This is a genomic window from Bradyrhizobium neotropicale (genome assembly GCF_001641695.1).
Lineage (GTDB): Bacteria > Pseudomonadota > Alphaproteobacteria > Rhizobiales > Xanthobacteraceae > Bradyrhizobium > Bradyrhizobium neotropicale.
This window is the reverse complement of record NZ_LSEF01000015.1, coordinates 1-49,948: the sequence shown is the minus strand read 5'-3', so window position 1 is coordinate 49,948 and position 49,948 is coordinate 1. Positions and strand designations below refer to the sequence as shown.

Sequence of the window (49,948 nt, the reverse complement as noted above, 5' to 3'; positions counted from 1 at the left end):
CTAGTGGTTCATCACAGTGATTTTGACGTTTTGATACCGAGCCATCCGAGGATAGGCAACTTTTCGGGTGGCAAGAGGATCTCGATGCTTCGAGCGACGCCGGGCTGGCGACGAATGAACCCGTTGCGTTCGAGGGTGAGGATCATCTGGTGGACTGACGGCGGGCTGACGCGGAAATGCCGCTGGATGTCGGCCTCGGCGGGCGGCTGTCCGAACATGTACGAGTAGGTATGGATGAAAGCGAGATAGTGTCCCTGCTTCTCGGTGAAGTGCGCGCCTGATTTTTGACTCATAGCTGGATTCGTCCCGGCCTCCGACAAGGAGGCGAAGCATGAATGTACGTTATCGGGTCGAATTGAGCCAAGCCGAGCGGGACGAACTGACGGCAATGCTCGGCGGCGGCACGCATTCCGCCCGCAAACTCAAACGGGCTCAGATTGTGCTGGCGGCCGATTCAGGCAGCTGCGACGCGGAGATTGCCCGAACCGTCCGGGTCAGCCTTTCCACCGTCGGCCGGACCAAACGCCGTTTCGTAGAAGGCAATCTGGAGCGGGCCTTGAGTGAGGAGCCGCGTCCGGGCGCGGAACGCAAGCTGACAGGCAAGGAAGAGGCCCTGCTGGTGGCGACGGCATGCGCCAAGCCGCCCGCCGGCCGCAAACGCTGGACGCTGACATTGCTGGCCGACGCGATGGTCAAGCTCACCGATCACGCCAGCCTGTCGGGCGAGACCGTGCGCCGCCGGCTGGCCGACAACGACCTCAAGCCGTGGCGCCGGGATATGTGGTGCATTCCTCATGTCGACGGCGAATACGTCGCCCGGATGGAGGATGTGCTCGATCTCTACGCCGAGGCGCCGGATCCCGAGCGGCCCCTGGTTTGCTTCGACGAGACCCCAGTCCAGCTGATCGGCGAGGTACGCCAGCCGATCCCTGCCCAACCGGGACAGCGCGAGCGCTACGATTACGAATATCGCCGCAACGGTACCGTCAATCTCTTCGTCACCTTCGATCCGCATCGCGGCTGGCGCAATGTCAAGGTTACAGACCACCGCGCCGCGGTCGACTACGCGCACTGCATGCGCGAACTCGTCGACGTCCACTATCCCAATGCCGCCTGCATCCGTGTGGTGCAGGACAATCTGTCGATTCATACGGCCGGCGCGCTATATCAGGCATTTGCGCCTGCCGAGGCCCGTCGCATCCTGCGCCGCCTCGAGTTCCACTACACCCCGAAACACGCCAGCTGGCTCAATATGGTCGAGTGCGAGATCAGCGTGCTGCAGCGCCAGTGTCTCGGCCGTCGCATCGACGATCCCAAAAGGCTTCGAAAAGAAATCGCAGCATGGCAACGGCAGCGAAACAAGGCGCGAGACCGCATCAAATGGATGTTCACAACCGACAAAGCCCGCGCCAAACTCGGTCGCGCCTATCCAGTTGCCGCCAAAGAGTCAAAACCACTGTGATGAACCACTAGGTAGAGCGAGTAGCTCCAACGGCCGCCACGAACGAGAACTGATGCGGCCGCATTGGCGTGGATCTCCCACCAGATGCACATTGCAAAGATCGGCGCGGCCACCGGAAGTGAATAAATGTAGTGAACAGTCTGAGTGTAGTGAAGCCATCCAGTCGCAAACATAGTAAGCGCCAGCACTGCGCGCGATGGCCAGATCAAAAGGCCAATCTGGACGGAGCGACGTCGCACCGCGAGGTCTGCGAGCAGACATCCCAGAAGCCAGATCGGCAGATTGTGGAGAACGTCTCTCAGACTGAGGAGGGCAAAGAAGGCTGCGCCGCCTTCGTCGACCAAAGACGGAATTCCTAGGCACCAATAGCTGATCGTATAGCTTATAATGATAATTGGCACCCATCCGAACCTGCGCCAAGCGCCTCTTAGAATGGGGTAGAGCGAGTAGTACACAATCTCGCAGATCAGGCTCCAGGTTATAAAGCCCGCGTAGGGATTGTAGCTGACGCCGAGGAAGAAGGCTGGAATCAGGATCGCGCAGAAGGGGAGCACGATGCGAATATATCGCCTCGCAAAATAGGCCCTCCAACTCACTGGCGGCGCGTCGACGTAGGGGGCGTGAATGCAGAAGCCCGAGACAATGAAGAATATGCTGACAGCTGCTGTACCGAAGAGGGCACTCCGGTAAAGGGTTTCAGCGGAATCAAATCCATAATGGCCCAGATAATCCATCAAGATGGGAACCGAATCGTGATGAAGGGCTACAACAATGGCCGCAACAAAGCGAACCGCGTCAAGCGCGTCATAGTGCCTGTTCATGTGAGCACTGAATTCCCCGCCCTGATTGAATGGTTGGCTACCGCTACCATGGAGGATTGTCCCTAGCAATGGCCGTGGTGCGTTGTTAGTCGCCACACCTATGACGAGGTCTGCCCCTGAAACCGAAAGGACAGCCATGGGCGCTTCCAACTTCGACGCCAGCCTGAGATTCCTCCCTTCAATCCGAGAGCGGCGACGATGACGACCCGGCGGGACCACGGCGGCCGGACCTCCCGGGGGCACCACCCAGCGGGAATACGACGCCTGGTGCGCCGAGCATAATTGGGCGTCCATGGAATCCGTGGTGCGACAGCCTGCCGTCGGGACCGACATCTGACGTGGCAGTAAATGCGATGTGCACGATTCGAGATGGTGTCGGCATGAAGAAAGCCTGGCACTAGCTGATTGGCCCGATCTTCGTCATCGCATGGTTCTAGTATTTCGAAACAGAGGCGTTGATTCACCCCGGTCAATCCGACACGATCTCGACGATCGGCGCGAAATGGCCTCTTGCGATATTCGCCTGCGGATGTTTCGCGGGTGGATTGTCCGTTCATTTCTTTTTGCGTTGGGCGGCAAACCCGCTCGGCAAGGGCTGCGGATAGGAGACAATCGTGGACATGACGGCACTTTGCGAAGCCATTCTGCCGGTGCTCTCGCAGGGCGCGCGAGACGTATTGCGCCTCGTCGGCATGTATCCGCTCTCGAGGGTAGCCGATGTACTCGTTGAGGACGCCGTCACGGTCGAAAAAAATGGCGGGTTTATTCACTTGCCAGGCACTCTTGGACCGCAGCAGGCATATCGCGATCGGATTCTCGCAGCGCCAACGGCTCGCGTCGAAGAAGCCAATCGGCCAAGCAATACAATACCCCGCGTGACCTGGGAGAGCTGACTATCGAACAGCGATCCTAGGACGTTTTGAACCACGACGGCCTGCCCGAAAGGTGAGGAACAGCTCGGCCCATGAAGAAATTGAGGTGCACCGCCCACATGACCATTAAGACTGCTGTGCCCAAGAGGCCGGCCTGAATAGCGATCGCGAGAAACTGATTGTGAGGATCAGGAATGGCCTGGCCGTATGGAGAGGGCCTGTCTGCCTCCAGGGAAGCATCTCCCGGCACCATGGCCGAGGGGAGCTTGTTTCACAAATTCATTCGCCTTCCGCCACAAATCGATACGGCTCGCGGTCGACATTGTGGGCTATTCGGTTTGGACGGTCTTTGCTTGTTTGGTTTCGTTGTCGATGGTGCCTGGGCGTTAACGTGGCGGACATTCATGGCATGCAGATCCGTCTCGATTTCTGCTAGCCAGCGACGTATGAAGGCTGTCGTCAAGCGCTGAATTGGCGCCCAAGAGTCATGTCGGACACCGACGGGCCTTGATGAGCAATTGGCCTTTGCGATCTTTCACACGAAGGGCATGCTCGAGGATTTGCTCAGCACATACATCGCCGGCTACAAGGCGGGACGCGAATGAAGCGTCGGCGCCGATCGCAGAGGAAGCGCAGCCGGCAGCGGCTGGCCGCGCATCGGCGGCGGCTGTCGCACTGGTCTCGAAATAGAACGCTGTGGGGCTCGAAAATTCATGTCCCGGCAGCGTTTATTCTCAAACTGAGCGCTGAAATCCCAGTGCACTCCAATCGAGCAAGGGGCATGCCACACGTCGGTGACGCCGCTCACAGCGATCCCACCCAAAGCTCAGATCACTGAGGTCTGGCGCCGTTGCGGGCCCTAGGCCACCCGTCGAAAGCCGTAGTACAAGCGTTAACAGGCATTTCTAATGCTTGTCGGAACCAAAGTGGAGTGTTACCCAACGTGTCTCTCTAGAATTGAGACACAGAGACCGGGTTGCGAAATACGTACCGCCCAGACATCGACGGCCTGCGCGCTATAGCTGTCCTGGCGGTTATCGCCTTTCATGCGGTTCCCAACGCGCTTCCAGGCGGCTTCATTGGCGTCGATATATTCTTCGTCATTTCTGGCTATCTGATAAGCCGCAACATTTTGTTGGCAGTCGGCGCAGAGCAGTTTTCCTTCGCCGACTTCTACCTCCGTCGAGCTCGGCGAATCCTGCCAGCGCTTTACTTCACGGTCCTTGCCACCTTCGCGGTTGGCGTCGCGCTGTTTTCTCCAGAGGCGCTCCGCTCGTTGGCGAAGGAGACCACATCGGCGGTCCTCTCAATCTCCAACGTCGAATATTGGCGGGAGTCACGGCAGTACTTCGCCGCAGCATCGGAGCAGCTTGGTCTGCTGCACGTCTGGTCGCTTTCCGCCGAGGAGCAATTCTACCTAGTTTGGCCGGCTCTCTTGCTCGTTACTCAAAGGAAGCTTGGCACCCATCGTATTCCGTTTGCCGTTGGCGCGATTGGTGCGCTCTCTCTGCTCACCGCCATCATCACCCACGCAATCGATCCATCCGCGGCATTCTTCCTGCCTCAGTGTCGGATATTTGAGTTTTGCCTGGGCGTCGCAGTGCTATTCGCGGAAAGGAGGTTCGAACCTCGAGCTGCGGACGCTCTCTTTGTCGTTGGCTCTCTCGCCGTGCTGATTCTACTCTGGCTGCTTCCTGGCGCTAAGCCACTTCAGCCGGCCGCACTGCTGGTCCCGTGTGGGGGCGCCGCGCTGATCATCTTATCAGGCGCGCAGTCGCGGCTAGCGGTCGCTCTGAGTGCTTGGCCGCTGCGCAGCATAGGCTTGATTTCATATTCGCTCTATCTGTGTCATTGGCCCACTCTATTCTTCTATCGGCAATTTCAGTCCGGGCCGATGGGCTCAATTGAGATCGCCGGCCTGTTTGGATTGATGTTTGTGATCGCGACCTCGATGTACATGTGGGTCGAGCAGCCGTTCCGCCGAAGGCGGCCTTCAAATGTGCGATTTGTGGCTTCCTGTTGCATCGTCGGTCTTTCTATCGTCGGCACCGCCTTGATGGCGTACAAGCAGCAAGGCTGGCCGGCCCGGCTTTCGCCGGAGCAACTCGCCCGCAAGCAGCTCGAGCAGTTTGGCATGGCGCCGTGCAAGACCGTCAGTGGCGATGGCTGCCTGTTCGGCGCGACGGGCATGGCGCGCGCCGTTGAGATCCTCGGCGACAGTTTGGTGAACCAGTACGTTGGTGCTCTTGACCCGATACTGAAGAGGCTCAACCGAGCCGGCTATGCTCCGCCCAGTTTCGGGTGTCTCATGCTGGAGGGCCTGACTAGCTCCAGCGAGAACAAGACGCGCGACTGTGCTGGTCTTCGTGAAGGCACGCTCGATCGGCTGGCCAGCGAAATGACGCCGATCATTATCGGTCAGGCCTGGACCGGCTACGCGCCGCTCGGACTACCGGACGGCTCCCTCGTCAGCACGCAGGACGAGATGAACGGAGCCTTCGAGACCGCAATCGAGCGGACAATGGCGCGGCTCGGTGGCCACAGCCGACGCTTCCTCCTGATCGGTGAACAGGTGCCGCTTGCTTGTCCTATCAACGGCGCCAGTTATGAGCGCTCGATGTTGATGGGCAAAATGCGCCCCGAGTGCCCGGAGACGACGCTCGCGCAGGTCAGAGAACGCACTGCATCGATAAACGCGATGCTCCAGCGGGTCCGTGATCGTCACCTCGACAATGTGATCCTGCTACGTCCGGAGGACTATCTGTGCGGCGAGACCTGCATCAACCGCGAGAATGGCGTTTCGCTCTACTACGACGATGAGCACTTCTCGGTCGCAGGAAGCCGGTTCGTCGGACGCCGGGCTGAACCTCTAATCCTCGACTTCATAGGTACTACCGGTGACTGAACCTTCAGCCAGCCAGCAGAGGGGGCTAGTCGGACGAGAAATCCAGCTCGGGATCTCGGTCGCTGAACAGATACTCGCCGACGTAGTACAGCCCTACGAAAGCGCAGAGCCCTACGGCGGCAGCACCGTACATCACCGTGTCAGTGTGGAGGAATGTCTCGAAGTTCTGCACCACGTCCACGAGCATGAATTGGCCCCTCGATTCGGCATCGTTAACATTGAGCAAAGCTTCATTAAAGAATCGTAAATTCTTGGTTGCAATCGGCGACGTCTATCTAGAATTGCTAGAAAGCGAAGTTGCGACTCATGGGGGCCGCTCGATCGCGATCGTTCAACCGAGAGGAGCGTGCACATTCATTTCGATCAATAGCTGGGAGCCGTCCTCGCTGGCCGAGAGCACACGCCAATCCGAAAGTTTGTAAAGATCCACGAATTCAGACCACGCCTTGAATTCGTGGTTCACCGAGTAGAACTCGTCGAACAAAATCAGATATCGATATCTGAGCGTCCCGCAGATCGTGTCCAGGACAGGCCGGGTCGAAATGTACAGATCTGCATCAAAATGGATGAACCGCAAATCGCGAGGCCACCCGCTCCTGATCAGATAGCGCGTCACCGACTCGCTGAACAGGCCCGACTCGATCTCGACGTTTGGTTGTGGGGGCGGCGGAAACATAATCCCGCGTTCAAGGTTCGCGACGACCTCACGGCGCTTTTCGGGCTCATCCGCCCATAATTCAACGGGACCACCAAAGCCTTTGATCGATCCGGCCGGCAATCCATCCCAGGATTCCGGCAGACCCTCGAAGCAATCAAAACCAACCAAACGAAATGTCTGTGGCAGGTGATCGACGAAATACTTCAGTGACCCGCCATTGTTGGTGCCCAACTCAAGGATCGTGCCCGACGCGGAATTCGCGTTGATCCAGTTTATCGCGACATTCCAAATGGGGTGCTTTCCGGTTGTCTTGTTGAACGTCGGTACGATCGTCACGCGATGATCTTTCGCAATCTTCTCACGCCAAAAATGCTCGAAACGCAAAGTGTTTGCGATTTTTTGCGTGGTCAGGCCGAACCATTCGATCTTGTCGATTGCTCTTGAGGGAAGCGAGGATAGTCGAGCCAGCAAGCGCCGAAACTTTCCCGCATGGCGCGGTTTCTCAGCGAAGGGAGCTGTTGCTATAGCGAGCGATTTTATCTCTTGGGCCATCTCGTGTTCCGCTCTCGGACCGGAAAAGAAGAAACATTCAAACATTCAACAGTCAGCACGGGGCGCAAATGCGACGAGCGGAAGAAAAAGACCGGCATTCGCCCGGTCGCAAATGACTGCAATAGAGCGACTTTCCGGGGCAGCCTGGCGAAGCTGCGTCATCGCTAGTTTTTCTAGGCGTCTCATTGGACGGGTGGCGATCGGGTCGCGTTTAAGCGACGCGCAGCGATTCTTGCGCAGGGGACCCGAGGTTCCCCTTGCCGCGGGTCAGGCCTCGAGGCGGGGCCGCTGATCGCCGTCAGGATGCTTTGCGGCAAGGCCGGCCCGAACGTCGCGGGATCTCGAGTCAGATCATTGTCAATCCGATAGTCAATGAGGTTGCTATGCGGACGACCGGCGACAAGAGCGCGGAATGCCGAATTGCAGGCCGCGCGCTCCTGAGCTTCTTGCGTGCCAGGTGCGGGCAAGACGGTGGAAATTCGGTGGCACCACAAGCACCACCCCCACATCCGGAGCAAGCTGGTCGGTGACCGCCTTCAGCTCGTCTCTGTACGGGAAAGTATCACTTACCGGAGCGCCATACGGCGAAGAGGCTGGTCGCGGCGTTTCGTCCGGCCTGTGCTTCGAATCTCCTCGTAGTCAGCGAAGCCATCGTGTCGGTTGTGCGTACCCCAGCCTCGCCCGATCTTGATGCGTCGGGCGGTCAGCTCGATGGTGCGCCGATTCAGGAGGTGACTGAAGTAGCGCAGATTGCTGTCGCCATATAGCCAGTAAGGGAAGACGTCGCCGGGCGCGCGTACAGAGCTATGTGCGCACCAGGGATCATCGATAAAAACGACCAGTGCGCCGGGATGGGGGATGGGTATGATGCCTCAAAAAGAAGTCCAATACGGCCAATTGTCCGTCGGGCAGCGAACCGGTGATGACGAGCTGAACGAACTACTTTTCAGTGGTCTCGGAAAGCTTATCCGGCCTGATCAACCGGCCGATCGAGTTGCCGAAAATTCCGGAGTCAAATCTTGGTCACGTGCCTAGCTGACCTTTGCCAAGGAAAGGCATCGTCGTGCCATGGATCCCGAGCAACCCGAGGCGCCGCTATCATACGGGTCGACTAAGATCATGAGTCCTAGTAGTAGGATGCCGCCCAGCCCGATAATGCTGTAACAAATCGCAAGAGCTCGTCCCCAATCCGTATCGGGATGTCCTCCAAAAAAATTAGATGCGAGGGAGTTGTCCGTTGGCTCATTTCTTTTCGCGCTCAGCGCGATCCCGTTCAACTATCAATGCTCTCGCAACCGTGGCGTGAGCGCAAGAGGTGGCACCGGGCAGCTTGCAAGCTGGCCCCAGCCAGTGGTGGACCGATACCCATGTAGCGCATTCCAGTGGCGGAGAAAATGCTTGTAGAGAAGAGATTGTAACTTGTAGTCCTGTAAGAGAATAGAGAGGCAAGGGTGATCAGACGTCTCATTCGTCATCTGCGACGAAATCCGCTGGACTTCGGGACCAGGAATGCCCTCACGATTGGGGCTATCGTTTTTGCCCCGCTTGATCGCGCAGAATGCCTTCCGATCGTTGTCGATGTCGGTGCTCGGAATGGAATGAGCCTACTCCCGTCATCCTTCGCAGGCCGCGCGCACCTGATAGGCTTCGAGCCGAGCAGGACGGAATTTGAAAAGTTGCGCGATGGTCGGACGGACGCTCTAGCCCACGGCGCAGATATTCCTCGTTTCAAGGTAGAGGAATACCATCCGGTGGCGATGTGGGACCAGAAGGAGGAGCGGACATTCTACCTTACCTCAGGACCCAACTTCTGCACGTTGATGGGTGAATCGGTCCAGCCAGTTGCCGATGCTGTTTTCTTGGACAAGGGCCCTTTTGGATCATTCCATGAAGTGCATACCCGGCTTCTGAGCACCGACAAGGTGGTCTGTGATACATTAGATAACATCGTTGGGAATCGAACCGTAGATCTCCTCAAGCTCGATGTTGAGGGGGGTGAAGCCAAATGCTTGGAGGGCGCTCGCCGTCTCCTCCGGGAGCATCGCGCCCTCGTTATATATTCTGAGTTTCAGACTTTTCCATACTACCATAATCATGGGCTGCTCGGCGACCAGCAAGTCGTTCTTAACGCTCACGGGTATCGTCTACTTGATCTCGATCTAGGCCATCCGACTTATCGTCGTCATGCAAGCGCCAGAGTGCCTAAAAGTGCCGATCGTCGCATGCTCATGGCTGGTGACGCCATTTTTGTGCTTGATCCTGACCGTACCGAAATGTTGCCAGAGATAAAACAGAGGCTTGCTGCAATCAGTATGGCTCTCGGATTTATCTCGTTCGCGCTTTCTTTGCTGCGAGAAGCCAACCTCAATACATCCGATGAGATAGACGCAATTGAGGAAGCCGCCTCTAAAGCGTGGACCGTGCAGAGAATCAGGCGAAGTTGGAATGCTCTTCCGTCAATGGTTGGATCCAGACTTTAGCGGTCATGCTGCGCGGCCAACGCGCCGCACGGTGCCTTGTAATGGTGCACATGAGGCCGCCTCTTGGGCAGGGAACTCGGTCCACTGCAGTCCGAAGGTTCCGTGCGGTGTTCTGTGGAAGCCAGGGACCTGAACTGCGCCAAGCATGATTCACCACTTCCCCTAGTGAGGAAGTGCAGGCTTCTATTTGCTGGGCCGGGGCGCCCGCACGCGCGACAGCCGAAGCGGTGCCGTTTTGACAAGTGTCGGTTCGCGACCGATATGGCGGTGCTTGAGCGCATATTTGGCCGCTAGTTTGACGTCGCCAATCCAAAGCCGCCGACCGATGGATCGCAAATAACCTAGACGCCCGAACGCTGGCTGCCCGATGCCGAATGCTTGCCTTTGCCGATCGTTTAGCGCGGCAAGGAAGCTTTGGCGATAGAGGTGATCAATCGCGCATTGAGGATGGCTCTGCGGTTGGTATAAGCACCAGATCACGCGACGGCCGGCCTTTTTCACCGGCGGTAGGTCATGCCAGACGTCCTGGTCGAAGACGAACGCCGTTCCGGGACCGCCGTGCACCTGCTGAATATCTTTCATACGAGGAACGTAATGTTTTTCGTCGATAAAGGGCTTTCCATCGGTCTGCAACAAACCGCCGATTTCATGGGTACCCGGAATGAAGCGAGTGCTACCGACTTCGGAGTCAACTCCTGATAGATAATAGAAGATCAAAATGCCGCCGTCGAAGTCGGTATGCATCTTGAGATGCGACGGATCGGGCTCGATTTTCTCCTGATAGCTGAACTCGGCCAGGAGACAAGGCTCGCCAAAGATCGATTCCATCAGCTCAAGAATTCGCTCATCTAGGGCAAGCTTCAGCGCGGACAGGCTGGCGATGCCGAGATGCTGAATCCAACGATTGCTGCCGAGAATGCTCGATCCGTAGATATCGTTGAAGTTGATCTGCTTGCGCCAAGGACCGATCTCCTTTTCGATCGAAGCGACCGTGTGGGTGGACAGGAAATTAGGTATCACAATTCCGCCCTGCGTTGTTACCGCGTCACGCAGCGCCGACCAATCCGTTTCCTGGTACATCGCTCCTCCCCTGTCGGCCGCCGTATAGACCAGGAAGCAGTTTTTCGCAACTAACTGCAGCCGCCGGTTTGACTGCATTGTAAAGAGTAGGCATCTGATCTAGACGGGCTGCGAAATCTAGGGCGGCGACCACAGTGAAGACCTTGTCGGAAAAGTCGAGGAGGGCGTTCCGAAAATGCCGTTTTTTATGATGGCCATAGCATTTCGAGCCTTCTCAGCTTTGAGCAGTTCGATGTTGCGCTCCTGTCGGAGGTGCTTGACGACGCTGCTCTGTATGAAACGATTGGGAACGTCGATCGACTGTTAAGTGCGGGGCTGCGGTGCTAAATGGGTGAAGCAAATCTCCGAGACGGCAAATGAACTCTCCTCTATCTGAAACAGAACCGGCGGATTCCGCAGCGACCGATTTGAGGAGCCGGCCAGGCTCCAGGCCGTCACAACCAAGCTCTAGCGAGAGCTTTGGCTTCCAGTGGGCTAAATTCAAGACGACGCAGTTAGATAGCCACACCGGCCTCTCCCTCACGCTGACGCGGTTCTTCTCGAACACGAGATGGAAGCCGAAGGAACTCTATGGCAAGTCGATTCTCGAAGCTGGATCTGGGGCCGGACGCTTCACCGAAATTTTGTTAGACGCGGGCGCCATTGTCACTACGTTCGATGCGTCGGTTGCGATCAATGTCAACAGGGAGAACAATGCCTGGAAGGGCGACGTGAAATTCCTGCGCGCGGACATCTATGAAATTCCCGTGCCGGACGGATCGTTCGATTTCGTGTTCTGCTATGGCGTTATCCAGCATCTTCCGGACGCTGAGAAAGCTGTCAGATCGCTCGTCTCGAAGCTGAAGCCTGGTGGACGCATCAGCATCGACCATTATCTGAAGACATCAGCGCTCGATCCGTTCAATCAGCCGAAATACTTCTGGCGCCGCTGGACGGTTGGCATGGAGCCGGACAAGCTCTTGCACATTATCCGCGCCTATATGCCGTTTTGGCTTCCGATCAACACGCTAATCCAGCGTATTCCGTATTTTGGTCCGAAAATCGCGGCGCTGACCATGATTCCCTGCTGGAATTACCTTCGTTCAGGTTTGAACAGGCAGCAACGGCTGGAGTGGGCGATCCTCGACACGTTCGACGCGCTATCGCCAGTTTATGATACGCCTCGCACACTTGAAGAGGTTCGCGAGTTGATTGCCCGCTGTGAAGGATTAACTGAAATAAGCGTGTTCTATGGCAGCAACGGTGTAGTGGCCAACGCTGTTAAGCGCTGATCGTTTGTTCTCCACCAGCAGAATGCCTGCTCTAGAAGGGTTAGCTGAATGCTTCCGATACGCATTCAGTCGACCGGCGCGGATCCGTCTACAAGTAAATCGAGAAACGCTCCTAAAAGCGCAGCAACGGGTCGAGCAAGAATACATTCGTTGAAAAGCAACAGTATGGCGGATGAAGTCGAGGTTTCTTCCAGCGCCGGAATTGGCAAGTTCGTCAAGTTGTATCGCGGCTACTATGGAGTGTAGCTGCTGGATAGAAGTTCTTGGCCACGACCATGCCATGCCCATCCAGCTGCAGCGTAGGTTTTATTCGACTATAGCTTTGCCGCAGATGGACTTTATCGGCAAGAGAATGCGAAAAGCAGATCGCCAGCATAACGCCGTGGGCTTCTTGCGCGGTTCTTCGACGAACGCAGTTGGCGCGACAGGAATTCGATCGCAATGCCTGCTTCGGTCCGTAAGTGTGCGATAATGAAGAGACCCGCCGTCTTTTTTGACCGTGATGGCGTCCTCAACGAGGACATCGGCTATCTCTACGAGAGAGCGAAGTTCAGGTGGACGCCGGGTGCGCGGGAAGCCGTAAAGGCAGTCAACGATGCCGGATATCTGGCGTTCGTGATTACCAACCAGTCGGGCGTTGCGAGAGGGTTGTACAAGGAAGCCGATATCCTGGCTCTTCACGCGTGGATGGCAGAGGAGCTGGCCGAAATCGGCGCCCGCATCGATGCTTTCGAGTATTGTCCGCATCATCCCGAGGCCATTGTTGAGCTCTATCGCAGGTCGTGCACCTGCCGAAAGCCCGGGCCGGGCATGATTACGACCCTTATGGAACGCTTCCAGGTTGATCCTAATCGAAGCTTTCTCATTGGAGATAAGCTCACTGACATTGAAGCCGCGACTGCAGCGGGGATAGGCGGCTATCTCTTCGATGGTTCGGATCTCGAGCACTTCGTCAAGAGCCGTTTACACAATAGATAAACAACAATCGAGCTACATCCCGACTCCAAGCAAGGTTTGCGTCCCAGATCCGTGGGAAGTCCAACGGGCGCCTTGGAATTAATAGCTCCAGGATCTCGAGTTGATTCATTGTCTTTGCGGTAGTTCATAAAACTGCTCGGCGGTCGCGCCCCTACCGCTCATCCGCAATCACCTTGCCGTCGTTCGGCAGCAAGCCAGGGCTCACCAGCTCAACGGCCCCGCCGAGTTTCGTCACCGCGCGCAAGCTGACGGTAAGCTCCTCGCGGAGTGCTTCGCTTGGTGCCGCCGCTTCCGCCCTCAAGGTCATCGCATCGGTCTCGCGCTCGCGCGTGACGACCAGGCGGAGGCGTCCGAGACCGGGGTGGCGCCTGCCGATCTCGGCGATCTGCTCGGGGCGGACGAACATGCCCTTGACCTTGGTGGTCTGGTCGGCGCGGCCCATCCAGCCCTTGATGCGCATGTTGGTGCGGCCGCATTTGCTGGGGCCGGGCAGCGCTGCAGTGAGGTCGCCGAGTGCGAGGCGGATCCAGGGATGGTGCGGGTCGAGCGAGGTCACCACGATCTCGCCGACGTCGCCTTCCGCAACGGGATCGCCGGTGCCGGGCTTGACGATCTCCAGGATCAGATCCTCGTTCACGACCATGCTCTCGCGCGCTTCGGTCTCGAAGGCGATCAGACCCAGATCGGCGGTGCCGAAGGCCTGGTAGGCGTCGATGCCGCGCGCCTTGATCTCGGCCTGGAGCGAGGGCGGGAACGCGGCGCCCGAGACCAATGCGCGCTTGATCGAGGAAACATCGCGGCCGGAGGCCGCTGCGGCATCGAGCAGGATCTTCAGGAAGTCGGGCGTGCCGCTGTAGCCGACCGGCCGGTAGGCCTCGATCAGCTCGAATTGCGCTTCCGTATTGCCCGGGCCGGCCGGGATCACGGCGCAACCGAGCGCGCGCGCCGAGGCATCGAAGATGAAGCCGCCGGGGGTGAGGTGGTAGCTGAAGGTGTTGAGCACCACATCGCCTTCCCGGAACCCGGCCGCGAAAAGCGCCCGGGCGCCGCGCCAGGGATCGGCCTGCCGCCCCTCCGGCTCGAAAATTGGACCCGGGGAGGTGAACAGCCGGGCGAACGCGCCGGGGGCAGCCGCCACGAAGCCTCCGAAGGGCTGGGAGGCCTTGTGCAGGGCCGGCAGTTCCGACTTGCGCAGCACCGGAAGGCGCGCCAGCGCGGCTCTGGAGGTCACTGAGGCCGGGTCGACGCCCCCGAGCCGCTCGGCATAGGCGGGTGCCGCCATCGCGCTCTGCAGCACGCCCGGCAGGCGAGAGAACAGCTCGGCCTCGCGCGCGGCTTGCTCGCGCGTCTCCAGGGCGTCGTAATGGGCGGTCATGGCTGGTCCTCGGGGGTTGGCATCCGTTGCGCGCCGCCGCCGGCATCGGTATCAGACGGCAATTGCGGTGGCCTGGAGAGGTTAAGGTGGCGGACGAACGGATCGTTGCGGCGGAGCAGACGGCGGATGTCGTCGCGCGCCTGAAGCGCCGCATGATGGACGAGGCGCTGCCGCTGTGGTCGACCATCGGCTGGGACCATGCCGCAGGCGGCTTCGTCGACCGGCTGCACCGCGATGGCACGGCGGATACGGCCGCGCCGCGGCGTGTGTTCGTGCAGGCGCGCCAGATCTGGTGCTACGCCAAGGCGGCGCAGATGGGCTGGTACGCGGACGGCCGCGCCATTGCGCTGAAGGGGCTGGAGCACCTGCTGGCGAAGGCCAAGGCGCCCGACGGCCGGCCCGGCTATGTGCACCGGCTGACGCCCGACGGTGCGGTGCTGGACGGCCGGCGCGACGCCTACGATCACGCCTTCATCCTGTTTGCACTGGCCGCCGTCTATGCGCTGGACCGGGACGTGCAGGTTCGCGCCGAGATCGATGCGCTGCTCGCCTTCCTCGACGGTCATTTGCGCTCGCCGCACGGCGGTGTCCACGAAAGCTTGCCGGTCTCGCTGCCGCGACGGCAGAACCCGCACATGCACCTGTTCGAGGCGATGATCGCGTGCTTCGACGCGACGCACGACCTGTCGTTCCAGAATCGTGCCGGCGAGTTCTTCGCGCTGTTCCTCGCCAATCTCTACGACAAGCAGAAGCGGATCCTGACCGAGTATTTCGAGGAAGACTGGTCGAAGATCGAGCCGGTCAGCGTCGAGCCCGGCCACCAGGCCGAGTGGGTCTGGCTGCTCAAGGGTTTTGAACGCATCACGGGATGCCCGACCGGACAGCGTCGAGCCGAGCTCCTGGCCACCGCGCTGCGCTATCGTGATGAGGCGACCGGCTGCCTCGTCGACGAGGGCGATGATGCCGGCAACATCCGCCGCAGCACGCGCCGGCTGTGGCCGCAGACCGAGATGGCGAAGGCGTGGATCGCGCAGGCCGAGTCGGGCGAAGCGCGCGCGGCGGAGGAAGCGCGCGCGGCGCTGGTGCGGCTCGAACGGCATTATCTCGGCCACGCCGTGAGAGGCGGCTGGTACGATCAGTTCGATCGCGACGGCGCGTCGCTGGTCGACACCATTCCTGCTTCGTCGTTCTATCATGTTCTCTGCGCAGTCACGGAAGCGGAGCTGGTGCTGAGCTAGGACTCTTTCGTCTTGACGCGTTTTCTTCACGCTTGAAAACGCTACGGTCAAAGCCAGCGCTTGCGCCGCTTGAAGCTCTTCAGGTTCTTGAAGCTCTTGCGCTGGTCGCCTGCGCCGCCGAGATAGAATTCCTTGACGTCCTCGTTGTCGCGCAGTTCGTCCGCGGTGCCGTCGAGCACGACCTTGCCCTGCTCCATGATGTAGCCGTGGCTCGCCACCGAAAGCGCGGCGCGCGCGTTCTGCTCGACCAGCAGGATGGTGACGCCGAGATCGCGGTTGATCTTCTGGATGATCGAGAACACCTCCTTCACCAGCAGCGGCGACAGGCCCATCGAGGGCTCGTCCATCAAGATCATCTTCGGGCGCGCCATCAGCGCACGGCCGATCGCGAGCATCTGCTGCTCGCCGCCGGAGAGATAGCCGGCAAGCCCGGTACGCTCCTTCAGGCGCGGGAAATAGTTGAAGACCATGTCGAGATCGGCATTGACCTCGCGGTCCCGGCGGGTGAAGGCGCCTAGCTTCAAATTCTCCAGCGAGGTCATGTCGGCGACGATGCGCCGGCCCTCCATCACCTGGAAGATGCCGCGGCGCACGATCTTGTCGGGATCGATGCCGGCGATGGCGGAGCCCTCGAACAGGATCTCGCCGCGCGTGACCTCGCCGTCCTCGGTCTTGAGCAGCCCCGAGATCGCTTTCAGTGTCGTCGACTTGCCGGCGCCGTTGGCGCCCAGCAGCGCCACGATCGCGCCCTTGGGCACGTCGAGGCTGAGGCCGCGCAGCACCAGGATGACGTCGTCATAGACGACCTCGATGTTGCGCACGCTGAGCAGCGGAGCCGGCGCGACGGCGGTCGGCTTGGCGCGGGTTGCTTCGAGGGCTTCGGTCATGTTTCACAGATCTCCGCTGTCGTCGCCCGGCTTGACCGGGCGACCCAGTATTCCAGAGACGCCCGACGTTCCCTGAGAAGCCGCGGCGTAATGGATCCCCCGCTCCAGTGCGCAATTGCGCACAAGGCGGGGGATGACAGTTGTGCGCGTGGCGAGCGTTGAGCTCACCACCCCAGCAACTCCGGCTTGCGCGGGAGCTCGATGGTCTTGACCTTCTCGAGCTTGATCGTGCCCTTGGCCATGAGGTCGTTGAGGTCGCCGTCGGTCGCGCCCGCGACCTTGGTGCGATAGAGGTCGACCTTCAGCGTGCCGCGATGGTCCTTCTCGGTCCAGGTCGATGGATTGCAGACGCCTTCCATGCCGGCCGGTACCCAATCCTTCTTCTGGTAGAAGCCCTTCACGACGTTGTCGCCGGTGGCGCCGCCGTTCTTGGCGGCCCAGTCGAGCGCCTCCTTCATGTAGAGCGCCGAGCAGACCGCCGCGATGTAGTGCACGGGGCGATAGACCTTGCCGGTGGGGTCGGACATCTTCGAGATCTCCATCACCGTCTTCATGCCGGGCGCATCGCCGCCCCAGCTCACGGCGGTGCGCAGCGGGAAGATGACGCCGTCGGCGGCATCGCCCGCGGTCTTGGCGGCGTTCTCGTCCATGCCCCAGACATTGCCGAGGAACTGCACGTCGGCGCCGGCGGTCTTACAGGCCTTCATCACCGAAATGTTCGAGGCCGCGGTGTTACCGAGATAGGCGTAATTGGCGCCGGAGGATTTCAGGCTCAGGCACTGCGCGCTGTAGTCACCCGGCGTCAGCGCGAACACCAGCGGCGGCAGCACTTCGAAGCCGAGCTCCTGCGCCATGGCTTCGCCGGCCGCCTTCGGCGCGTTCGGGTAGGGGTGGTTGGCGCCCATGTGCACGAATTTCGGCTTGCCGGGCTTGCCCTTGACCTTCCAATCCTCGGCCGCCCACATCAGCATCGCGCGCAGCGAGTCCGAATAGCTCGGGCCGTAGAAGAAATTGTAGGGCGCCGGCTTGGCCTTGCCGCTCGTGCCTTCCGGATCGGTCAGCGCCGCGGCATAGGAGCCGGACATGTCGGGAATCTTGTCCTGGGCGAGAAAGCCGGTCAGCGCCTCGGTGTCGGCGGTGCCCCAGCCCATGATCGCGGCGACCTTGCCGTCGGGCGCCGACCACTTCTTGTACAGCGCGATCGCGCGCGGCACCTGGTAGCCGTAGTCGTTGGTGTCGACGCTGACCTGCTTGCCGCCGACGCCGCCGTTCTTGTTGACCCAGGCGAAGGTGTCTGCGACGGCCTGGCCGTAGGGCGTGCCGACGTCGGAGGTGCCGCCGGAATAATCGGCGAGATGCCCGATCGCGATCTGCGCCTGCGCGCTCGCCGAGAATGCGGCGATCGCCAGCGCGAGAGATGCGGTGCTCAAGAGCGATTTCGTCTTCATGGGTTGGTTCCTCCTGTTATCGTTTAAGTGAAGTTCCCGAAGCTCAATGCGAGAATGGGTAGAGTTTCCAATAGGCCTTGATCTGCCGCCACCGATGCGCGAGCCCGTCCGGCTCGAACATCAGGAACGCGATGATGATGAGCCCGATCGCGATTTCGCGCAGGAAGGTGATGTTGGTGTTGAGCGAGAGGGCCTGATCGATCGCGCCTCCCTTCAAATGCAGGCTCAGCCACTCCATCGATTCCGGCAGCAGCACCACGAAGGCGGTGCCCATCAGCGTGCCCATGATCGAGCCGGTGCCGCCGATGATGATCATGGCGAGGAACAGGATCGAGCGCTCGATGCCGAAACCCTCCTGGGAGACCACGAGCTGGTAGTGCGCATAGAGCGCGCCGGCGATGCCGGCGAAGAAAGCGGCGAGGCCAAACGACAGCGTGCGGTATTTGGTAAGGTTGATGCCCATGATCTCGGCGGAGAGATAATGGTCGCGGATCGCCACCAGCGCCCGGCCGTCGCGCGTGCGCATCAGGTTGGTGACGAGGATGTAGCTGAGGAGCACATACGCCAGCACCACATAGAAATATTGCTTATCGCCGCGCAGCGTGTAGCCGAAGATCGAGAACGGCTCGGCGCTCGCCGGCACCGATCCGCCGGAGAACCATTCGGCGCGGGAGAAGAAGTCGAGCAGGATGTACTGCGCCGCGAGCGTCGCGATGACCAGGTAAAGTCCCTTCAGCCGCGCCGCCGGGATGCCGAAGATCAATCCGACCAGCGCGGTGATCACGCCCGCGAGCGGGATCGCGAAGAACACCGGGATCGGCGCGTTGTTGGAGATGTAGGCCGAGGTGAAGGCGCCGAGCAGGAAGAAGGCGGCATGTCCGATCGAGATCTGCCCGGTGAAGCCGACCAGAATGTTCAGGCCGAGCGCCGCGATCGAGAAGATGCCGATCTGGATCAGGATGCTGAGCCAGTATCCGCCAAAGAATTGCGGCGCGAGGCAAAGCAGCAGCACGCCGGCGATGGCGAAATTGCGGCTGGTCTTCGTCGGGAAGATCGTGGTGTCGGCCGCATAGGAGGTGCGGAAGTCACCGGCAGGGATGAGGGCAGGGCCAGCCATGGGTCAGATCCGCTCGATGTCGTGGGTGCCGAACAGGCCGTAAGGCTTGATCATCAGCACGATGATCAAGACGTAGAACGGTGCGATCTCGTAGAGATTGCCCCAGTGCAAATACTGGCTGTCGACATATTGGGCGATGTTTTCCAGAAGCCCGATGATGATGCCGCCGAGCACGGCGCCGCCGACGGAATCGAGCCCGCCGAGGATCGCGGCCGGAAACACCTTGATGCCGTAGCCCGCAAGCCCCGAGGACACGCCGTTGACGACGGCGACGACGACGCCCGCGACCGCGGACACTGTGGCCGAGATCGCCCAGGCCATCGCGAACACGCTCTTGACGGATATGCCGAGCGATTGCGCCACCTGCTGGTTGAACGCGGTGGCGCGCATCGCAAGGCCGTACTTCGAGGCGCGGAAGAACCAGGCCATGCCGATCATCATGGCGACCGACACCACGAGGCTCATGAGATAGACGGTCTGGATCTGAAGTCCGAACAGGTTGACCGACTGGCTCTCGAACACGCGCGGGAACGGCTGCGGGTTGACGCCGAACATCCATTTCAGCGCCGCCTGGAACACGGTGGAGAGGCCGATCGTCACCATGATCACGGAGATGATTGGTTCGCCGATCATCGGCCGCAGGATCAGGACCTGGATGGCAATGCCGAACACGAACATGAAGACCAGTGTCATCGGCATGCCGATCCAGAACGGCACCTGGTATTTCGCGAGCAGTGCCCAGCACACCCAGGCGCCGACCAGCAACAATTCGCCTTGCGCGAAGTTGACGACTTGGGTGGCCTTGTAGATCAGCACGAACGACATCGCGACCACGCCATAGAGCGTGCCGACCACGAGGCCGTTGACGAGAAGCTGAATGAGGAGGGCGGTGTTCATGTTGATCCACGCGCTGAATGCTGAAGCGATGGTGGTGCACCCTCTCCCCTTGTGGGAGAGGGTGGCTTCGCGAAGCGAAGCCGGGTGAGGGGTTGTCTCCGCAGTGAAGGTGCCGCGAGAGGACCCCTCACCCGAGTGAGGGTGTGGCTATGAGCGGAGATGCCCTCTCCCACAAGGGGAGAGGGCGCAGCAATGCGCATCCCGCATATTGCTTGCAAATGCCTCACTCCGCCGCCTCCGCCATGGGGCCGTGCTCGCCGAGGTCCACGACGCGCAGCGTGGTGCGCACGCGCTGGGTGGTGCCGTCCTGGAAGCGGATGACGGTGTCGACGGGGATGTCGGCGTCGCCGCGGTAGATGGCGTCGATGATGCCTTCGTATTTCTCGTTGATGACGCCGCGGCGCACTTTTCTCGTGCGGGTGAGCTCGCCGTCGTCGGCATCGAGCTCCTTGTAGAGCAGGAGGAAGCGCGAGATGCGCTGCGCCGGCGGCAGTGTGGCGTTGACGGTCTCGACTTCCTTCTGAAGCAGCGCATAGACCTCGGGCCGCGAGGCGAGGTCGCTGTAGGTCGTAAACGAGAGCCGGTTCTTCTCCGCCCATTTCGAGATGATCGAATAGCGGATGCAGATCATCGCTGCGAGCGCGTCGCGGCCTGCGCCGAGCACCACGGCCTCGGCGATATAGGGCGAGAATTTCAGCTTGTTCTCGATGAACTGCGGCGAGAAGCGCTCGCCGCGCGAGGTCTCGGCGAGATCCTTGATGCGGTCGATGACGACGAGCTGCCTGTTGTCGTTGAAGTAGCCGGCATCACCCGACAACATCCAGCCATCCCTGATGTCGGCGACGCTCGCTTCCGGGTTCTTGTAGTAGCCCAGGAACATGTTGGGATGCCGCACCACGATCTCGCCGACGCCGTGGACGTCGGCGTTGTCGATGCGGATCTCGACGCTGTCGGCCATCGGCACGCCGGTGGTATCGGGATCGACCTTGCCCTCGGGATGGAGCGTGTAGGCGCCGAGCAGCTCGGTCTGGCCGTAGAGCGTGCGCAGCGGCACGCCCATGGCCTGGAAGAACTTGAAGGTCTCGGGCCCGAGCGCCGCGCCGCCGGTGGCCGCCGAGCGAAGGCGGGTGAAGCCGAGCCGGTCGCGCAGCGCGCGGAACAGGATCATGTCGGCGAAGCCCGAACGCTTGCCCTGTTCGAGCGCGGCGAGACCCGTCTTCATGCCGAGGTCGAACAGGCGCTGCTTGAAGGGCGTCGCGTCCATCACCTTGGCGCGGACGTCGGCGGCGATCGATTCCCATACGCGCGGTGCAAACAGCACGAACGTCGGGGCGATCTCGCGTAGATCGTTCATCATGGTGTCGGGCTCTTCGACGAAGTTGATCTTCATCCGGCACAGGAGGCCTTTGCCGAGCACGTAGACCTGTTCCATGATCCACGGCAGCGGCAGCACCGAGACGTATTCGTCGTCGGGTCCCTTGGGGTCGAAGGCGAGATAGGTCGCGCAATGGCCGAGCACGCGGCCGGCGGCGAGCATCGCGAGCTTGGGATGCGAGGTGGTGCCCGACGTCGTGCAGAGGATCGCGACGTCCTCGCCCTTCGTCGCATCCACCAGCCGATCATAAAGCTCCGGCTCTCGCGCAGCCCGCGCCCGGCCGAGCTCGGCGAATTTCTCCGCCGACATCAGCCGCGGATCGTCATATTTCCGCATCCCGCGCGGATCGGAATAGATGATGTGCTTCAGCTTCGGCACGCGCTCGGCGAGCGCGAGCAGCTTGTCGACCTGCTCCTCGTCCTCGGCAAAGACGAGCTGGGCTTCGCCGTAGTTGAGGAGGTAGGAGGCCTCCTCATCCAGAACGTCGCGATAGAGTCCGAGGCTCAAGCCTCCAATGGCGTGGGTCGCCACTTCCGCTGAGACCCAGTCCGGCCGGTTGTCGCCGATGATGCCGATGACGTCGCCCCGGCCGAGGCCGAGTTCGACGAGGCCGAGCGCGAAATCGCGCACCCGCCTCTGGTAGTCGTTCCAGGTGAACGGGCGCCAGAGGCCGAAGTCCTTTTCGCGCAGCGCGATCTCGTCGCCATGCTCCTTCGCGTTGAGCCGAAGCATCTTCGGATAGGTGTCGGCCTGCGCGACGCGCCCCGCATAATCCATCATGCCGCGCTCTCCGTCTGTACGGGCGCATCGTCCGGATCGACCAGCACCTCGTCCTCCTCGCCGAGATAGGCGCGCTTGACGTGTGGATCGGCGAGAACGGCGGCCGGATCGCCCTCGGCGATCTTGCGGCCGAAATCCAGCACCATGACGCGGTGGGAGATGTCCATCACCACGCCCATGTCGTGCTCGATCATCACCACCGTCATCCCGAACTCCTCGTTGAGATCGACGATATAGCGGGCCATGTCCTCCTTCTCCTCGAAGTTCATGCCGGCCATGGGCTCGTCGAGGAGGATGAGGCGCGGCTCCAGCGCCATGGCGCGCGCGAGTTCCACGCGCTTGCGCAGGCCGTAGGAGAGGGTGCCGGCGGTCGCCTTGCGTACCGACTGGAGATCGAGGAAGTCGATGATTTCCTCCACCTTGCGGCGGTGCTCCAGCTCCTCCTTGCGCGCGCCGGTGAGCCAGTAGAGCGAGCCGGTGATGAAATTGTTCTTCAGGAGGTGATGGCGGCCGACCATGATGTTGTCGAGCACGCTCATGTGGTGGAACAGCGCCAGATTCTGGAAGGTGCGGCCGATGCCGAGCGAGGCGCGGGCATTCGGCGTCAAGGCGGTGATGTCGCGGCCCTGGTAGAAGAGCTGGCCCTCGGTCGGCTTGTAGCGACCGGAAATACAGTTCACGATCGAGGTCTTGCCGGCGCCGTTGGGGCCGATGATGGAGAACAGCTCGCCCTCCTTGATGGCGAAGCCGACATCGGTCAACGCGCGGACGCCGCCGAATCGCAAGGACACGCCGCGCACTTCAAGACTGGTCGCCACCAACAAATCCCTCCCCGGTGATGGCGCTTGCCGCGCTCTTCATCCGCTTCTGCCTGGGCGATCCTAGTACGGCCGTGCCGGTGAAGCCATGCAGCTATTGGTCTCGACCGGCTTGGTGCCGCTCTTGCTCCCGTCGGGATCAAAAGTCGCATCGCCCAAGGTGGCCCTAAATAGGGGAAAGCGCTATTTTGAAATGTCTCGCGCCTGACAATTCGGCGACAAAGTTTTTTTCGGGCGAGGGGACGCCTTCGTCTTTCGTCGGATGGGGGCAAAGCGGATTTGTTGCGACGCAGCAATCGGGGGAGTGACGAAACGGTGCGGCTGGCTTCGGGATCATGATTTCAGAGGATCATCTGAAGCGCGTCGCCGCGTGGTCGCGCGAGCTCACGGACCGGGAGATCGAGGTCGCCCGCGCCGGCATCACGGAGCGCTCCTACGGCACCGGCGAGACCGTTTTCATGCGCGGCGACACGTTCGCCTATTGGGCCGGCATGGTCAGCGGCCTTGCCCGCATGGGCGGGGTCTCGCGCGACGGCAAGGAGACCAGTCTTGCCGGGCTGACGGCCGGCGCCTGGTTTGGCGAGGGCAGCGTGCTCAAGAACGAGCCGCGCCGCTATGACGTGGTCGCGCTGCGGGACAGCCGCGTCGCGCTGATGGAGCGCAGCGCCTTCATGTGGCTGTTCGAGAACAGCGTCGGCTTCAATCGCTTCCTGGTGTGCCAGCTCAACGAGCGGCTCGGCCAGTTCATCGGCATGCTCGAGGTCAACCGCACGCTGGATGCCACTGCGCGTCTCGCCCGCAGCATCGCCTCGCTGTTCAACCCGATCCTCTATCCGGAATCGACCACGCATCTGGAGATCACCCAGGAGGAGATCGGCGCGCTCTCCGGCATGTCGCGGCAGAACGCCAACCGCGCGCTGAACCGGCTGGAGAAGGAGGGGCTGCTGCGACTCGAATATGGCGGCGTCACCATTCTCGACATCGAGCGGCTGCGCGGGTACGGCGACTAGTCTGGTTCATTTCGATTTGCAGGACTTCAGACACATCCGGTACTCGGTCTTGCACGCCGGTCCGGCATAATTCTTCATGCAGGCCTTATGCTGCTCAGCGCAGACTTTGCAGGCTTGCGCGCCGACGGCAGAATTGGTGGCTACAAGCGCTGCTATTGAAAGAGCAAAGGCCAAGTATCGCATCGAGTCCCCCTTCAGTGTGCGCGTCGCCCTGGCTCCTGTCGGTTGATTGCCTTGCGACGGTGGATTGCCCTGCGCAAGGACGGGCGTGCTGGCCAGCACGGCGGTCGAGGCCGCTGCTGCAACGAAATTTCGGCGTTCTCTGTCGACTGTCATTGCACTCTCCGCCGTTGAACGCCCCCGAACCTCGAAATCTGCCCGGTTCTCCCTGCCGCCTGCTCGGCTTCCTCGGGCGGCTTGATGTGACGGAATGACAGGAGCAGTGCAACGTCATAGGCGATCTTCAGAGCGCCGCAGATCACGAGCGGCAGTCCCGAAAATGCCGTCCCGAGCATCGCGCCCGCCAGGCTCGGACTGATGGCGGAGGCCAGGCTGCGCGGGACGGCAGTCGCGCTGGCCGCTGCCGGGCGTTCCTCGGGCGTGACAACCGCCATCACGTAGGAGGTACGTGTCGGCACATCCATCTGCGACAGCGCCGCCCGGATCGAAAGCAGGGCCAGCACAACCGTCAGGTTCGGAGTGAGGGCGGCCGCGATCAGGCAGATGCTTGAGGGGATGTGCGTGAACACCATTGTGTTGACCAGCCCGAACCGCTGCGACAGCCTTGCGGCGAGCGGATAGGAAAAGGCGGACAGCGTGTTGGACCAGAAAAAGAAGAGGCTGGCGCTCGCAAGCGAGAGGTCGAAGCGCTCGAAGAGCCACAAGGCGACCAGCGATTGCACGGCAAAGCCGCCGGCAAACGCATCGACACTGAAGAGAGCCGCAAGCCCGTAGACAATTCGCCGCGAAGGCCCGAGGACCGAAGCCTTCGGTCGTTGATCAATTGCGGGTGAGGATTTCGGAAGCAAACGATAGAGAACTGCACCGATGAGACCAAGGACGGTGTAGACGAAGAACATGGACTTCAGGGCAACGAGCCTCGGCACATCAAACGAAACGAGAAAGTCGGGCACGGTGGCCACCAAGGCGCCCGCCGCCGTCGAGAGGCCGCCAATCAGGCTGTAGCGGGCGAAGACCTGCGTACGTTTCTGGTCGCTCGCATCGCTCGCCAGCAGAGCGTGCTCGATCGGCACGAAGATCCCGATGTCTCCTGGCGAGGGATTGATCGTGCCGACAAAGGCCAGGACCAGAACGACCGGAAAGGCTTCCGCGAACGGAAACGCCAGACCTGTCAGCATCATCGTGAGCGCGCCCAGCAGCAAGAGCGTCCGCAAGTCGCGATGACCTCCCAGCCGACCGACGCCCAGCGTGAGGAGCGCGGTCCCCAGCAGGGCGCCGGTGGCAACCACGCCAACCTGGAAAGGGGAGTAACCCAGTTCGACGAGGTAGGCCGGCAGAAGGATCGTGGCAAAGCCATCACCAAACCCGCGCACGGCGCGTGCACTGAATAGCAGCGCGATTGCCGACCGGCGCTTGAGCCGCGGTTCGACGTTTTGGGTGGTGTCTGGCCGACCATTCATCCGCGCAGGTCCTCCAGCAGTGCCTCATTCAATTGCCGGCAGCTACGGTGTAATCCGCGAAATACATGTGGCTGTCGGCCTTCGACCAAAGTCCGATCCGGCCGGACACCGGTTGCGCCAGCGTGTGTTCCAGGTACAGCTTTCCGTCGAGATAGCCTTCCACCTTCGTGCCGTCGATGCGGACCTTGAGGTCGTGCCACTGCCGCGTCGCGGTCGGCGTGTTGCGCACCCATTTGACGGAGGAGCGCTTGCCGTTCTCGAACTTCCACAGCACGATATTGTTCTCCAGACAGTTCGCGCGAACTGTCAGGTAGTCTCCGTTTGGCTTGAGGTTGAAGAGGATGCCGGCGCCCTGATCGATCCGGCCGGACAAGCCCTCAAAGCGCACCGAGATCTCGCCATTGGTGAAATTGTCGACCTTCGGCGCAACCACGTACGGATAATAGGCATAGGCCTGCACGCGATCGAGGAACTCCGCGTAGCGTTCCCCGTAGAGCGCGCGCGCCTTGTCGGCGATGCCCGCCGACGATTGTCCTTCCTTCCACTGGCGACCATCGACCGTGAGCACTTTCCTGCCGCTCTCCTCCTCAATCCTCCAGAAGCCAACCACCGGCACCAGTGATTTTGGCTCCCCGCCGACGGTTTCATTCGAGAGGTCAATCTTGACTGGTTCTGCGGCCAAGCCCGGCAGCGCCAGCGCCGCAAGACCAGCTGCCGCAAGGATGATCACTCCGAATTTCTTGTTGGCAATCATGGCTTAACTCCTTGATGAACGAGAGAACCCTTGTCCGGAGGGAGTCGGCGGATCCGCCACCACGCGAGCACGGTCAGGAGCGGCAATCCGCCGAAGAACCAAAGCAGCGTCGTGTCCGCGCTCACCACCAATGGATAACCGGGGTACCCTTCGCCCACGCCGGCGGCCGGCGGCCGTGCGCCCGCGAGTGCATACAGCAGCGGCAGTATCTCACGCGGGCTGGTGGAGCGGCTTACGTCGGTGTGATCACCGTAGACATATTCGATCTGGCCATAGGCGTCTGATGGATTGGCCACGTTCGACCGGTCGCCCGCGAGAATAACGGTGACGTCACGCACAGCGCGCTCGAGCTTCGCGAGAACGTTCCGCCGAAGATCGATATAGCGGGGGTCCTCAGCGGCGAGATGGACCCTGATCACCAAGGGGCGTCGAAGCGTCGCGAGCAAGCGTTCATCCGCACGCGAGAAGGAGTTGCGACGATCCTCGCTGAGATCCAAGGACGCCCTTAACTGTGCCGCGACGGTGAGCGCAATAACAACGACAAGCACACAAGACACAGAACGGATGACCTTCGTTCGCATCGGTGTACCAGGAGGGAGCCAGACAACCGTCAGCGCGGCGAGCCCACCAATGACGGCCGCGATGCCGAGCACTAGACCGGCCGAGAGAAGCCCCTGCTCGAAGGGACGCAGCGCCTGCGTTAGCGACAATTGCGCAAGCCAAGCCGACAGGCCAGAGCGGCCCGCGAGCGTAAAATCCAGTACCCATGATCCAATCGTGACTGCCAGCGTGACGATGGCGGCAGTAGCCGAATTGTCGGAGATGACCGCGGCGAACAACCCGATGGCGCCGGCCAGAAGACCGTAGAGCAAATGACCGAACAGAAGGTTCAGCGTCTCCGGTGCAGCCAGATGGCCCCCCAATATGGCCCACGCAGGCAACGCGGAAAGCGCAGGGATGCTCACCATGAGCCATGCTGCGAGCACAGCACAGAATTTTGCGGCGATCAGCGTCGAAGGCCGGTACGGCAATTGAACCAGCAGGCGCAACGCGCCACTTTCCTTCTCCTGGCCCAGCACCCGGATCGCCACGAAAGGAAACAACAACGTAACCGCCACAAAGAATGCGCCGAATGTCGGAACGAGGATTCCATCGAGCGGTGACAGGCTCCTCGCCAGAACTGGCGACTGGAGGGCCGCCGCACTTGACTCGCTATAGAGCGAGACTGCCTGGGCGAAGCTGTATCCAACGAGCGGACAGACCAGCAGCAACATGGTCCAAAGTGCGCGCCCGGAAGTGATCTCGCGAAGCTCCTTTGCGAGCAGCGGAGCGATCGGTGCGGCCGATCGTGCGTGTGCCTCACGTAAGCGCAAGGAAGATATCCTCCAGTGAGCCGTTCGGCAGTCCCGTCTGCGCACGCAATTCGGCAAGTCCTCCCGATCCGCGCACCTGCCCTGCCGAGAGCAGGATGAAGCGGTCGCAGACCCGTTCGGCATCCCGCAACTGATGAATTGAGAGGATCAGCGTGCGTCCGCGTGCCGTCTGGCGACGCAGCAAGCCCATGACGTCGTGCGCCTGCCGCAAGTCAAATCCGTCAAATGGTTCGTCCATCAGCAACAGGTCATGCGGCGCAAGCAGTCCGATGGTCAGCATCAGACGTCGGGCGTATCCCTTCGACAGAGCCTGCACGCGCTTTCGAAGCACCGGCTGCAATCCGAGCGATTCGATGGTCGACCTGATGTCTGCGTCTGAGCGTCGAAAGACGTCGCCGACAAATGACACGACCTGCTGGGCCGTTTGGTCTTGGTATGGACGAACGGCATCAGGCAGGTAGAACAAAGCGTCGCGCCGACGGCCTGCGTGTAACGGCTCTCCGCGCCAAAAGACGTCGCCGGAGTTCACCGGTAGAAGCCCGGCAACGGCTTCCAGCAGCGTCGTCTTGCCGGCACCATTTGGACCGATAATGCCGAGGATTTCGCCCGCGACAGCAGAGAACGTCACGCCGTCGATGGCGGCGCCGTCGCTTCCATAGCGCTTGGTCAGGTTTCTCACGCGCAGCAAAGGCGTCGAACGATCTGGCGAAAACCCGTCGTTGACGGTTGACATGCTGCGTCCTTCTCAGGAGTTCGGACGCGATGCTTGGGCATGTCGCCTCATGGGGAGATCGCCATCCCCAAGCCCGCGACTTTGCCAAAGCGGGACTGCTTGTCAATCAGGAACCAGCAGATGCGAGGCCTGCTAACTTCGCCGGTTATTCACTTCGGTTTGATCGAGCCCCCTGGGCTAATCAAGTGCCAAAGCGTTCGGCCTTCTGTTCCTGGCGTCAGAGCAGTGCCATCATTGACGAGTGGCAGAGTTCCCCGGCTTAAAATCGCACCGGACTCCCGAGCAACGATAATTCGGCAAGGTACGACGGTTTGGTTATTACCGCCGCTTCGTCATCGAGCTCCCGGTAAGCGATTTGAGCTGGCGTAGGTCGTTCGACGCCTCCGCGAGCAGCCAGTCACGAAAAGTCGCGATCTTCGGTAGCGACGCAGTCGCCTTGGGGCAAACGATCCAATAGGTCTTGGACACTGGCAAGGACTCCGGGAATGCGAGCGCCAGCCGCTCGTTGATCAGATCCCATGCCGCCAACGTCGTCCGCGCAAGAGCGATACCCTGCCCATTGATAGCGGCATCGATAACCATGCTCGCACGATTGAGCACGGGGCCGTGTGTGACGTCGGCGTCATCGATGCCCACCCCGCGCAGCCAATTCGCCCAGTCGGATCGGCTATCCAGGTGGATCAAAGGAAATTTCAGGATGCCGGCGACCCCGCTGATGCGGCGACGGCCCGACAGCAATTTTGGACTACACACGGCGAACAGCCGTTCCGAGGAGAGCCTTACGGAATCGAGACCCGGCCAATTGCCGTCGCCGTGGCGCACCGCAAGATCGACCTCCTCGCGGGCAAAATCGACGTGGTGCATTGTGGCCGAGACGCGGAGATCGATGCCGGAATGCGCCTCCGCGAAATGGCCAAGCCGGTGCACCAGCCACTTGGCTGCAAAGTCGGGTGAGGTGCTGACGGTAAGAACGCCTGCGCTCTGCCGCTGCAACAAACGCTCGGTGCCAGCAGCGATACGGTCCAGCGCATCGCGCACAACAGCGAGATAGTCCCGGCCCGCCTCGGTGATGATCAGGCGCTGGCGCTCGCGATTGAAGAGTTTGATCGCAAGTTCTGTTTCAAGCGACTTCACCTGGTGGCTCACCGCACCCTGGGTGACACACAGCTCTTCGGCGGCGCGCGTAAAGCTTTCATGCCGGGCTGCGGCTTCGAAGGCCTTCAGTGCGTTCAGCGGCGGCAAATGCGGACGCATTGCGAACCTTCCCTGAGGAAGTTCATGAGAAAAATTGGGGCAGGCCTGAGAAACGATGCTTTGCGGACCGCGCCCTGCCGGCCCTATGCAGGCGGCGACAACGCGAAACCATGGGATTTGGAGCCACCAAATGTCAACGCTTTTTGCCAATAGCGACTTTGTAGGGCGAGTTCGCCGCAATGCAACGACGGTCGATCATCAACGGAATTCATGGCTCGTACTGATCGACCGCTGGCTGGCCAGCAGCGAGCGGATGCATCAGCGCGCCGGCCTCCGCGCGATTGCCGATGATCCCCACCTCCTTGCCGATCTCGGACTCACCCGGGAGGAGGCTCTGGAGCAGGCCGATGTGCCGTTCTGGCGCTGATCGAACTCGATCGACCACAAGTGAAAGAACTGGGAGGAGGAAATGTCCGAGACCATTCTTTACGGCTTTCCGCGCAGCACATTTGTCAACATCGTGCGGCTCGTCCTGACCCACAAGGAGGTGGCCTACACCTTCCAGGACATCGAGCCGATGATGGGCAAGCCCGAACATCTCGCACTGCATCCTTTCAATCGCGTCCCGATCTTCCGGCACGGCGACTTCGTCGTTTATGAGACGAGCGCCATCGTCAGCTACATCGATGAGGCGTTCGAGAGCGCGCGGCTCACGCCGCAAGATCCACGGGCGCGGGCGCGCATGAATCAATGGATTGGCGTGGTCAATTCCTACGTCTACCCATACATGATCTATCACGTGACCCACGAGCGACTGGTCTTTCCGGAGCTTGGGATCGCTTCCGACGAAAAGGTCGTGGCGCATGCACTGCCCAAGGTCGAAACGGCGCTCGCAGCCGTCGAGCGCGAACTCGCCGACGGTCGACATTATCTGCTCGGCCCGGAACTCACGATCGCAGATTTCTTCCTGTTGCCGAGCACGTTTGCATTCAGCCTGACCGAAGAAGGCAGGGCCATGTACCCGAAATATCCAGCCTTCTGCCGATGGTGGGAGCGCATGGAGAGCTTGCCGACGACCCAGAAGCTTCGCGCGATCTTACCGCCACGTCAGCCCATTCTACATGCCCGCGAATGGGCGAACTCGCACCGACCAAAATACTGACTTTGCAGATCCTCCTTGTCGGAACTTCCTGCAAGGCCTAAGTTGACGCTTCGGGGAAACACAGGCTCCCCGCCAGACGGCTACACCGTCCAAGCTCTGTGCAACGCTCGATTTTCGAGGAGATTGCACGTGGACGGAAACCTCTTTCAATTCTTGAGATGGACCGGCTCTCGGCGGCGAAGCGACGCGAGGTCGCCATGCCCTTGAAGAGCCTTGGCATCATCAAAATCCCAGGCGGTGCGGAAAGCCTTCGACTACGCCGCATGACGCTGTCGGGATTTCCGGGTGTCGCTGGCGCCGTCGCTGCACACACGACGGCGCTGGTCGTGCCGGACCGGCGCTACGTCGTCTAACCCGCTCACGGCGGGATTCTCGTCCTGGCAGACGCGTGATCTGCCAAGCTGAAACCGAACAGGAGGATCAAATGAAGTGGATTACCCGAGAGCACGTCAAAGTCGATCGCGTCGCCTGCCCGTGGCTCATCAAGAAGTTCGTCGACAAGGACGCCGAATTCATCTTTGCGCCGGCCGATAAGGTCATGGCCGAGGCAAAGCGGCTCGACGCCACTCCGTACGACGTCAAGGACGTCGAACTTGGCCATCACGGCAAAGAATGTTCGTTCGAAGCGATCCTGAAGAAATACGAGCTGACAAACGATCCGGCGCTCGTCCTTCTCGGCAGGATCGTGAATGGTGCCGACACTGACAATACGCTTTACCATCAGGCCGAAGGACCCGGGCTACAGGCGGTGGCGGAAGGTTTCCGCCGCCTCGGCTACAAGGACGATCATGCGCTCAACGCCGCCGAGTGGATCGTCTACGACGCGCTGTACGCCTATGCCCAGGAAATGGTGAAGGGTGGCAAGCCGGCTGGGAAGTTTGCGAATTAGCTGCTGAGCAGCCCGCAGGCGGAATGCCGGTACGCAAAGGACAATGATATTGCCGTTGCTACCGCCACAACACGCATGATCTCTCCTCTAGAGGCGGACGCATCATCATCCTCCGTTGGCCGGCGCGTGCGCCGGCCAGAGATCCTCACGCCAGCGGATCGCGATCGCCAGCATCGCGATAAGCCCCGAGACCGCATACAGCGATCCCATCGCGGAATAGCCGATCAGGTCGATGAGGCTGCCCGCCGCAAGCAGCCCGAGCGGCAGGCCGTAGATCACCATCATGCGCACCCCCATGACGCGGCCCCGGAGGTGCGCACTCGCGGTGCGCATCAGGATCACGGCGGCTGCAATCATCGACATGCTCTGGGCGATGCCGGCGAGCACGAGGCAGGCCATGGCCACCGGCATGGTCCTCAGTCCGACGAAAACCAGCAACATCGCGTACCAGGCGAGCGTTGCCCCGATCAGAAGCCGGGCAATGCGCACGCCGCTCACCAGGCTGAGCGTGATCGAACCGGTCAGCGAGCCCACGGCGAAGCTCGCCGACAGATAGCCGAGACCGGTCTGGTCGGTGTGAAAGATGTCGCGCGCGACGAAAGGCAATAGGCCATTCGTCAGCGGAAATGCGGTGAGATTGGCCAGGAAGGCGACGCAGAGCGCCGCACGCATCCCCGGGCCATTCCAGGCGTACACGATGCCTTCCTTCAGATCGCCCAGCAATCTCGGGACAGCGCGGTTGTTCGCCGGGAGATGACCTGTGGCAACTGACTTTTTCGGCCGGGTCAGGCAGAACATCAGGACCGCGGCTGCAAGATAGAAACCTGTAATCGCCACGTACAGGAGGCTGATGCCGAGGGTCGCGAACAGTCCGGCGCCGGTCAACGCTCCGGCAATGCGCGCGCTGTCCTGCGTCGTGCGTGCGACGCTGATCGCGCCCACCAGCTGCTCGGCCGGCATGATGTCGGCGAGCAGCGCGCCACGAACGCCGAGATCCGAGGGACGGATCAGACCCATGATCGCGACGATGATCATGACATTGAACGGCGCCAGATGACCGGTGAGGGCCAGCGCCATGATGGTCGACGACAGTGCGGTGTATGAAAGACGCATCACGACCAGAAGGTCGCGGTGGCCGATGCGGTCTCCGACCATCCCGAGCACCGGTGCAACCAGCGTCCCGACATACTGCAATGATGCAAGGACGGTCAGCAGCAGCACTGAGCCGGTCTGCACCATGATGTACCAGCCGAGCACCAGCGTCTCGACCTCGAACGCCCAGGAGGTGAGCAGATCGGACGGCCATTGAAAGCGGTAGTTGCGGATCCGGAATGGCGCGAGCGCGGATGGTCGTGCGGTCTTGTTCAAGACGTGATGACGGGGTTCACGGCGATCCCCTGACCCTTATTATTTGTTATTTGTGCTTCTATTTCTCAGGGTAGCGGTGATGCTGCTTGTGTCAATTGACGCTATCGCATGCCAACATGTGCTGCCGCGCACGGGTCGGCGCGCTGCAACCACCCTTTCGATCCGCCAGTGTCCCGCGCATCGCCTGTTCAACCCGTTGCGGGGAGGAGCGGACCAACCGCCGCTTGCTCTTCCGGCGCGCCGAGCCCATTCTGGCCCGCAACCTGGACCCATTCGGTAGGGTCCAGCAGATCGCACCATCGCGGCTTCCGCGAGGTCTGGGCAGGGTCTTGGGCCATGACGTGCTCGGGTTGCGGTTCCGAGGTTCAGAGCGGCTTTGCCTTCTGCCCGAAGTGCGGCACGAAGCAGCCGAGCGCGTGCCCCGGCTGTGGCTTTCCCTGCGCACCGGATTTCGTTTACTGCCCGAAATGCGGCACGCTTGTCGGTGAGGCGCCCAAAGGCGGTGCGCAGGCGAGCCCGGCGACAATCCCGATCAGGTCGTCCTCGCCGCCGCTCGCGCTGACGGCCGAGGCTCAACACGCATTTCGACCGCAGCCGGACAAGATCGATAGCGAAGCAAACCGCCGCACCATCACCGTGCTGTTTGCCGACCTCAGCGGCTTCACCGCGATGAGCGAGCGGCTCGACCCTGAGGTGATGCAGACGCTTCAGAATCAATTGTTCGAAGAGCTGACGGCAGCGGTGCAAAGCTTTGGCGGCTTCGTGGACAAGTTCATCGGCGATGCGCTGCTTGCTCTGTTTGGTGCGCCGGCCGCGCACGAGGACGACCCGGAGCGGGCGGTCCGCGCTGCCCTCGACATGATCAGCCGGACGGCGCGCCTCAGCGAGCGCGCGAAGGTCTATGCCGGGTCACCGCTTTTGCTCCATGTCGGCATCAACACCGGACACGTCGTTGCGGGTGGGCTGGGCGTGGGTGTTGCCAAATCCTATTCGGTGACCGGCGACACGGTGAATACCGCGCAGCGACTGCAGTCGATGGCACCTCCGGGTGAGGTGCTGGTCGGGCCGTTGACCCACCGTCTGACGCGGCATGCGTTCGCCTATGACTCGCTTGGCGAGGTCTCGCTCAAGGGCAAGATGGGCAGCGTTCTGGTCCACCGTCTGAAGGGACCGCTCGAGAAGCCCCGTGCGGCACGAGGCCTCGACATGCTGGGGCTCGATGCGCCGCTGATCGGGCGCGATGCCGAGCTTGCGCGCGTGATCGGCAGCCTTGATCGCGCGTGCGGCGGGGCGGCTCAACTGGTGCGGCTGGTCGGCGAAGCGGGCATCGGGAAAACGCGCCTGGTCAACGAGTTCGTCGCCCGCATCCGCGATGAGGACCGCTTCGCGGGCGTGGCGATCAGGCGGGCGGTCTGCTCGCCGCTCGGCGAACAATCCTACGGCACACTCGCCGCAGTGCTGCGCAGCGCCTACGGCATCGCACAGAAGGCCGGCGCCGCAGAGGCCGAAGCGAAGGTTGCGCAAGCGCTGTCGGAGCTTGGCCTCGCCGCCGACGAGGCCGAGCGCCTGATGCCTCTCTATTTGCACGTCCTTGGCCTCGGCGACCCCGACGCCGTGCTCAGGCATGTCGAGCCGGAACAGCTCCGCCGGCAGATCTTTTTCGCGATCCGCACCGTCTTCGAACGCCGCCTGGCCTTGTCGCCGCTTCTGATCATCGTCGAGGATCTGCACTGGGCCGATGCGGTGTCTCTTGAGGCACTGCGATTCCTGATGGACCGGCTGGAGCGGACGCGGCTGATGCTGCTGTTTACGCATCGGCCGATGCTGGAGCTGGATCTGTTCGGTTCGAGCAGGATCAGCCACACGACCCTTCGGCTGCCCCCGCTTGGCGACGCGGATGGCCAAAGACTGCTCGCGGCGTATTTCAGTCACGGTTGGCGCGAGGCGCCGGGACATTTATTCAACCGAATCCTCGAGCGCGCGAGCGGCAATCCGCTCTTCATCGAGGAGATCATACGCGGCCTCATCGAAGCCGGCGCCCTGGAGCGCGATGGCGCGCTGTGGCGGATGAAGTCGGATGAAGCCGCCGCCGATATTCCGGCAAGCATTCAGGCGTTGTTGCTGGCGCGTCTGGACCGGTTGCCGCATGAGGTGCGTCGCTTGGCCCAGGAGGCTGCGGTGATCGGTCCGCGCTTCGATGCGGCTATTCTCGGTGCGACGGCAACCGAGCGGGCGAGGGTCGAAGCTGGGCTCGAACTTCTATGCGATGCGGAGATCATTGAGGAGGTCGCGGGCTCGAACTCGATTTCCTTACGGACCTACCGCTTCACGCAAACCATGCTTCAGGACGTGATCTATCAAAACCTGCTTTTGCAGCGCAGGATCGAGCTCCATGGGCGGATTGGCGCCGCTCTGGAACGGCTCTATGGCAGCGAGCCCGAGCGCCTCGAAGATCTCGTCATGCTCGGACATCACTTCAGTTTCAGCGCAAGCAAGTCGAAGGGTGCGCGCTATCTGCGCGCGGCCGGTGATCGCGCACGCGCGAGCTATGCCAATGACGATGCCCTCCGTTTCTACCAGCAGTCGCTCTCCGTGCTGTCGACCGGCGGCGAACGGGTGCCGGAACGCCTGATCCTGCACGAGCGCATCGCGGACCTCTGTCGCGTGGCTGGCCGCCGCAGCATCGCCGAGGAGCATTACCAGAGCGCGCTGGAAGGGCACCGCACGGCAGACGATCGAATCGGCGAAGCGCGAATTCTTCGCAAGCTCGGCCGTTTGTTGTGGGACGCCGGCAAACGCATCAAGGCAGAGGCGCACTATGCCGAGGCGGCCGAACGGCTCGGCGAGGCCGACGCGCCGATCGAATGGGCGCACCTCCAGCAAGAGCGAGGCCGTCTCGCCTTTCGCCTGGGCGACCACGTCGCCGCCGCGAGATGGGCAGATGAGGCGCTCGGTTACGCGCAGTCCGTGCCGGCGGACGCGGACCAGCAAACGGGGCTCGAGGCGGCGCGCGCCATTGCGGAGGCGCTCAACACCAAGGGGGCTGCGCTGGCGCGACTTGGGCGGCATCAGGAGGCGGTGCGCGAGGTGGAGCAAAGTGTCGCGGCAGCCGAAGCCGCCAGCCTCCTCAACGTAGCGTGTCGCGGTTACACCAACCTTGGCGTGCTCTACACGATCATCGACCCGGCGCAGGCCATCGACGTTTGCCGGCGCGGCCTCGATGTCGCGCATCGCATCGGCGATCTCGGGTTCCAGGCGCGTCTCCTTGCTAATTTTGCCGTCGCCTGTTGCACCTTCACGGACAGATGTACCGAGGAGGGGGTGCCGGCCGCCGAAAAGGCGATCGAGATCGACCGTGCGCTCGATCAGCGCGAGCATCTCCCGGTGCCCCTGATCGTGCTCGGGCAGATCCATCAATGCCACTTCCGTCCCGACCTCGCCGCGCGCTGCTACAACGAGGCCATCGAGGTGGCGAGCGAGACCGGCGAGCCGCAGCAGCTCTTTCCGTGCTATGATGGTCTTGCGACACTGAACCTTGATCGAGGCGACATGCCCGAGGCCGAGCGGTATTTCGCGCTGGCCCATGATGTCTGCGCCCGGCACGGGCTCGATCCCGCAGGGCTGATCGTACTGCCGTTTCTTGACTAGCCAATGGGAGGGAGTTCAACCATGTCAGACCGTCATGCCGATGGACCGCTTCAGCCGGGCGATCGCGCACCGAACGTCGTGCTGGACGCCATCACACGCGAAGGAAAGATCGCGCTCGATGATTATCGCGGGCATAGTCCGATACTGGTCGGCCTGTTTCGTGGCCTGCACTGCCCGTTCTGCCGGCGCCACATTGCGGCGCAGGCGCAGCTTGACGGCGCGCTGCGCGGGAAGGGCATCGAAAGTCTCACGATCGTCAATACGCCGATCGACCGGGCCAGGCTCTATTTCCGCTATCATCCCTTGCCCAACCTGCTCGCCGCGTCCGACCCCGACCGGGTCTCGCATCGCGCGTTCGGCCTGCCCAACATCGAATTCACGGAGAACGAGACCGAGTGGCCGCGCAAGGTGGGCATGAACGTGGTCATGAGCATGCAAGTCGATATGCCGGGCGAACTGCCAAGTCCGATGAACCGGCCGGCGGCCGCTGAGTACCTCAACAACAAGGACGGTTACGAGATGACCGAAGCCGATCAGCGCATGGCGGCAACCGGCACCGGCCAGCTGTTCGGCCAGTTCCTGCTCGATCGGGAAGGGATCGTGCGCTGGACGTTTACCGAGGTTCCTGACGGCGGCCAGCGCATGTTCGGCGCGCCGAGCCCACAGGAGCTGATGTCGGCCGCCGCGCAGGTGGCAGGCTAGGCCTCGGCGCCCGGTGATTAACCCGCCACCTTCGGCCGCTTCTCGGCGAGCGCCGCCGCCATCGCCGAGATCAGCGGGCGCATGAAATAGTGGTCTTCCACTGGCGCGACGTCGGTGCGCAACCCGTGCGCGGCGAGCTCGCCGGAGACTGCTGGCCCCACCGATGCGATCAGCGTTCGCTCGAATCCTGCGCGCAAGCGCGCCTCGCTGCCATGAGCCTTCGCGGTTTCGATCAGGCGGCGGACCTGGCCGAGATTGGTCAGCGCGATCGAATCGATCCGCCCTTCCGCCATGGCATCGATCGCCGCCACGATGTTGGCGTCGGCCGCTTTGGGATCGTAGACATAGGGCAGCACGGCATCGACCTCGGCGCCTTGCGCCGTAAGCGCGCCGGTCAGCGCGCTGTGGTCCTTGTCGGGATAGAGCTGCAGGCCGAGGCGATGCCCCTTCAGGTCAATCTTCGCCAGCATCTCGATCACGCCCTCGGTGGTCGGCTTCTCCGTGGTCTGCTGGGCGTCGAGAGCGACCTCGCGCAGCGCCTTGCCGGGTTTCGGCCCGCGGCTGAATTTTCGCGATCTGGCGAGGGACGCGACCAGGGCGTGGTCGAGCCCGCGCGCGGCCGCGAGCTTCATGATCCGCCGCAGACCTTCGCCGGTCATCAGCACGAGGTCGTCGAACGGCTTGTCGATCGCGCGGCGGATCCAGGCCTCAACGGGGGCCGGGTCGGGCGCATCGTGAATGGCGAACATCGGGCACTGCACGACCTCGGCGCCTTGTTCGGCCAAAAGCTTCGCGAACTGCGCCTCCTCGCGCGCTTCCAGGATCAGGATGCGGTAGCCGTTCAGGCGGTCGGCCATGGGTGTGCTCCGGTCGAAAATCGCAATCGTACGTTCATCCTGACTCCGCGTGCGGGATTGGCGCAAGGGCGGGGTCGGTGATAGAGCAGGGCGCAAATCGCGGGTGTTCCGCAGTCTTGCCCAAACCTTCATCAAGGCCCATGCCCGACCATCAATATATTCTGACACTCTCCTGTCCGGATCGTCCCGGCATCGTCTCGGCGGTGTCGACTTTCCTGGCCCATAACGGACAGAACATTCTCGACGCCCAGCAGTTCGACGACACCGAGACCAACAAATTCTTCATGCGCGTGGTGTTCACCGCGGCCGATCTCGCCGTGGAACTGTCGGCACTGCAGACCGGCTTTGCCGCGATCGCTGAGCGTTTCGGCATGGAGTGGCAGATGCGCGACCGCGCCGCGCATCGCAAGGTGATGCTGCTGGTGTCGAAGTCCGACCACTGCCTGGTCGACATCCTCTATCGCTGGCGCACCGGCGAGTTGCCGATGATCCCGACCGCGATCGTCTCCAACCATCCGCGCGAGGTCTATGCCGGGCTCGATTTCGGCGAGATCCCGTTCCACCATCTGCCGATCACCAGGGAGACCAAGCGCGAGCAGGAGGGACAGATCCTCGATCTCGTCGCCAAGACCGGGACCGATCTGGTGGTGCTCGCGCGTTACATGCAGATCCTGTCGGATGATCTCTCGGCAAAACTTTCCGGCCGCTGCATCAACATCCACCACTCGTTCCTGCCGGGCTTCAAGGGCGCAAAGCCCTATCACCAGGCGCATGAGCGCGGCGTGAAGCTGATCGGCGCGACCGCGCATTACGTCACGCGCGATCTCGATGAGGGTCCGATCATCGACCAGGATGTCGAACGCATCAGCCATCGCGATACGCCCGAAGATCTCGTCCGCAAGGGCCGCGACATCGAGCGCCGCGTGCTCGCGCGCGCGATCCGCTATCACCTGCAGGATCGCGTCATCCTCAACGGCCGCAAGACCGTGGTGTTCGTGGACTAGGGGATGTCATTCCGGGGCGAAGCGTCAGCCGTCGAACCCGGAATGATTGCAGATTGGTGGAGCGCTTTGCGCCTAGCGCGCAGTGGCACTTGCATTCGAGCCCATGGCGCCCTTCTGCGCCTGCTCTTCCTTTTCGCGGTCGGCCGCCGGCATCAGCCGCTTGCGCTCGCGCTCCTTCATGTAGGCGTCGTATTGCGGCGTACCCGGCCGCGGCGGGGCATCCGCCGGCAGTCCGCCGGCCCATTGCGGAATGTATTCGCCCACCCCGGCCGAGAGCTTCTCGTTGACCGTGCCGCAGCCGGACAGCCCCGCGGCGAGCGCGAGGAGGATGAGGGGGGAACGGAAACGTTTCGGCATTGTAAGTGGCACAGGAAATCGGAACGAGTTAGCCGGAGGCCAGGCTGGAGCCGGCGCCGGGAGACTAGCCATCAACAAGGTAAAATAGACTTATTCGAGGTAGGTAACTTGTTACCAGGCCGGGGCCGGCGGGAGACGCCCGGATGTACAAATTCTGCAAAGGGAAGACGAAATCCTCCATCCACGCCGCTCGTCACATTCTTAGACTGCCGCGACAGTCTCGCGACAAAGTGGCTTGATTTGGCGATGGGGGTTTTTCGTTGACAAGTCCATTTTATTTGTACAACCGTACAAATAAGTCCGGGCGCTCGGGTTAACCCGATGTAACCTCGGCGTCGCTCCTCGCTGTCGGGATCGGAACGCGCGGCTTGCGCCGAATGGTCGCCAAACGTCCGATTGACAATGGGGGCGCGAAAGACGCCATGTGACGCGCGACATCACCGCGCGCGAGCTAGAGTGAGGCAAGGACCGGGCACTCGGTCCGGCGCACAAGAGATCAGGAATGAAGGGGAGGGACATCTGATGTTCGATCGCAAACAGTTTTCTCGGGTCGCAGCAGCGGCCGCCATCGCGGGCCTTGCGGCCGTCGCGCCCGCCAAGGCGGCCGATAGCGTCAAGGTCGGCCTGATCCTGCCGATGACCGGCGGCCAGGCCTCGACCGGCAAGCAGATCGAGAACGCGATCAAGCTCTACATGCAGCAGAACGGCGACACCGTCGCCGGCAAGAAGGTCGAGATCATCGTCAAGGACGACGCCGCGATTCCCGACAAGACCAAGACGGCCGCGCAGGAGCTGATCGTCAACGACAAGGTCAATTTCATCGCCGGTTTCGGCGTGACGCCGGCGGCGCTCGCTGCTGCGCCGCTCGCGACGCAAGCCAAGATCCCGGAAGTCGTGATGGCGGCCGGCACCTCCATCATCACCGAGCGCTCGCCCTACATCGTGCGCACCAGCTTTACCCTGGCGCAGTCCTCGACGATCATCGGCGATTGGGCGGTGAAGAACGGCATCAAGAAGGTCGCGACGCTGACCTCGGACTACGCGCCGGGCAATGACGCGCTCAACTTCTTCAAGGAGCACTTCACCGCCGGCGGCGGCGAGGTGGTCGAAGAGGTCAAGACGCCGCTCGCCAACCCCGACTTCGCGCCGTTCCTGCAGCGCATGAAGGACGCCAAGCCCGACGCGATCTTCGTGTTCGTTCCGGCGGGACAGGGCGGCAACTTCATGAAGCAATACGCCGAGCGCGGCCTCGACAAGGCCGGCATCAAGGTGATCGGGCCGGGCGACGTCACCGACGACGATCTCCTCAACAACATGGGCGATGCCGTGCTCGGCACGGTCACCGCGCACCTCTATTCCGCGGCCCATCCCTCGCAAATGAACAAGGACTTCGTCGCCGCCTACAAGAAGGCTTTCGGCAACCGTCCCGGCTTCATGGCGGTGAGCGGCTATGACGGCATCCACCTGATCTACGAGGCGCTGAAGAAGACGGGTGGCGATACCGACGGCACCAAGCTGATCGAGGCGATGAAGGGTCAGAAGTGGGAGAGCCCGCGCGGCCCGATCTCGATCGACCCGGAGACTCGCGACATCGTGCAGAACATCTACATCCGCAAGGTCGAGAAGGTCGACGGCGAGCTCTACAACGTCGAGTTCGCGACCTTCGAAGCCGTCAAGGATCTCGGCAAGACCAAGAAATAAGGACGTGTTGTTTGCGTAGCGCGCCGCAAACTCGCTGCACCTCTCTCTCGCTTGCGGGAGAGCGTAGGCGGCGGCCGTCCTTCAAGAGACGCCGAGGCGAAGCCTCGGCAATCGCAAAGCGCCGGGTGAGGGCTCTCTCCTCATTGGGAGTTTCTCTGTGGAGACACCCTCACCCCGACCCTCTCCCGCAAGCGGGAGAGGGCGCACAGCGCACCCTCGGCCACACCTGAGATGATTTTCGACGCACGATGACCGCAATCCTCACCAACCTGTTCGATGGCGTTGCCTACGGGATGCTGCTGTTCGTGCTCGCCTGCGGGCTCGCGGTCACGCTCGGCCTGATGAACTTCGTCAATCTCGCCCACGGCGCCTTCGCCATGGCTGGCGGCTATGTCTGCATGGTGCTGGTCAACCGGCTGGGCTGGCCGTTCTTCGCGGCGCTGCCGCTCGCCTTCGTCTCCGCCGCAGCGATCGGCATTGTGCTGGAGCGCACGCTCTATCGCCACCTCTACACGCGCAGCCATCTCGACCAGGTGCTCTTCACCATCGGTCTCACTTTCATGTCGGTCGCCGCCGTCGACTACATCCAGGGATCGTCGCGGGTCTTCATCAACCTGCCTGCCGCACTGCAGGGCCAGTTCGACGTGTTCGGCGTCGGCATCGGCCGCTACCGGCTGATGATCGTCGTGATCTGCGGCCTGCTGACCATCGCGCTGCAAATGGTGCTGGCCAAGACGCGCTTCGGCAGCCGTTTGCGCGCCGCGGTCGACGACCCGCGCGCGGCGAGCGGCCTCGGTATCAACGTGCCGCAGGTGTTCGCCTTCACCTTTGCATTCGGTTGCGGGCTCGCCGGCCTCGGCGGCGCGCTCAGCGCCGAGATCCTCGGCCTCGATCCGTATTTCCCGCTGAAGTTCATGATCTACTTCCTGATCGTGGTCACCGTCGGCGGCTCCTCCTCGATCACCGGCCCGTTCCTGGCCTCGCTCCTGCTCGGCATCGGCGACGTCGCCGGCAAATACTACGTGCCGAAGATGGGCCCCTTCGTGATCTACACCATGATGATCGTGATCCTGATCTGGCGTCCGAACGGCCTGTTCGGCCGCACGGCCGCGCGTTGAGTTCGCCGATGAGCGCTTCTTCCGACGTCGGTTACCACGCCCAGCGCCAGGCGCGCTGGCACTATGGCGAAGTCGCCTTCTGGCTCATCGTGCTGGGCTGCGGCTTCCTGTTTCCCACGCGCTATCTGATCATGACCGACATCCTGCGCCTGGCGCTGTTTGCGATGTCGCTCGACCTCATCCTCGGCTATGCCGGCATCGTCTCGCTCGGCCACGCTGCGTTCTTCGGCGTCGGCGCCTATGCCGCGGGGCTTCTTGCGCTTCACGGGATCATCAACGAGCCCGTGCTGGCGCTGATCGTCGCAGGCCTTGCCGCGATGGTGCTCGGCTTTGCCACGAGCTTCCTCGTCATCCGCGGCGTCGACCTGACCCGGCTGATGGTGACGCTCGGCATCGCGCTGCTGCTCGAAGCGCTCGCCGAACGCTTCTCCAACATCACCGGCGGCACCGACGGCCTCCAGGGCATCGAGATGCAGCCGATCTTCGGCCAGATCCCGTTCGACATGTTCGGCAAGGCCGGCTTCTTCTATTCGCTCGCCGTGCTGTTCCTGTTGTTCCTGCTCGCCCGCCGCGTCGTGCATTCGCCGTTCGGCCTGTCGCTGCGCGCGATCAAGAACAATCCGCTGCGTGCCGCCGCCATCGGCATTCCCGTCAACCGCCGCCTGATCGCGATCTACACGCTTGCCGCCTTCTATGCCGGCATTGCGGGCGCGCTGTTCACCCAGACCACCGCGATCGCTTCGCTGGACGTGTTCGCGTTCGAGCGCTCCGCCGACCTGATGCTGGTGTTGGTCATCGGCGGCACCGGCTATCTCTATGGCGGGCTGATCGGCGCGGTGGTGTTCCGCATGCTGCAGGAATGGTTCTCGACCATCACCCCGCAATACTGGCAGTTCTGGATCGGGCTGGTGCTGGTCGTGATCGTGCTGGTCGGCCGCCAGCGTTTGCACCGCTGGGTGCTGTTCGTGCCGAACCTGATCATCAAGCAGGTGGCCGGGCGCAAGGCCGTCGTCGCCGTGCCGGAGAGCGACGCATGACCATCGCGCTCGAAACCCAAAACCTCGAAAAGACCTTCGGCGGCCTGCGGGTTACCCGCGACCTGTCGCTCAGGATCGAGCAGGGCGCCCGTCACGCGCTGATCGGCCCGAACGGTGCTGGCAAGACCACCGTCATCAACCAGCTCACCGGCGTGCTCAAGCCGAATTCCGGGCGCATCCTGCTCGAAGGCCAGGACATCACCGATCTGCCCGTGCACAAGCGCGTGCTGCGCGGCCTGTCGCGCACCTTCCAGATCAACCAGCTCTATCCCGACCTGACGCCGCTCGAGACCATCGGTCTCGCGGTCTCCGAGCGTCTCGGCCATGGCGGCGATTGGTGGCGGCGGATGGGCACGCGCGGGCACGTCAACGGCGAGATCGCCGATCTTCTGACGCGCTTCCACCTGCTCGACGTCATGAACGAAGAGACCGTAACCCTGCCATACGGCAAGCAGCGCCTGCTCGAGATCGCGGTCGCGATCGCCGCCAAGCCGCGCGTGCTGTTGCTCGATGAGCCCGCCGCCGGTGTGCCCGAGAGCGAGCGCCACGACATCCTGGCCGTCGTCGGCGCGCTGCCGCGCGACGTCACGGTGCTGCTCATCGAGCACGACATGGACCTCGTCTTCTCCTTCGCCGACCGCATCTCTGTGCTGGTCTCCGGCGCGCTGCTTACCGAAGGCCCGCCCGAGCAGGTCGCGCGCGACCCGCAGGTCAAAGCCGTCTATCTCGGCGAGGAGGCGGTCAATGTCTGACCTGCTCGCAATCGACTCGCTTCGCGCCGGCTATGGCGAGGCGGTGGTGCTGCCCAACATGTCCCTGCGCCTTTCGGAGGGGCAGGTGCTGGCGCTGCTCGGGCGGAACGGCACCGGCAAGACGACGCTGATCAACTCCATCGTCGGCGTCACCCGCCGCTTTTCGGGCAGCGTCGCGCTCGACGGCACCGACGTCACGGCTTTGCGGCCCGACCAGCGGGCGCGCGCCGGCATCGGCTGGGTGCCGCAGGAGCGCAACATCTTCCGCTCGCTGACGGTGGAGGAGAACATGACCGCGGTGGCGCAGCCCGGTCTCTGGACGGTCGAGAAGGTCTACGAGATGTTCCCGCGGCTGAAGGAGCGGCGGAGCAACTTTGGCAACCAGCTCTCCGGCGGAGAGCAGCAGATGCTGGCGATCGGTCGCGCACTCACCCTCAATCCGAAGGTCCTGCTGCTGGACGAGCCGACCGAGGGCCTTGCCCCCATCATCGTCGAGGAGCTGTTGAAGGCGATCGGGACCATCACCCGGGCGGGCGGCATCTGCTCGATCATCGTCGAGCAGAATGCCCAAAAGATTCTGAGGCTTGCCGACCGCGTTGTGATACTGGAACGCGGAACGATCGTCCACGACGCCCCGAGCGCCGCCCTGAAGGCCGACCCCTCGGTCCTCGAGCGCCATCTCGGCGTCGCCGGGGCGGCCGCCCACTGAACTTCGCCTCTCCCCGCTTGCGGGAAGAGGCTGGATCGCATCGTCAGATGCGATCCGGGTGAGGGGGACTCTCCGCGAGTCTAGCTGTTACCGCCCCCGCGGAGACTCCCCCTCACCCCAACCCTCTCCCCGCAAGTGGGGAGAGGGAGTACAACCTGCGCCGACTGAAATTTCGGGAGAAACAAGAATGCAACGAACCAAAGCCCCGTTCCGCGCCGACGAGGTCGGCAGCCTTTTGCGCCCGGCCAAGATCAAGGAAGCCCGCGCGAAGCTCGAGAAGGGCGAGATCTCGGCCGATGATTTGCGCAAGATCGAGGACATGGAGATCGAGAAGGTCGTGCACAAGCAGGCCTCGGTCGGCCTGAAGCTTGCGACCGACGGCGAATTCCGCCGCTCCTGGTGGCATTTCGACTTCCTGGCGAAGCTCACCGGCTGCGAAATGTTCCACCCCGAAACGGGCATCCAGTTCGCGGGTGTCGAGACGCGGCATGACGCGGTGCGGGTGATCGGCAAGCTCGACTTCCCCGACAACCATCCGATGCTGGACCACTTCCGCTTCCTGAAGAAGTACGCCGACCAGGCCCACGTCACTGCCAAGATGACGATTCCCTCGCCGGCGGTGCTGCACTTCCGCGGCGGTCGCAAGGCGATCTCCAAGGACGTCTATCCCGATCTCGACGCCTTCTACGAAGACCTCGGCAAGACCTATCGGAAAGCCGTCAAGGCGTTCTACGATGCCGGCTGCCGCTATCTGCAGTTCGACGACACGGTCTGGGCCTATCTCTGCTCGCAGGACGAGCTGAAGAAGGCGCGCGAGCGCGGCGACAATCCCGATGGCCTGCAGCAGATCTATTCGCGCATCATCAACTACGCGCTGGCCGAGAAGCCTGCCGACATGGTGATCTCGACCCATGTCTGCCGCGGCAATTTCCGCTCGACCTGGATCTCCTCGGGCGGCTACGAGCCGGTCGCCGAGACCCTGCTCGCGGGCACCAATTACGACGGCTACTTCCTGGAATATGATTCCGACCGCGCCGGCGGCTTCGAGCCGCTGCGCTTCCTGCCCAAGGGCAACAAGGTCGTCGTGGTCGGCGTCATCACCTCGAAGTTCGGCGAGCTCGAGAAGAAGGACGACATCAAGCGCCGCCTCGAGGAGGCCGCCAAGTTCGCGCCGCTGGAGCAGCTCGCGCTATCCCCGCAATGCGGCTTCGCCTCGACCGAGGAAGGCAATATCCTCTCCGAGGAGGAGCAGTGGGCCAAGCTCAGCCTCGCCGTCGAGATCGCCAAGGAAGTGTGGGGCAACTAGGCTCCCTCAGGCAGCGCAGATAACGTCATGGCCGGGCTTGTCCCGGCCATGTGCATTTTGAGGCGATGACACGCACGACGGCGTGCTCCGCTGAGCGCCCGGACATCCCGGTGTTTGACGTTCGCCGGTCGCCCAACCTATTTGCTGGATTTGCTCGGCTTGAAGGTGTCGAAATTGCCGTCGCTGCGCCCGGTCTGTTTCGCCTGTGACACCGAAACGCCGTCGCGGCACGCAATGTACTGGGCAACCTGAGCATTGGTGCCGGCGCGCCTGGCGACCCACATGTCATGGGTGAACCCCGCCTTGGCCATGCAGTCGAGCGCATGCGGGGTCGAATTCTTGCTTTGCGCATGAGCGGGGGCGCCCGATATCGTGGTGCTCATGACAATGGCGGCGAAACCGCCGAGCAGCTTCTTCATTGATTTCCTCTCAAAGGGCGCGATTTGAAATGAGTATGGTTGCGCCATGCGTGACAACCTACGGGCGACTCGGCTCTGTATCAAGCAATCCGAGCCCGCAAGAGTGACTGTCCGCGTTCGGCGTCCTGCGCGCACGCGCCGTCACTTCTCCGCCAGATAAACCTCGCCCAGCAGCGACGAGTTCGACCACGGCACCTGCTTGTTCTTCGTGCTCGACACCACTTCCGCCCGCACGCGCGTCAGCATCTGCTGCACCTCGAGGCCTGGCGTGCCGATATGGCGAGAGAGGGCGGCAGAGAACGGCGAGTTGGCGCCTTCGCCGTCGAGCGCGACCTGGCCCGGCGCTGTGGCGAACGCGATCAACGTGATGGTGGCGCTCGGCGGACCCAGCTTCAGCGCATCGTCGAAATCGGCGATCGCGATGTCGTACTCGCCCCTGTCGTAATAGGCAGAGCCACGCAGATTGTAGGCGGCCTGGCTCGGCTGCAGCCGGGTCGCTTCGCTCGCATCCGCGATCACCTTGGTGTAGTCGCCTTTCTTGTTCCAGCCTACGGCGCGCCAGAAATAGAAATAGATGGTCGCGAGCTGCCCGTCCCCGAAAACCTTCAGCGCGACGATCTTGTTGCAGGCGTCGATCATCTGGTCCGGCGGCGTGGTGTCGGTGGTGCAGAGCGGCCCGAGTTGATTGCGCGCCTGCGCCAAGGCAGGCGCCGACCACAGCGCAGCGGTGAGCAGGCAGAGCGCGACGAGCAGGCGGCGCATGGTGATGGTCCTGTAGGAGGAGGAGCGCTTGTTTGTTGCCCGGCGGTGCGCCGCGGTTCATCGCTCCCGTTATCCCGGATATGGCAGAGCGAGGTGCCTCGGTCGGGTATTCCATCAGTGGGCAGATTTTGCTAGGAGACAGGACCCAATCCTTCTGCCCACTCTCGTCCCACCGATGAAGAACGACGAAATCCTGAGCCAAATCACCGAGTTCTGCCGCAAGGCGGACATGGCGGAATCGACGTTTGGCCGGCGCGCGGTGAACGATGGGAAGCTCGTGCAGCGCCTGCGCGAGGGCAAGCGCATCACCATCGACACGCTGGAGCGGATCCAGGCCTATATGGCCGCGTCGATGACCGGCGGCATGCCGCCGCCGCGGGGACTTCAGGTGCCCCCGGAGAAGCGCGATCCGCGCGGTAATTTCCGTTTCTTCGAGAACCGGCAGAAATACCTGCTGTTCGTCCACACCTGCAGCGAGAAGCGGGTCATCGCCGACCGCGTGGCGCTGGAGCTTGCCACCATCCATCCGCGCCCACCGGCACTAAGGGTGTTCGACGCGGGCGTCGGCGACGGCACGGTGCTGGCGCGGGTGCTGCGCGCAACGCACCAGCGCTTTCCACACATGCCGTTCTACGTCGCCGGCAAGGAGCTCAGTCTCGAGGATCTGCGCCTGACGCTGGAGAAGGTGCCGGATCGCATTTTCGAGCACCCTGCGTCGGTGTTCGTCTTTACCAACATGTTCTATTCGGAGGCGCCCTGGCTCACGCCGGCATCGCCTGCAGCGGCGGCTGCCACCGTTTGGCACGAAGTCCCGCTACGGGGCGCTTCGTCGGGAGAGTTCGAGACGCAGATCGCCGAGCTGAGGCCGTTCCTGGAGCAGAACTGGCGCGCCGCGATCAGCCCACGCACGGCCATGCCACTTTACGAGCGGCCCGTCGTCCTCGTGCTCTATCGCGAGGACCACCGATTCCTCCTGGATTCGACCATTCCGCGGCCGGGCCAGACCGAGGCCAATTTCGACCTCGTCATTGCATCCCAGCCCTATCGCGCCCTGTCCTCGGTCAATTTCCGGGCAAAGCGGATTATTGCGCCCCTGGCGCGGGCCTTGCGGCCAGGGGGGCGCCTGATAGGGATTCACTCACATGGTCACGATCCCGGCATGGAAATGATCCAGGCGATCTGGCCCGGAGAAAATCCTTTCGCGGTGAGCCGTCATGAGCTATTGCGCGCAGTCAGGTATGAGCTGGGATCGTTGGGCCGCGACTTAAATTTCAACGCTTATGCTGATAACCGCTCGATCTTCAGGTATGATATGGAAGCTCTGCCCAACGAGGTAACGGGTACCATCGGAACCTCGACGGCCTTTGCAGCGTGGAATGCGGCGGTGTATGTCGCTCAGATCGAGGACGACCGATTGACAGAAATGACTCAAAACGGCCGCACTCTGGATGCCGCCAGGGACGTGCTGCGAAAGTACAACGGGCTCTGGTTTCTCGACGAGTCCTACGTCATCTCGCGACGGCGTGATTGACACAATCCAAAGGTAAACATCGCAAACGACCGCCGAGCAGAGGCGGAACAAGGGGTTACTGATGCGCGCGTCCTATCTCTTCACCAGCGAGTCCGTGTCTGAAGGCCATCCGGACAAGGTCTGTGACCGGATTTCCGATGAGATCGTCGACCTGTTCTACCGCGAGGGGCCGAAAGCCGGCATCGATCCCTGGGCTATCCGCGCGGCCTGCGAGACGCTCGCGACCACCAACAAGGTGGTGATCGCCGGCGAGACCCGCGGTCCGAAGTCGGTCACCAATGATCAGATCGAGAGCGTCGTGCGCGGCGCGATCAAGGACATCGGCTACGAGCAGGAAGGCTTCCACTGGAAGACCTGCGACATCGAGATCCTCCTGCATCTGCAGTCGGCCGACATCGCCCAGGGCGTCGATGCGCCGCAGCCGGGTGAGGTCAAGGAAGAGGGCGCCGGCGACCAGGGCATCATGTTCGGCTACGCCACCAACGAGACGCCCGACCTGATGCCGGCGCCGATTTTCTATGCCCACAAGATCCTGCGCCTCATCTCCGAAGCGCGCCACTCCGGCCGCGAGAAGGTGCTGGGCCCGGACTCCAAGAGCCAGGTCACCGTGCAGTACGAGAACGGCAAACCGGTCGGCGTACGCGAGATCGTGGTCTCGCACCAGCATCTGGTTCCGGACCTCACCTCCAGCCAGGTCCGCGACATCGTCGAGCCCTATGTGCGCGAGGCGTGCCGAAGGACTGGATCAACGGCAAGACCATCTGGCACATCAACCCGACCGGCAAGTTCTACATCGGCGGTCCCGACGGCGACTCCGGCCTGACCGGCCGCAAGATCATCGTCGACACCTATGGCGGCGCGGCCCCGCATGGCGGCGGCGCGTTCTCCGGCAAGGATCCGACCAAGGT

The 49,948-nt window shown here is 62.1% G+C and carries 45 protein-coding genes and 1 pseudogene; 23 read left to right on the top strand and 23 right to left on the bottom strand.

Annotation, left to right across the window (positions count from 1 at the left end):
* Window positions 1-11: 11 nt before the first annotated feature.
* On the bottom strand, window positions 12-293 hold the full coding sequence (locus AXW67_RS02430) for a LexA family protein (RefSeq protein ID WP_063675745.1): 282 nt from the start codon (window positions 291-293) through the stop codon (window positions 12-14).
* Between the two features lie 38 nt (window positions 294-331).
* On the opposite strand from AXW67_RS02430, the gene AXW67_RS02425 reads away from it, so the two are divergent.
* Window positions 332-1,462: an IS630 family transposase gene (locus AXW67_RS02425; RefSeq protein ID WP_063675747.1), complete on the top strand. Its 1,131-nt coding sequence runs from the start codon at window positions 332-334 to the stop codon at window positions 1,460-1,462.
* Here AXW67_RS02425 and AXW67_RS02420 read toward each other — a convergent pair.
* Window positions 1,426-2,421, bottom strand: a complete 996-nt coding sequence (locus AXW67_RS02420; RefSeq protein ID WP_161491216.1) for an acyltransferase family protein — start codon at window positions 2,419-2,421, stop codon at window positions 1,426-1,428. The genes AXW67_RS02425 and AXW67_RS02420 overlap by 37 nt on opposite strands.
* Window positions 2,422-2,897: 476 nt before the next feature.
* Between AXW67_RS02420 and AXW67_RS41520 the strand changes: the two genes are divergently transcribed.
* Together AXW67_RS41520 and AXW67_RS02410 are read left to right on the top strand one after the other, a co-directional pair.
* Window positions 2,898-3,176, top strand: coding sequence for a hypothetical protein (locus AXW67_RS41520; protein ID WP_145927369.1), 279 nt, complete (start codon window positions 2,898-2,900; stop codon window positions 3,174-3,176).
* A 955-nt stretch (window positions 3,177-4,131) separates the two neighbouring features.
* Complete coding sequence (locus AXW67_RS02410) at window positions 4,132-6,060, top strand: acyltransferase family protein (protein WP_063676338.1); 1,929 nt, start codon at window positions 4,132-4,134, stop codon at window positions 6,058-6,060.
* A 25-nt stretch (window positions 6,061-6,085) separates the two neighbouring features.
* Here AXW67_RS02410 and AXW67_RS42600 read toward each other — a convergent pair whose 3' ends face one another.
* Together AXW67_RS42600 and AXW67_RS02400 are read right to left on the bottom strand one after the other, a co-directional pair.
* Window positions 6,086-6,247, bottom strand: coding sequence for a hypothetical protein (locus AXW67_RS42600; protein WP_161491215.1), 162 nt, complete (start codon window positions 6,245-6,247; stop codon window positions 6,086-6,088).
* A gap of 144 nt (window positions 6,248-6,391) precedes the next feature.
* Entirely contained in the window at window positions 6,392-7,270 is an 879-nt protein-coding gene (locus AXW67_RS02400) for a hypothetical protein (protein WP_051310927.1), read from the bottom strand.
* 1,451 nt (window positions 7,271-8,721) lie between these two features.
* Here AXW67_RS02400 and AXW67_RS40060 point away from each other — a divergent pair.
* Window positions 8,722-9,750 carry an FkbM family methyltransferase gene (locus AXW67_RS40060; RefSeq protein ID WP_145927368.1) on the top strand — a complete coding sequence of 343 codons (1,029 nt, stop codon included), beginning with the start codon at window positions 8,722-8,724 and terminating at the stop codon, window positions 9,748-9,750.
* 183 nt (window positions 9,751-9,933) lie between these two features.
* Here the strand turns inward: AXW67_RS40060 and AXW67_RS02385 are convergent, their stop codons facing one another.
* Window positions 9,934-10,830: a phytanoyl-CoA dioxygenase family protein gene (locus AXW67_RS02385; RefSeq protein WP_063676331.1), complete on the bottom strand. Its 897-nt coding sequence runs from the start codon at window positions 10,828-10,830 to the stop codon at window positions 9,934-9,936.
* Between the two features lie 356 nt (window positions 10,831-11,186).
* Between AXW67_RS02385 and AXW67_RS02380 the strand changes: the two genes are divergently transcribed.
* Window positions 11,187-12,101, top strand: a complete 915-nt coding sequence (locus AXW67_RS02380) for a class I SAM-dependent methyltransferase (protein ID WP_082907731.1) — start codon at window positions 11,187-11,189, stop codon at window positions 12,099-12,101.
* A 471-nt stretch (window positions 12,102-12,572) separates the two neighbouring features.
* On the top strand, window positions 12,573-13,079 hold the full coding sequence (locus AXW67_RS02375; protein ID WP_063676327.1) for a D-glycero-alpha-D-manno-heptose-1,7-bisphosphate 7-phosphatase: 507 nt from the start codon (window positions 12,573-12,575) through the stop codon (window positions 13,077-13,079).
* 151 nt (window positions 13,080-13,230) lie between these two features.
* On the opposite strand, the gene AXW67_RS02370 is transcribed toward AXW67_RS02375, so the two are convergent.
* Window positions 13,231-14,454: a phenylacetate--CoA ligase family protein gene (locus AXW67_RS02370; RefSeq protein WP_063676325.1), complete on the bottom strand. Its 1,224-nt coding sequence runs from the start codon at window positions 14,452-14,454 to the stop codon at window positions 13,231-13,233.
* An 86-nt stretch (window positions 14,455-14,540) separates the two neighbouring features.
* Here AXW67_RS02370 and AXW67_RS02365 point away from each other — a divergent pair, with 86 nt between their 5' ends.
* On the top strand, window positions 14,541-15,692 hold the full coding sequence (locus tag AXW67_RS02365) for an AGE family epimerase/isomerase (RefSeq protein WP_063676324.1): 1,152 nt from the start codon (window positions 14,541-14,543) through the stop codon (window positions 15,690-15,692).
* A gap of 47 nt (window positions 15,693-15,739) precedes the next feature.
* On the opposite strand, the gene AXW67_RS02360 is transcribed toward AXW67_RS02365, so the two are convergent.
* From AXW67_RS02360 to AXW67_RS02335, 6 genes are all read right to left on the bottom strand, one after another.
* Window positions 15,740-16,579, bottom strand: a complete 840-nt coding sequence (locus AXW67_RS02360; protein ID WP_027554712.1) for an ABC transporter ATP-binding protein — start codon at window positions 16,577-16,579, stop codon at window positions 15,740-15,742.
* Between the two features lie 164 nt (window positions 16,580-16,743).
* Window positions 16,744-18,027, bottom strand: coding sequence for an ABC transporter substrate-binding protein (locus tag AXW67_RS02355; RefSeq protein WP_063676322.1), 1,284 nt, complete (start codon window positions 18,025-18,027; stop codon window positions 16,744-16,746).
* A gap of 43 nt (window positions 18,028-18,070) precedes the next feature.
* A complete protein-coding gene (locus AXW67_RS02350) occupies window positions 18,071-19,144 on the bottom strand; it encodes a branched-chain amino acid ABC transporter permease (RefSeq protein ID WP_063676320.1) in 1,074 nt (357 codons plus the stop codon).
* A gap of 3 nt (window positions 19,145-19,147) precedes the next feature.
* Window positions 19,148-20,041 (bottom strand): branched-chain amino acid ABC transporter permease, encoded by an 894-nt coding sequence (locus AXW67_RS02345; RefSeq protein WP_063676318.1) that lies wholly within the window; start codon window positions 20,039-20,041, stop codon window positions 19,148-19,150.
* Window positions 20,042-20,264: 223 nt separating this feature from the next.
* Window positions 20,265-22,196: a long-chain fatty acid--CoA ligase gene (locus AXW67_RS02340; RefSeq protein ID WP_063676316.1), complete on the bottom strand. Its 1,932-nt coding sequence runs from the start codon at window positions 22,194-22,196 to the stop codon at window positions 20,265-20,267.
* The gene (locus AXW67_RS02335) at window positions 22,193-23,014 is read right to left on the bottom strand and encodes an ABC transporter ATP-binding protein (protein WP_027554717.1); all 822 of its coding nucleotides are present in this window, start codon (window positions 23,012-23,014) and stop codon (window positions 22,193-22,195) included. Before AXW67_RS02335 ends, AXW67_RS02340 begins: the two co-directional genes overlap by 4 nt.
* 335 nt (window positions 23,015-23,349) lie before the next feature.
* On the opposite strand from AXW67_RS02335, the gene AXW67_RS02330 reads away from it, so the two are divergent.
* Complete coding sequence (locus AXW67_RS02330; protein ID WP_063676315.1) at window positions 23,350-24,024, top strand: Crp/Fnr family transcriptional regulator; 675 nt, start codon at window positions 23,350-23,352, stop codon at window positions 24,022-24,024.
* Window positions 24,025-24,030: 6 nt separating this feature from the next.
* On the opposite strand, the gene AXW67_RS40055 is transcribed toward AXW67_RS02330, so the two are convergent.
* The 6 genes from AXW67_RS40055 to AXW67_RS02305 all read right to left on the bottom strand — a co-directional run bounded on the left by AXW67_RS40055 (window position 24,031) and on the right by AXW67_RS02305 (window position 29,778).
* Window positions 24,031-24,360 (bottom strand): hypothetical protein, encoded by a 330-nt coding sequence (locus AXW67_RS40055; RefSeq protein ID WP_082907730.1) that lies wholly within the window; start codon window positions 24,358-24,360, stop codon window positions 24,031-24,033.
* Window positions 24,357-25,664, bottom strand: coding sequence for an MFS transporter (locus AXW67_RS02325; protein ID WP_063676314.1), 1,308 nt, complete (start codon window positions 25,662-25,664; stop codon window positions 24,357-24,359). Before AXW67_RS02325 ends, AXW67_RS40055 begins: the two co-directional genes overlap by 4 nt.
* A 28-nt stretch (window positions 25,665-25,692) precedes the next feature.
* Window positions 25,693-26,418, bottom strand: a complete 726-nt coding sequence (locus AXW67_RS02320; protein ID WP_027554719.1) for a LamG domain-containing protein — start codon at window positions 26,416-26,418, stop codon at window positions 25,693-25,695.
* Window positions 26,415-27,791: an ABC transporter permease subunit gene (locus tag AXW67_RS02315; RefSeq protein ID WP_082907729.1), complete on the bottom strand. Its 1,377-nt coding sequence runs from the start codon at window positions 27,789-27,791 to the stop codon at window positions 26,415-26,417. Before AXW67_RS02315 ends, AXW67_RS02320 begins: the two co-directional genes overlap by 4 nt.
* A complete protein-coding gene (locus AXW67_RS02310) occupies window positions 27,778-28,524 on the bottom strand; it encodes an ABC transporter ATP-binding protein (RefSeq protein WP_063676312.1) in 747 nt (248 codons plus the stop codon). Before AXW67_RS02310 ends, AXW67_RS02315 begins: the two co-directional genes overlap by 14 nt.
* A 318-nt stretch (window positions 28,525-28,842) precedes the next feature.
* Window positions 28,843-29,778 (bottom strand): transcriptional regulator GcvA, encoded by a 936-nt coding sequence (locus AXW67_RS02305; RefSeq protein ID WP_063676310.1) that lies wholly within the window; start codon window positions 29,776-29,778, stop codon window positions 28,843-28,845.
* 130 nt (window positions 29,779-29,908) lie between these two features.
* Here AXW67_RS02305 and AXW67_RS02300 point away from each other — a divergent pair, with 130 nt between their 5' ends.
* From AXW67_RS02300 to AXW67_RS02285, 4 genes are all read left to right on the top strand, one after another.
* Entirely contained in the window at window positions 29,909-30,145 is a 237-nt protein-coding gene (locus tag AXW67_RS02300; protein WP_063676303.1) for a DUF1127 domain-containing protein, read from the top strand.
* A gap of 42 nt (window positions 30,146-30,187) precedes the next feature.
* Window positions 30,188-30,880, top strand: a complete 693-nt coding sequence (locus AXW67_RS02295; protein ID WP_063676301.1) for a glutathione S-transferase family protein — start codon at window positions 30,188-30,190, stop codon at window positions 30,878-30,880.
* Between the two features lie 197 nt (window positions 30,881-31,077).
* On the top strand, window positions 31,078-31,233 hold the full coding sequence (locus AXW67_RS42595; protein WP_161491214.1) for a hypothetical protein: 156 nt from the start codon (window positions 31,078-31,080) through the stop codon (window positions 31,231-31,233).
* A 35-nt stretch (window positions 31,234-31,268) separates the two neighbouring features.
* A complete protein-coding gene (locus AXW67_RS02285; RefSeq protein ID WP_245315374.1) occupies window positions 31,269-31,769 on the top strand; it encodes a chromate resistance protein ChrB domain-containing protein in 501 nt (166 codons plus the stop codon).
* A 105-nt stretch (window positions 31,770-31,874) separates the two neighbouring features.
* Here the strand turns inward: AXW67_RS02285 and AXW67_RS02280 are convergent, their stop codons facing one another.
* On the bottom strand, window positions 31,875-33,137 hold the full coding sequence (locus AXW67_RS02280) for an MFS transporter (RefSeq protein ID WP_063676296.1): 1,263 nt from the start codon (window positions 33,135-33,137) through the stop codon (window positions 31,875-31,877).
* Between the two features lie 336 nt (window positions 33,138-33,473).
* Between AXW67_RS02280 and AXW67_RS02275 the strand changes: the two genes are divergently transcribed.
* Window positions 33,474-36,785 (top strand): adenylate/guanylate cyclase domain-containing protein, encoded by a 3,312-nt coding sequence (locus AXW67_RS02275; protein WP_063676295.1) that lies wholly within the window; start codon window positions 33,474-33,476, stop codon window positions 36,783-36,785.
* Between the two features lie 21 nt (window positions 36,786-36,806).
* On the top strand, window positions 36,807-37,487 hold the full coding sequence (locus tag AXW67_RS02270) for a peroxiredoxin-like family protein (RefSeq protein ID WP_063676294.1): 681 nt from the start codon (window positions 36,807-36,809) through the stop codon (window positions 37,485-37,487).
* A 17-nt stretch (window positions 37,488-37,504) separates the two neighbouring features.
* Here AXW67_RS02270 and AXW67_RS02265 read toward each other — a convergent pair whose 3' ends face one another.
* Window positions 37,505-38,344 carry a uroporphyrinogen-III synthase gene (locus AXW67_RS02265; protein ID WP_063676293.1) on the bottom strand — a complete coding sequence of 280 codons (840 nt, stop codon included), beginning with the start codon at window positions 38,342-38,344 and terminating at the stop codon, window positions 37,505-37,507.
* Window positions 38,345-38,484: 140 nt separating this feature from the next.
* Here AXW67_RS02265 and purU point away from each other — a divergent pair, with 140 nt between their 5' ends.
* Complete coding sequence (purU, locus tag AXW67_RS02260; protein ID WP_027554730.1) at window positions 38,485-39,348, top strand: formyltetrahydrofolate deformylase; 864 nt, start codon at window positions 38,485-38,487, stop codon at window positions 39,346-39,348.
* A 72-nt stretch (window positions 39,349-39,420) separates the two neighbouring features.
* On the opposite strand, the gene AXW67_RS02255 is transcribed toward purU, so the two are convergent.
* Window positions 39,421-39,705: a hypothetical protein gene (locus AXW67_RS02255; RefSeq protein ID WP_063676292.1), complete on the bottom strand. Its 285-nt coding sequence runs from the start codon at window positions 39,703-39,705 to the stop codon at window positions 39,421-39,423.
* 522 nt (window positions 39,706-40,227) lie between these two features.
* Here AXW67_RS02255 and AXW67_RS02250 point away from each other — a divergent pair.
* The 6 genes from AXW67_RS02250 to AXW67_RS02225 all read left to right on the top strand — a co-directional run bounded on the left by AXW67_RS02250 (window position 40,228) and on the right by AXW67_RS02225 (window position 46,328).
* Window positions 40,228-41,406 carry an ABC transporter substrate-binding protein gene (locus AXW67_RS02250; RefSeq protein WP_063676290.1) on the top strand — a complete coding sequence of 393 codons (1,179 nt, stop codon included), beginning with the start codon at window positions 40,228-40,230 and terminating at the stop codon, window positions 41,404-41,406.
* Between the two features lie 248 nt (window positions 41,407-41,654).
* On the top strand, window positions 41,655-42,524 hold the full coding sequence (locus AXW67_RS02245) for a branched-chain amino acid ABC transporter permease (RefSeq protein WP_063676288.1): 870 nt from the start codon (window positions 41,655-41,657) through the stop codon (window positions 42,522-42,524).
* An 8-nt stretch (window positions 42,525-42,532) separates the two neighbouring features.
* The gene (locus tag AXW67_RS02240) at window positions 42,533-43,561 is read left to right on the top strand and encodes a branched-chain amino acid ABC transporter permease (RefSeq protein ID WP_027554734.1); all 1,029 of its coding nucleotides are present in this window, start codon (window positions 42,533-42,535) and stop codon (window positions 43,559-43,561) included.
* Window positions 43,558-44,313, top strand: coding sequence for an ABC transporter ATP-binding protein (locus AXW67_RS02235; RefSeq protein WP_063676286.1), 756 nt, complete (start codon window positions 43,558-43,560; stop codon window positions 44,311-44,313). The genes AXW67_RS02240 and AXW67_RS02235 overlap by 4 nt, the downstream gene beginning before the upstream one ends.
* Window positions 44,306-45,022: an ABC transporter ATP-binding protein gene (locus AXW67_RS02230; protein ID WP_063676285.1), complete on the top strand. Its 717-nt coding sequence runs from the start codon at window positions 44,306-44,308 to the stop codon at window positions 45,020-45,022. The genes AXW67_RS02235 and AXW67_RS02230 overlap by 8 nt, the downstream gene beginning before the upstream one ends.
* 187 nt (window positions 45,023-45,209) lie before the next feature.
* Complete coding sequence (locus AXW67_RS02225) at window positions 45,210-46,328, top strand: cobalamin-independent methionine synthase II family protein (RefSeq protein ID WP_063676283.1); 1,119 nt, start codon at window positions 45,210-45,212, stop codon at window positions 46,326-46,328.
* Between the two features lie 137 nt (window positions 46,329-46,465).
* On the opposite strand, the gene AXW67_RS02220 is transcribed toward AXW67_RS02225, so the two are convergent.
* Together AXW67_RS02220 and AXW67_RS02215 are read right to left on the bottom strand one after the other, a co-directional pair.
* The gene (locus AXW67_RS02220; RefSeq protein WP_063676282.1) at window positions 46,466-46,747 is read right to left on the bottom strand and encodes a hypothetical protein; all 282 of its coding nucleotides are present in this window, start codon (window positions 46,745-46,747) and stop codon (window positions 46,466-46,468) included.
* Between the two features lie 141 nt (window positions 46,748-46,888).
* Window positions 46,889-47,509, bottom strand: a complete 621-nt coding sequence (locus AXW67_RS02215) for a caspase family protein (protein WP_063676280.1) — start codon at window positions 47,507-47,509, stop codon at window positions 46,889-46,891.
* 175 nt (window positions 47,510-47,684) lie between these two features.
* On the opposite strand from AXW67_RS02215, the gene AXW67_RS02210 reads away from it, so the two are divergent.
* Together AXW67_RS02210 and metK are read left to right on the top strand one after the other, a co-directional pair.
* Entirely contained in the window at window positions 47,685-49,040 is a 1,356-nt protein-coding gene (locus AXW67_RS02210) for a hypothetical protein (RefSeq protein WP_027554740.1), read from the top strand.
* A 61-nt stretch (window positions 49,041-49,101) separates the two neighbouring features.
* Window positions 49,102-49,948 (top strand): annotated as a pseudogene (gene metK, locus AXW67_RS02205) (methionine adenosyltransferase); the annotation flags it as partial.

Coding starts and splice junctions, on each gene's coding strand:
- AXW67_RS02430 (WP_063675745.1), bottom strand. CDS start 293: ATGAGTCAAAAATCAGGCGCGCACTTCACCGAGAAGCAGGGACACTAT.
- AXW67_RS02425 (WP_063675747.1), top strand. CDS start 332: ATGAATGTACGTTATCGGGTCGAATTGAGCCAAGCCGAGCGGGACGAA.
- AXW67_RS02420 (WP_161491216.1), bottom strand. CDS start 2,421: ATGGCTGTCCTTTCGGTTTCAGGGGCAGACCTCGTCATAGGTGTGGCG.
- AXW67_RS42600 (WP_161491215.1), bottom strand. CDS start 6,247: ATGCTCGTGGACGTGGTGCAGAACTTCGAGACATTCCTCCACACTGAC.
- AXW67_RS02400 (WP_051310927.1), bottom strand. CDS start 7,270: ATGGCCCAAGAGATAAAATCGCTCGCTATAGCAACAGCTCCCTTCGCT.
- AXW67_RS02385 (WP_063676331.1), bottom strand. CDS start 10,830: ATGTACCAGGAAACGGATTGGTCGGCGCTGCGTGACGCGGTAACAACG.
- AXW67_RS02380 (WP_082907731.1), top strand. CDS start 11,187: ATGAACTCTCCTCTATCTGAAACAGAACCGGCGGATTCCGCAGCGACC.
- AXW67_RS02375 (WP_063676327.1), top strand. CDS start 12,573: ATGAAGAGACCCGCCGTCTTTTTTGACCGTGATGGCGTCCTCAACGAG.
- AXW67_RS02370 (WP_063676325.1), bottom strand. CDS start 14,454: ATGACCGCCCATTACGACGCCCTGGAGACGCGCGAGCAAGCCGCGCGC.
- AXW67_RS02360 (WP_027554712.1), bottom strand. CDS start 16,579: ATGACCGAAGCCCTCGAAGCAACCCGCGCCAAGCCGACCGCCGTCGCG.
- AXW67_RS02355 (WP_063676322.1), bottom strand. CDS start 18,027: ATGAAGACGAAATCGCTCTTGAGCACCGCATCTCTCGCGCTGGCGATC.
- AXW67_RS02350 (WP_063676320.1), bottom strand. CDS start 19,144: ATGGCTGGCCCTGCCCTCATCCCTGCCGGTGACTTCCGCACCTCCTAT.
- AXW67_RS02345 (WP_063676318.1), bottom strand. CDS start 20,041: ATGAACACCGCCCTCCTCATTCAGCTTCTCGTCAACGGCCTCGTGGTC.
- AXW67_RS02340 (WP_063676316.1), bottom strand. CDS start 22,196: ATGATGGATTATGCGGGGCGCGTCGCGCAGGCCGACACCTATCCGAAG.
- AXW67_RS02330 (WP_063676315.1), top strand. CDS start 23,350: ATGATTTCAGAGGATCATCTGAAGCGCGTCGCCGCGTGGTCGCGCGAG.
- AXW67_RS40055 (WP_082907730.1), bottom strand. CDS start 24,360: ATGACAGTCGACAGAGAACGCCGAAATTTCGTTGCAGCAGCGGCCTCG.
- AXW67_RS02325 (WP_063676314.1), bottom strand. CDS start 25,664: ATGAATGGTCGGCCAGACACCACCCAAAACGTCGAACCGCGGCTCAAG.
- AXW67_RS02320 (WP_027554719.1), bottom strand. CDS start 26,418: ATGATTGCCAACAAGAAATTCGGAGTGATCATCCTTGCGGCAGCTGGT.
- AXW67_RS02310 (WP_063676312.1), bottom strand. CDS start 28,524: ATGTCAACCGTCAACGACGGGTTTTCGCCAGATCGTTCGACGCCTTTG.
- AXW67_RS02305 (WP_063676310.1), bottom strand. CDS start 29,778: ATGCGTCCGCATTTGCCGCCGCTGAACGCACTGAAGGCCTTCGAAGCC.
- AXW67_RS02300 (WP_063676303.1), top strand. CDS start 29,909: ATGTCAACGCTTTTTGCCAATAGCGACTTTGTAGGGCGAGTTCGCCGC.
- AXW67_RS02295 (WP_063676301.1), top strand. CDS start 30,188: ATGTCCGAGACCATTCTTTACGGCTTTCCGCGCAGCACATTTGTCAAC.
- AXW67_RS42595 (WP_161491214.1), top strand. CDS start 31,078: ATGCCCTTGAAGAGCCTTGGCATCATCAAAATCCCAGGCGGTGCGGAA.
- AXW67_RS02275 (WP_063676295.1), top strand. CDS start 33,474: ATGACGTGCTCGGGTTGCGGTTCCGAGGTTCAGAGCGGCTTTGCCTTC.
- AXW67_RS02270 (WP_063676294.1), top strand. CDS start 36,807: ATGTCAGACCGTCATGCCGATGGACCGCTTCAGCCGGGCGATCGCGCA.
- AXW67_RS02265 (WP_063676293.1), bottom strand. CDS start 38,344: ATGGCCGACCGCCTGAACGGCTACCGCATCCTGATCCTGGAAGCGCGC.
- purU (WP_027554730.1), top strand. CDS start 38,485: ATGCCCGACCATCAATATATTCTGACACTCTCCTGTCCGGATCGTCCC.
- AXW67_RS02255 (WP_063676292.1), bottom strand. CDS start 39,705: ATGCCGAAACGTTTCCGTTCCCCCCTCATCCTCCTCGCGCTCGCCGCG.
- AXW67_RS02250 (WP_063676290.1), top strand. CDS start 40,228: ATGTTCGATCGCAAACAGTTTTCTCGGGTCGCAGCAGCGGCCGCCATC.
- AXW67_RS02245 (WP_063676288.1), top strand. CDS start 41,655: ATGACCGCAATCCTCACCAACCTGTTCGATGGCGTTGCCTACGGGATG.
- AXW67_RS02240 (WP_027554734.1), top strand. CDS start 42,533: ATGAGCGCTTCTTCCGACGTCGGTTACCACGCCCAGCGCCAGGCGCGC.
- AXW67_RS02235 (WP_063676286.1), top strand. CDS start 43,558: ATGACCATCGCGCTCGAAACCCAAAACCTCGAAAAGACCTTCGGCGGC.
- AXW67_RS02230 (WP_063676285.1), top strand. CDS start 44,306: ATGTCTGACCTGCTCGCAATCGACTCGCTTCGCGCCGGCTATGGCGAG.
- AXW67_RS02225 (WP_063676283.1), top strand. CDS start 45,210: ATGCAACGAACCAAAGCCCCGTTCCGCGCCGACGAGGTCGGCAGCCTT.
- AXW67_RS02220 (WP_063676282.1), bottom strand. CDS start 46,747: ATGAAGAAGCTGCTCGGCGGTTTCGCCGCCATTGTCATGAGCACCACG.
- AXW67_RS02215 (WP_063676280.1), bottom strand. CDS start 47,509: ATGCGCCGCCTGCTCGTCGCGCTCTGCCTGCTCACCGCTGCGCTGTGG.
- AXW67_RS02210 (WP_027554740.1), top strand. CDS start 47,685: ATGAAGAACGACGAAATCCTGAGCCAAATCACCGAGTTCTGCCGCAAG.